55 protein-coding genes, 4 tRNA genes and 1 pseudogene (1 of these 60 cut by a window edge) are annotated in these 57139 nt (G+C 67.0%); 40 read left to right on the top strand and 20 right to left on the bottom strand.

Features of this window, described 5'->3' with window-relative positions:
* The 4 genes from NC7_RS05190 to NC7_RS05205 form a co-directional block, all read right to left on the bottom strand.
* On the bottom strand, positions 1-3615 hold a 3615-nt coding region (locus tag NC7_RS05190), incomplete at its 3' end, for a bifunctional nitrate reductase/sulfite reductase flavoprotein subunit alpha (protein WP_255285039.1).
* A gap of 272 nt (positions 3616-3887) precedes the next feature.
* Complete coding sequence (locus NC7_RS05195; protein WP_067979572.1) at positions 3888-4601, bottom strand: demethylmenaquinone methyltransferase; 714 nt, start codon at positions 4599-4601, stop codon at positions 3888-3890.
* 28 nt (positions 4602-4629) lie between these two features.
* Complete coding sequence (locus NC7_RS05200) at positions 4630-5772, bottom strand: glycosyltransferase family 4 protein (protein WP_067979574.1); 1143 nt, start codon at positions 5770-5772, stop codon at positions 4630-4632.
* A 73-nt stretch (positions 5773-5845) separates the two neighbouring features.
* Entirely contained in the window at positions 5846-6280 is a 435-nt protein-coding gene (locus NC7_RS05205) for a DUF3592 domain-containing protein (protein WP_067979726.1), read from the bottom strand.
* A 40-nt stretch (positions 6281-6320) separates the two neighbouring features.
* On the opposite strand from NC7_RS05205, the gene NC7_RS05210 reads away from it, so the two are divergent.
* A complete protein-coding gene (locus tag NC7_RS05210; RefSeq protein ID WP_067979576.1) occupies positions 6321-6821 on the top strand; it encodes a DUF2505 domain-containing protein in 501 nt (166 codons plus the stop codon).
* Here NC7_RS05210 and NC7_RS05215 read toward each other — a convergent pair.
* A complete protein-coding gene (locus NC7_RS05215; protein ID WP_067979578.1) occupies positions 6814-8079 on the bottom strand; it encodes a geranylgeranyl reductase family protein in 1266 nt (421 codons plus the stop codon). The genes NC7_RS05210 and NC7_RS05215 overlap by 8 nt on opposite strands.
* 144 nt (positions 8080-8223) lie before the next feature.
* On the opposite strand from NC7_RS05215, the gene NC7_RS05220 reads away from it, so the two are divergent.
* Positions 8224-9246 (top strand): polyprenyl synthetase family protein, encoded by a 1023-nt coding sequence (locus NC7_RS05220; RefSeq protein ID WP_067979581.1) that lies wholly within the window; start codon positions 8224-8226, stop codon positions 9244-9246.
* A gap of 196 nt (positions 9247-9442) precedes the next feature.
* Positions 9443-10300: pseudogene (gene htpX, locus NC7_RS05225) on the top strand (zinc metalloprotease HtpX); the annotation flags it as partial.
* Between the two features lie 4 nt (positions 10301-10304).
* Here htpX and NC7_RS05230 read toward each other — a convergent pair.
* The gene (locus NC7_RS05230; RefSeq protein WP_067979588.1) at positions 10305-10796 is read right to left on the bottom strand and encodes a YajQ family cyclic di-GMP-binding protein; all 492 of its coding nucleotides are present in this window, start codon (positions 10794-10796) and stop codon (positions 10305-10307) included.
* Positions 10797-10970: 174 nt separating this feature from the next.
* Here NC7_RS05230 and NC7_RS05235 point away from each other — a divergent pair.
* From NC7_RS05235 to rplA, 10 genes are all read left to right on the top strand, one after another.
* Positions 10971-11053: transfer RNA gene (locus tag NC7_RS05235), tRNA-Tyr, on the top strand.
* Positions 11054-11356: 303 nt separating this feature from the next.
* A tRNA-Thr gene (locus NC7_RS05240) sits at positions 11357-11429 on the top strand.
* A 59-nt stretch (positions 11430-11488) separates the two neighbouring features.
* Positions 11489-11564 (top strand) — tRNA-Met (locus NC7_RS05245).
* A gap of 36 nt (positions 11565-11600) precedes the next feature.
* Complete coding sequence (gene rpmG / locus NC7_RS05250) at positions 11601-11771, top strand: 50S ribosomal protein L33 (protein ID WP_019049401.1); 171 nt, start codon at positions 11601-11603, stop codon at positions 11769-11771.
* Between the two features lie 113 nt (positions 11772-11884).
* Positions 11885-12958, top strand: a complete 1074-nt coding sequence (locus NC7_RS05255) for a fused (3R)-hydroxyacyl-ACP dehydratase subunits HadA/HadB (protein WP_159372832.1) — start codon at positions 11885-11887, stop codon at positions 12956-12958.
* 204 nt (positions 12959-13162) lie between these two features.
* A tRNA-Trp gene (locus NC7_RS05260) sits at positions 13163-13235 on the top strand.
* Between the two features lie 31 nt (positions 13236-13266).
* Positions 13267-13650 carry a preprotein translocase subunit SecE gene (gene secE / locus NC7_RS05265; RefSeq protein WP_067979598.1) on the top strand — a complete coding sequence of 128 codons (384 nt, stop codon included), beginning with the start codon at positions 13267-13269 and terminating at the stop codon, positions 13648-13650.
* A gap of 112 nt (positions 13651-13762) precedes the next feature.
* The gene (gene nusG / locus NC7_RS05270) at positions 13763-14560 is read left to right on the top strand and encodes a transcription termination/antitermination protein NusG (RefSeq protein ID WP_067979601.1); all 798 of its coding nucleotides are present in this window, start codon (positions 13763-13765) and stop codon (positions 14558-14560) included.
* 239 nt (positions 14561-14799) lie between these two features.
* On the top strand, positions 14800-15234 hold the full coding sequence (rplK, locus tag NC7_RS05275; RefSeq protein ID WP_067485062.1) for a 50S ribosomal protein L11: 435 nt from the start codon (positions 14800-14802) through the stop codon (positions 15232-15234).
* Between the two features lie 89 nt (positions 15235-15323).
* Positions 15324-16037: a 50S ribosomal protein L1 gene (rplA, locus tag NC7_RS05280; protein WP_067641870.1), complete on the top strand. Its 714-nt coding sequence runs from the start codon at positions 15324-15326 to the stop codon at positions 16035-16037.
* Positions 16038-16106: 69 nt separating this feature from the next.
* Here rplA and NC7_RS05285 read toward each other — a convergent pair whose 3' ends face one another.
* Complete coding sequence (locus tag NC7_RS05285) at positions 16107-16427, bottom strand: hypothetical protein (RefSeq protein ID WP_067979603.1); 321 nt, start codon at positions 16425-16427, stop codon at positions 16107-16109.
* A 417-nt stretch (positions 16428-16844) separates the two neighbouring features.
* Between NC7_RS05285 and rplJ the strand changes: the two genes are divergently transcribed.
* The 5 genes from rplJ (at position 16845) to NC7_RS05310 (ending at position 27293) form a co-directional block, all read left to right on the top strand.
* Positions 16845-17375 carry a 50S ribosomal protein L10 gene (gene rplJ / locus NC7_RS05290; protein ID WP_067979605.1) on the top strand — a complete coding sequence of 177 codons (531 nt, stop codon included), beginning with the start codon at positions 16845-16847 and terminating at the stop codon, positions 17373-17375.
* A gap of 135 nt (positions 17376-17510) precedes the next feature.
* Positions 17511-17897 (top strand): 50S ribosomal protein L7/L12, encoded by a 387-nt coding sequence (gene rplL, locus NC7_RS05295; protein WP_067979607.1) that lies wholly within the window; start codon positions 17511-17513, stop codon positions 17895-17897.
* Between the two features lie 229 nt (positions 17898-18126).
* Positions 18127-19206, top strand: coding sequence for an ABC transporter ATP-binding protein (locus tag NC7_RS05300; RefSeq protein WP_067979609.1), 1080 nt, complete (start codon positions 18127-18129; stop codon positions 19204-19206).
* A gap of 525 nt (positions 19207-19731) precedes the next feature.
* On the top strand, positions 19732-23232 hold the full coding sequence (rpoB, locus tag NC7_RS05305) for a DNA-directed RNA polymerase subunit beta (protein WP_067979611.1): 3501 nt from the start codon (positions 19732-19734) through the stop codon (positions 23230-23232).
* A gap of 107 nt (positions 23233-23339) precedes the next feature.
* Positions 23340-27293, top strand: a complete 3954-nt coding sequence (locus NC7_RS05310; RefSeq protein WP_067979614.1) for a DNA-directed RNA polymerase subunit beta' — start codon at positions 23340-23342, stop codon at positions 27291-27293.
* A gap of 50 nt (positions 27294-27343) precedes the next feature.
* Here the strand turns inward: NC7_RS05310 and NC7_RS05315 are convergent, their stop codons facing one another.
* Positions 27344-27886 carry a hypothetical protein gene (locus NC7_RS05315; RefSeq protein WP_157101851.1) on the bottom strand — a complete coding sequence of 181 codons (543 nt, stop codon included), beginning with the start codon at positions 27884-27886 and terminating at the stop codon, positions 27344-27346.
* 83 nt (positions 27887-27969) lie between these two features.
* Positions 27970-28251, bottom strand: coding sequence for a hypothetical protein (locus NC7_RS05320; protein ID WP_067979619.1), 282 nt, complete (start codon positions 28249-28251; stop codon positions 27970-27972).
* Between the two features lie 83 nt (positions 28252-28334).
* Between NC7_RS05320 and NC7_RS05325 the strand changes: the two genes are divergently transcribed.
* Complete coding sequence (locus tag NC7_RS05325) at positions 28335-28679, top strand: hypothetical protein (RefSeq protein ID WP_157101852.1); 345 nt, start codon at positions 28335-28337, stop codon at positions 28677-28679.
* 26 nt (positions 28680-28705) lie between these two features.
* Here the strand turns inward: NC7_RS05325 and NC7_RS05330 are convergent, their stop codons facing one another.
* Positions 28706-29707, bottom strand: coding sequence for an EamA family transporter (locus tag NC7_RS05330; protein ID WP_067979628.1), 1002 nt, complete (start codon positions 29705-29707; stop codon positions 28706-28708).
* Positions 29708-29745: 38 nt separating this feature from the next.
* Between NC7_RS05330 and NC7_RS05335 the strand changes: the two genes are divergently transcribed.
* Positions 29746-30276: a CGNR zinc finger domain-containing protein gene (locus tag NC7_RS05335; protein WP_067979630.1), complete on the top strand. Its 531-nt coding sequence runs from the start codon at positions 29746-29748 to the stop codon at positions 30274-30276.
* Positions 30277-30280: 4 nt separating this feature from the next.
* On the opposite strand, the gene NC7_RS05340 is transcribed toward NC7_RS05335, so the two are convergent.
* Both NC7_RS05340 and NC7_RS05345 read right to left on the bottom strand, forming a co-directional pair.
* Positions 30281-30907: a DUF8020 domain-containing protein gene (locus NC7_RS05340; protein WP_067979633.1), complete on the bottom strand. Its 627-nt coding sequence runs from the start codon at positions 30905-30907 to the stop codon at positions 30281-30283.
* Positions 30908-31089: 182 nt separating this feature from the next.
* Positions 31090-32316 (bottom strand): FAD-dependent oxidoreductase, encoded by a 1227-nt coding sequence (locus NC7_RS05345; RefSeq protein WP_067979635.1) that lies wholly within the window; start codon positions 32314-32316, stop codon positions 31090-31092.
* A 124-nt stretch (positions 32317-32440) separates the two neighbouring features.
* On the opposite strand from NC7_RS05345, the gene NC7_RS05350 reads away from it, so the two are divergent.
* Both NC7_RS05350 and NC7_RS05355 read left to right on the top strand, forming a co-directional pair.
* On the top strand, positions 32441-32773 hold the full coding sequence (locus NC7_RS05350; protein WP_067979653.1) for an ArsR/SmtB family transcription factor: 333 nt from the start codon (positions 32441-32443) through the stop codon (positions 32771-32773).
* Positions 32770-33249: an SRPBCC family protein gene (locus tag NC7_RS05355; protein ID WP_067485115.1), complete on the top strand. Its 480-nt coding sequence runs from the start codon at positions 32770-32772 to the stop codon at positions 33247-33249. The genes NC7_RS05350 and NC7_RS05355 overlap by 4 nt, the downstream gene beginning before the upstream one ends.
* A 20-nt stretch (positions 33250-33269) precedes the next feature.
* Here the strand turns inward: NC7_RS05355 and NC7_RS05360 are convergent, their stop codons facing one another.
* The 5 genes from NC7_RS05360 to NC7_RS05380 all read right to left on the bottom strand — a co-directional run bounded on the left by NC7_RS05360 (position 33270) and on the right by NC7_RS05380 (position 36594).
* Positions 33270-34259: a pirin family protein gene (locus tag NC7_RS05360; RefSeq protein ID WP_067979656.1), complete on the bottom strand. Its 990-nt coding sequence runs from the start codon at positions 34257-34259 to the stop codon at positions 33270-33272.
* On the bottom strand, positions 34256-34570 hold the full coding sequence (locus NC7_RS05365; RefSeq protein ID WP_067979728.1) for a GNAT family N-acetyltransferase: 315 nt from the start codon (positions 34568-34570) through the stop codon (positions 34256-34258). Before NC7_RS05365 ends, NC7_RS05360 begins: the two co-directional genes overlap by 4 nt.
* A 99-nt stretch (positions 34571-34669) precedes the next feature.
* Positions 34670-35680 (bottom strand): aldo/keto reductase, encoded by a 1011-nt coding sequence (locus NC7_RS05370; RefSeq protein ID WP_067979659.1) that lies wholly within the window; start codon positions 35678-35680, stop codon positions 34670-34672.
* Positions 35677-36138 (bottom strand): MerR family transcriptional regulator, encoded by a 462-nt coding sequence (locus NC7_RS05375; RefSeq protein WP_067979661.1) that lies wholly within the window; start codon positions 36136-36138, stop codon positions 35677-35679. Before NC7_RS05375 ends, NC7_RS05370 begins: the two co-directional genes overlap by 4 nt.
* A gap of 87 nt (positions 36139-36225) precedes the next feature.
* Positions 36226-36594 carry a VOC family protein gene (locus NC7_RS05380; RefSeq protein ID WP_174550194.1) on the bottom strand — a complete coding sequence of 123 codons (369 nt, stop codon included), beginning with the start codon at positions 36592-36594 and terminating at the stop codon, positions 36226-36228.
* 48 nt (positions 36595-36642) lie between these two features.
* Here NC7_RS05380 and NC7_RS05385 point away from each other — a divergent pair, with 48 nt between their 5' ends.
* Entirely contained in the window at positions 36643-36843 is a 201-nt protein-coding gene (locus NC7_RS05385; RefSeq protein ID WP_067979663.1) for a hypothetical protein, read from the top strand.
* A gap of 1 nt (position 36844) precedes the next feature.
* Here NC7_RS05385 and NC7_RS05390 read toward each other — a convergent pair whose 3' ends face one another.
* Positions 36845-37336, bottom strand: coding sequence for a SixA phosphatase family protein (locus tag NC7_RS05390; protein WP_067979665.1), 492 nt, complete (start codon positions 37334-37336; stop codon positions 36845-36847).
* A gap of 116 nt (positions 37337-37452) precedes the next feature.
* Here NC7_RS05390 and NC7_RS05395 point away from each other — a divergent pair, with 116 nt between their 5' ends.
* Positions 37453-39111, top strand: coding sequence for an FAD-dependent oxidoreductase (locus tag NC7_RS05395; protein WP_067979669.1), 1659 nt, complete (start codon positions 37453-37455; stop codon positions 39109-39111).
* Positions 39112-39231: 120 nt separating this feature from the next.
* Here NC7_RS05395 and NC7_RS05400 read toward each other — a convergent pair whose 3' ends face one another.
* The gene (locus tag NC7_RS05400) at positions 39232-40002 is read right to left on the bottom strand and encodes an acyl-[acyl-carrier-protein] thioesterase (protein ID WP_067979671.1); all 771 of its coding nucleotides are present in this window, start codon (positions 40000-40002) and stop codon (positions 39232-39234) included.
* Between the two features lie 156 nt (positions 40003-40158).
* Between NC7_RS05400 and NC7_RS05405 the strand changes: the two genes are divergently transcribed.
* The 9 genes from NC7_RS05405 to NC7_RS05445 all read left to right on the top strand — a co-directional run bounded on the left by NC7_RS05405 (position 40159) and on the right by NC7_RS05445 (position 50271).
* Positions 40159-41895: a serine/threonine-protein kinase gene (locus tag NC7_RS05405; protein ID WP_067979673.1), complete on the top strand. Its 1737-nt coding sequence runs from the start codon at positions 40159-40161 to the stop codon at positions 41893-41895.
* A gap of 54 nt (positions 41896-41949) precedes the next feature.
* On the top strand, positions 41950-42924 hold the full coding sequence (locus NC7_RS05410) for an NADPH:quinone oxidoreductase family protein (protein WP_067979733.1): 975 nt from the start codon (positions 41950-41952) through the stop codon (positions 42922-42924).
* Positions 42925-43023: 99 nt separating this feature from the next.
* Entirely contained in the window at positions 43024-44130 is a 1107-nt protein-coding gene (locus NC7_RS05415) for a winged helix DNA-binding domain-containing protein (protein ID WP_067979675.1), read from the top strand.
* A gap of 124 nt (positions 44131-44254) precedes the next feature.
* The gene (locus NC7_RS05420) at positions 44255-45562 is read left to right on the top strand and encodes an amidohydrolase family protein (RefSeq protein WP_067979679.1); all 1308 of its coding nucleotides are present in this window, start codon (positions 44255-44257) and stop codon (positions 45560-45562) included.
* Positions 45563-45668: 106 nt separating this feature from the next.
* Positions 45669-46454 (top strand): ABC transporter ATP-binding protein, encoded by a 786-nt coding sequence (locus NC7_RS05425; RefSeq protein ID WP_067979736.1) that lies wholly within the window; start codon positions 45669-45671, stop codon positions 46452-46454.
* Positions 46454-47296 carry an ABC transporter permease gene (locus NC7_RS05430; RefSeq protein ID WP_084457983.1) on the top strand — a complete coding sequence of 281 codons (843 nt, stop codon included), beginning with the start codon at positions 46454-46456 and terminating at the stop codon, positions 47294-47296. The genes NC7_RS05425 and NC7_RS05430 overlap by 1 nt, the downstream gene beginning before the upstream one ends.
* Before the next feature lie 11 nt (positions 47297-47307).
* The gene (locus tag NC7_RS05435) at positions 47308-48468 is read left to right on the top strand and encodes a periplasmic binding family protein (protein WP_067979680.1); all 1161 of its coding nucleotides are present in this window, start codon (positions 47308-47310) and stop codon (positions 48466-48468) included.
* 11 nt (positions 48469-48479) lie between these two features.
* Positions 48480-49469, top strand: coding sequence for an isopenicillin N synthase family dioxygenase (locus NC7_RS05440; protein ID WP_067979682.1), 990 nt, complete (start codon positions 48480-48482; stop codon positions 49467-49469).
* Positions 49470-49542: 73 nt separating this feature from the next.
* Positions 49543-50271 carry a GntR family transcriptional regulator gene (locus NC7_RS05445; protein ID WP_236573115.1) on the top strand — a complete coding sequence of 243 codons (729 nt, stop codon included), beginning with the start codon at positions 49543-49545 and terminating at the stop codon, positions 50269-50271.
* 24 nt (positions 50272-50295) lie between these two features.
* On the opposite strand, the gene NC7_RS05450 is transcribed toward NC7_RS05445, so the two are convergent.
* Positions 50296-50844, bottom strand: coding sequence for an Lrp/AsnC family transcriptional regulator (locus NC7_RS05450; protein WP_067979684.1), 549 nt, complete (start codon positions 50842-50844; stop codon positions 50296-50298).
* A 131-nt stretch (positions 50845-50975) separates the two neighbouring features.
* On the opposite strand from NC7_RS05450, the gene hppD reads away from it, so the two are divergent.
* From hppD to tuf, 7 genes are all read left to right on the top strand, one after another.
* Positions 50976-52118, top strand: a complete 1143-nt coding sequence (gene hppD, locus NC7_RS05455; RefSeq protein ID WP_067979688.1) for a 4-hydroxyphenylpyruvate dioxygenase — start codon at positions 50976-50978, stop codon at positions 52116-52118.
* Between the two features lie 31 nt (positions 52119-52149).
* Positions 52150-52674 carry a DUF3558 domain-containing protein gene (locus NC7_RS05460; protein ID WP_067979691.1) on the top strand — a complete coding sequence of 175 codons (525 nt, stop codon included), beginning with the start codon at positions 52150-52152 and terminating at the stop codon, positions 52672-52674.
* A complete protein-coding gene (locus NC7_RS05465) occupies positions 52671-53228 on the top strand; it encodes a DUF3558 domain-containing protein (RefSeq protein ID WP_067979693.1) in 558 nt (185 codons plus the stop codon). The genes NC7_RS05460 and NC7_RS05465 overlap by 4 nt, the downstream gene beginning before the upstream one ends.
* A gap of 272 nt (positions 53229-53500) precedes the next feature.
* Positions 53501-53875: a 30S ribosomal protein S12 gene (rpsL, locus tag NC7_RS05470; protein ID WP_056814220.1), complete on the top strand. Its 375-nt coding sequence runs from the start codon at positions 53501-53503 to the stop codon at positions 53873-53875.
* A gap of 1 nt (position 53876) precedes the next feature.
* A complete protein-coding gene (gene rpsG / locus NC7_RS05475) occupies positions 53877-54347 on the top strand; it encodes a 30S ribosomal protein S7 (RefSeq protein WP_067485171.1) in 471 nt (156 codons plus the stop codon).
* A gap of 36 nt (positions 54348-54383) precedes the next feature.
* Positions 54384-56486 carry an elongation factor G gene (gene fusA, locus NC7_RS05480; protein ID WP_067979696.1) on the top strand — a complete coding sequence of 701 codons (2103 nt, stop codon included), beginning with the start codon at positions 54384-54386 and terminating at the stop codon, positions 56484-56486.
* Between the two features lie 114 nt (positions 56487-56600).
* Positions 56601-57139, top strand: the beginning of a protein-coding gene (gene tuf / locus NC7_RS05485; RefSeq protein WP_067979699.1) for an elongation factor Tu. The gene runs 652 nt beyond the window's last position; 539 of the gene's 1191 nt are visible here — the first part of the coding sequence; the start codon lies at positions 56601-56603; its stop codon lies off the right edge, out of view.

Consider the following 57139-nt stretch of genomic DNA (forward strand, 5'->3'; position numbering starts at 1 on the left):
GGGCGCCCGCCGGGACGGCGCGGCCTGCGGGCGATCGAGGACGGAGGCGCCACCTCGACCACTCGGGCGGCTCGCGGCCTGTTCGGGATACGGCTGGGGCGCGGCACCACGTGCCGAGGAGTGTTGGGGCGCATCGAATCCGAGGGGCCGGGCCCCGCCTGGCACCGGTCCGAATCCGGGCGACACAGGGGCCGCTGCTCCGGGCAGGGCGGCGTTGAATTGAGCGCCCGCGACGGTGGAGGGGACGCCCATGGTCGGTGCGGCAGCCGGATCGGTACCGGCGGTCGGCGCGGGAGCCGGATCGAAATCGGCGGTCGGCGCGGCGGCCGGATCGGTACCGGCGGTCGGTGCGGAGTCGAACTGATAGGAGGCCGCGGCGAAAGAAGTGCCGGTCGGTGCGGACCCCGTTGACGTGGTGCCGAATGCCGAGGGGGCGCGGGGTGGAGTGGAACCGGAGCCGGACGGTGTGGTGCCGTCCGGGGCGAGGACAGCGAGGACATCGGCGACCCACTGGTCGGCGGCGTCGTCGAAATCGGGTTCGCTGTCGACGCGGGGGAGCATGCGGTGGGCGCCGCGCGCGGCGAGAAGGGTGTCGAGGGTGCGACCGTGCCCGCAGAAGTCGTCGTAGGAGGAGTCGCCGAGGGCGAATACCGCGTAGCGGACCCGGGGTAGCCGGAGCGCGGTGTCCTCGAGCCGGGCGAGGAAGTCGGCGCCGTTGTCGGGCGGCCCGCCGTCGCCGAAGGTGCTGGTGACGACGAGAACGTCACCGTCGAGTGCGGTGGGCTCGCAGGAGTCCATGTCGAGCAGCTTGGGGAGGAACCCGTCATCGGCGAGTCGTGCGGCAACCGACGCGGCCAGTTCCTCGGCGTTTCCGGTCTGCGACGCCCACAGCACCGTCACCGTCGTGGCCGCGGCACTCCGGCCCGCCGTTGCCCCGCCGCCTGCGGAAGGGGTGCCGATCGGCGGGGCGCCGAGGAATGAGCCGCTGAACGCAGTGCCGGTGGAGGTGCTGACGGTGGTGGGGGTTTCGGTGACACTGCGGGAGTACATACCGGCCAACATGCCGTCGACCCACAATCGGGCTTGCGGCGACAACGGGGCGGTGGTCGGTAGCACGGGCTGGCCCGAGATCGGAAGTGTTTGTAGCGCAGCGAGATACCCGCCGAGATAGATGCGCTCAGCTTCGCTGAGCAATGGTGCGACGCCTGCGTCGAGGCCGAGCATCGCGGCCAGCGGATGCTGACCACCCTGGCTGAGCTCTGTCATCGGGCGGGTTCCGTGTCCGACAGCGGGAACCGCTCGACCGGGGTGGGCGACCGGCTGCGTCGGGTCTTGGGAGGTCGGTGCGCTCGGCGGCAGGTGCTGGTCCGACTGTGCGGGCGGTATCGAGTTCTGGCCGTCGGAGATGGCGAACTGGGACGGTCGAACCCCCGTCGCCGCCTCGGGGGCCGGACCCACGCGGCGCAACGCCACCGCGCAGGCCTTGAACTCCGGTTGCAGCGAGGCGGGGTCGACGGCGTCGTTGGTGACGGCGTTGATCGTCAGGTATTCGCCCTGTTCGTCATTCCAGTGGAAAGGAGCGAAGCAGTCGCCAGGACGGACCCGGTCACTGATGCGGACCGGGAGTACGGCTCGCCCACGGCGGGAAGCGATTTCGAGTTGATCGCCGGGCTGCAAGTCGAGGCGGGTGGCGTCGTCGGGGTGCACCTCGACGAACGGTTGCGGGTTCAGTTTGGCCAGTTTGGTGACCTTGCCGGTTTTGGTCATGGTGTGCCACTGGTGTTGCAGTCGGCCGGTATTGAGCAGGAAGGGGTAGTCGTCATCAGGAAGTTCAGCAGCGGGCAGGTGCGGGCGCGGGAAGAACACCGCGCGCCTGCTCGGCGTCGCGAAGGCCAGCCGTGGCGTATGACCGTCGGCATCGATGTGCAGCGGCTGGTGAATGCCGTCGTTGCGGTAGCGGATCGGGTTGCGTGGGCTGTCGCTGTCGTTGCACGGCCACTGCATCGGCCCCTCGCGCAAGCGGTCGTAACTCATCCCGCTCAGGTCGTAGCCGGTGGCCGGGTTGGTGAATCGACGCAGCTCGTCGAAAACCTCGGCGCTCGACGCGAAGTCGAATCCAGGGAAACCCATGGCGGTGGCCACCTGGGCGATGAGCAGCCAGTCGGGCCTGGCCTCACCGACCGGGTCGACGGAACGGTTCAGCAGGGTGACATTGCGTTCCGAATTCACCATCACCGCATCGCTTTCCGCCCACAGGGTGGCTGGCAGCAGCAGATCGGCGTAGGAGTTGGTCGCGGTCTCGGTGTAGGCGTCCTGCACCACCACGAGTTCGGCCGCCTCGAGCCCGGCGATCACCGTCTTCCGGTTGGCCACGGTGGCAACGGGATTGGTGCAGATGATCCACGCCGCCTTGATCTCGCCGTCGGCCAGACCCGCGAACATGTCGATGGTTCCCGGACCCGCTTCGGTGCGCAGCGAGCCTTCGGGCAGGTCCCACTCGGTCTCGACGAAGGCGCGGTCGGCGGGGGAGAGCAGGCTGCGCTGACCGGGCAGCCCCGGCCCCATGTAACCCATCTCGCGCCCGCCCATCGCGTTGGGCTGGCCGGTCAGGGAGAACGGCCCACTGCCTGGTCGGCAGATCGCACCGGTGGCCAGGTGCAGGTTGATCAGGGCGTTGGTGTTCCAGGTGCCGTGGGTGGACTGGTTGAGTCCCATCGTCCACAGCGACATCCACTCGCCCGCCTCGGCGATCATGCTCGCAGCGGTCCTGATATCCGCCTCGGCGAGGCCGGTCAGTTCGGCGACCCGAGCGGGCGGGTAGTCGGCGAGGAACTCGGGCATCGCCTCCCAGCCCTCGGTGTGTTCGGCGATGAAGTCGGTGTCGATGGCGCCGTCGGCGACGAGCAGGTGCAGCAGTCCGTTGAGCAGGGCAAGGTCGGTGCCGGGCGCGATCTGCAGGAAGAGGTCGGCGCGGGCGGCGGTTTCGGTGCGTCGCGGGTCGACGACGATCAGCTTGGCTCCGGCCTTGAGTCGGTCGGCCATACGCAGGAACAGGATCGGGTGACAGTCGGCCATGTTCGCGCCGGTGACGAAGAACAGATCGGCGTGCTCGAAGTCGTCGTAGGAGCCGGGCGGGCCGTCGGCACCGAGCGACTGCTTGTAGCCGGTGCCCGCGCTGGCCATGCACAGCCGAGAGTTGGCTTCGATGTGTTTGGTCCGCAGGTAGCCCTTGGCGAGTTTGGTCGCCAGGTACTGGGCTTCCAGCGACATCTGCCCGGACACGTAGAGCGCGATGGCGTCGGGCCCGTGTTCGTCGAGGATCGCGCGCAACCGGTCGGCGGTTTCGCGGACGGCGTCGTCGACCGGCAGCGCGACGGGTGCCTGCCCGCGGGCGGGGCGGCGGTAGGCGGTGGACATCCGGCCGGGTGCGGCCATCATCTCCGCGTGCGTCGCGCCCTTCGTGCAGAGTCGCCCGGCGTTCGCGGGGTGCAATTTGTCGCCGCTGACCTTGGCGATCACCGGGGCACCGGACGGGTCGGACGCCGTCCGGACGGAGATGCCGCAGCCGACACCGCAGTACGAGCACTGCGTGCGCACCGAATCGTCGCCGGTCATGGGCGCCCCCCTCGGCATGCTCGGGCGCCCTGCGTGGTGACGCGGGTAGGCGTGTCCGAGCGCTGACCTGTCATGGCACCGATCATCCGCACCCGGCGTTGCGCTCGATTTAACGAACGTTATGTCCAGGTGACAATCGACCTCACCGACGAAAATCCGGGCTGTGAGGTTGCCACCGGAATATAGTCCCTGATCAGGGGATCTTCCGAGGTTTGCCGAAGATGGCGGCGGGTGACCGGCGTGACCGGACTCACCCTGTGGATCAGCGCAGGTCAGCCCATTTTGTAGCCGCGATGCAGCGCGACGACACCACCGGTGAGGTCACGCCACTGCACCGAGTCCCAGCCCGCGTCGGCGATGCGCCTGGCCAGCCTGCGCTGGTTCGGCCACGCCCGGATCGACTCGGCCAGGTACACGTAGGCGTCCGGATTGGAGCTCACCGCGCGCGCCACCCGGGGCAACGCCTTCATGAGGTACTCCATGTAGACGGTGCGGAACGGCCCGAACACCGGGGTCGAGAACTCGCACACGACGAGTCGTCCGCCGGGCTTGGTGACACGCAGCATCTCGCGCATCGCCAGGTCGATGTCGGCCACGTTGCGCAAGCCGAAGGAGATGGTCACCGCGTCGAAGGAGTCGTCGGCGAACGGCAGTGCCATGGCATCGCCCGCCACCATCGGCACCCGCCGGAACCGGCCCGCGCCGAGCATGCCCTGGGAGAAGTCGGCGGCCACGCACCAGGCGCCGGACTTGCCGAGTTCCACGGTGGACACACCGGTGCCCGCGGCAAGGTCGAGCACGCGCTCGCCGGGGCGGAGGGCGAGTGCGCGTCGCGTCGCCCACCGCCAGTACCGGTCCTGGCCACCGGAGATGACCGTGTTGGTGAGGTCGTAGCGTTTCGCCACACCGTCGAACATCGACGCGACCTCGTGGGGTTGCTTGTCCAGCGAAGCCCTGATCGGTTCCCGCTGCTCTGTTGTCGCCACGATTCGAGCTTATCCGCACCGAGGTGGGCTAGGCCGAGCGCGGCAATCGCTGCCGCATCCCGGTGACATCGGCGTAGTGGCCCATCAGTTCGGTGCAGATGGCGGGCCAGGTGCGGTGCAGCACCGACTTGCGTGCCGCCGCCGCGAACCGGGCACGCTGCTCGGTGTCGCGCAGTGCCGACACCGCGCTCGGCAGGAGCTCGGCGAACCGGTCGACCGGCAACAGGTAGCCGTTGCGGCAATGGGCGATCAGGTCGCGCGGTCCACCGGCGTCGGGCCCGATCACCGGCACCCCCGACGACAATGCCTCCTGCACGCCCTGACAGAACGTCTCGTGCTCGCCCGGATGCACCATCACATCGAGGCTGGCGTAGTGGGTGGCCAGCTCGGAACCGCCCAGTTCACCGGTGAACACCGCGCGCGGCATCAGCCTGCTCAGCCGTGCGCGCTCAGGCCCGTCACCGACGACGACGAGCTGAACGGACGGGTCATCCGCGAGCGCGGCCAACCGTTCCACGTGCTTCTCCGGCGCGAGCCTGCCGACGAACCCGACCACCAGCCGTTCGCTCGTGCCGAGCCAGCTCGCGCGCAACTCGGCACTGCGCGCGGCCGGGTTGAACCGGTCGACATCGACACCGCGCCCCCACCTGTGCACCCGGGGAATGCCGTGTTCGGCCAGGTCCGCCGCGGCGGCCGACGACGGTGCGAGGGTGCGGGTGGCGCCTTCGTGGATCCGGCGCGTCCACGCCCACGCCGCCCGCGCGGCCAGCCCGAGCCCGTAACTCTTGGCGAAACCGGCCACATCGGTCTGGTACACCGCGATGGAGGGGAGGTCGAGGCGGGTCGCCGCGGCGAGCCCGCCCGCGCCGAGCAGGAATGGCGAGGCCAGATGCACCACGTCCGGGTCGAAGTCGGCGATCGCGGCAGTGATCCCGGGCTGTGGCAGACCGACAGGCAACGAACTCACCTTCGGCACCATCATCGCGGGCACCCGATGCACCGGGAACCGGCCGTGCAGGCGCGGGGCGGGCGGTGCGCCGCGCAGCGTATCGGGCGCCACGATCATGGCATCGTGCCCGTGCTGGTCCAGGTGGTCGAGCACCCGGAGCACGGAATTGACGACGCCGTTCATGTTCGGCAGGAAAGACTCCGAGACGATGGCTACGCGCACACTCCAAGAGTGACCGTCCCAGCGCGCGCCACACCCACACCGACATGAAGCCGGGGCGAACAGCAGGGGAAAGTTACCGCTGTCTGCGCCGCACCAGCCACAACGCGGGCAGCGCGAGCGCCCAGACGACCACGATCACCGAGGCGGCGGGCACGATCGCCACCCGTGCGTCCCGACCGGCCACCCGGACCAGGTCGGGGTCGCGGGTGCTGTACTCCACATTGATGCGCTGACCGGCGGTGAGATTGGTGGGATACAGGATCCCGACCTTCGGATTGTGGGTGACGCTGTCGGGCGTCACGTACATCACCGCCGAGCGCAACCGCCCCGCCGACAGCACCTCACCGGAGGTGACCCCACGGTTGCGTTCGATCTCGAAGTCGTTGCGCCACGCGGCGAGTACCAGCAGCACCATGAGCACACTGATCACCGTCGCGGTACCGAGGATTCCGGTTCGCACCCGCCGCAGGCGATCGGAGTACCTATCCGACTGGCTGGTTTCCGACACCACGCCACCCTAACGGTGGGCTGCACTACCGTGTGCCACCATGTCCCGAAAATTCAGCTTCACCGTGCCTTATGCCGTCCCGGTCGAAGATCTTCACCGGGCACTCGTCGACGACGCGGTCTGGCAGGAGCGGTTCGCCGCCGCCGAGACCGCGACGCTGGAACTCTCCCATCCCGAAGGACCGGATTCGATCCGCATCGAGATGACCGAAACTCCCGGCCGGGACAAGGTTCCCGCGCTGGTCCGCAAGGTTCTCAAGAGCGATCTGGTGCTCGCCCGCACCGATGTCTGGCAGCCGCTCGACGGTGAGGTCGCCAAGGGCAGCTTCACCGGACGCAGCGGTGGGATCACCACCGAGATGTCGGGTACCTACGAGCTGCGGCCCACCGCCGAGGGCAGCGAGATCGAGGTCGTCGGCACCGTCACCGTGAAGGTGCCGTTGGTCGGCGGCGCCATCGAGCCGCTGGCCGAACAACTGCACCAGCGTGTTCTCAACAGCGAACGCAAGTTCATCGAGGGTTGGTTTGCGAAGCTCAGCTGAACGGCGGTAGTTCGTCGGCGCGCAGCGAGGTTCGACCGGCCGTTCGCCACAGGCGGGCGGTCAGGTCCTCGTCCTCATCGGTCACCAGGTTGCCCATCACGCGAACAGCGGTGCGCTGCAAGTACTTCGAGCGCATCACCGGGGGGCCGCCCAGCGGGACCATCTTCGGGTGCGTGGCCAGCCCGGCCAGCCTGCGCGCCACGGAGAAGGTGCGCCCGTAGCGCTCGCGCAGCAGCTGCGGCCACAGTTGCGACAGGTCCGGTTCGTCGAGCAGGTCGGCCAGCAGGTGACCGCCTTCGAGCCCGTAGTCGATGCCTTCACCGTTGAGCGGATTCACGCAGCCCGCGGCGTCACCGACCAGCACCCAGTTGCGTCCGGCCACATTCGACACCGCCCCGCCCATCGGCAGGAGCGCCGAGGCCACCGCGCGCAGTTCGCCCTCGAACTCCCATTCCTCGCGGCGCAGCCGGGTGTAGTGCTCGAGCAGCGGTTTCAGCGCGACATGCGAGGGCCGCGCCTCCGTGGCCAGCGAACCGACACCGATGTTCACCTCGCCGTTGCCGAGCGGGAAGATCCAGCCGTAGCCGGGAACCAGCTGGTCGTCGGCATTGCGCAGTTCCAGATGCGAGGAGATCCACTGGTCGTCGCTGCGGCCGGAGGTGATGTAGGCGCGGGCGGCGGTGCCGTAGGCATAGCGACGATGCCAGGTGCGGCCGAGCTGTTTGCCGATGGGGGAGCGCACCCCGTCGGCCACGACCAGCACTCGACAGTGCACGGTGTGTGTGGTGTCGCCGATGCGCACGGTCACCCCGGTGACCCGGTCGCCGTCGCGCAGCACTTCGGTGACCTTCGCCCCGTCGACCATCCGGGCACCGGACTTGATCGCCGTCTCACGCAAGGTGTTGTCGAGTTCGGTTCGCGGAACGGCGCTTCCGTAGGTGGGAAAGGACCCGCCCGGCCAGGGCAGCAGTGCCTCCCGACCGAAACCGGCCATCCGCAATCCGTGGTTCACCGTGTGCGCGCGCAACCACTCGCCGAGCCCGAGATGTTCCAATTCGGCGGTGGCGCGCGGGGTGAGACCGTCACCGCAGGTCTTGTCGCGCGGGAAGACGGCCGAATCGAGCAGCAGCACATCGCGTCCGGCGCGGGCCGCCCACGCCGCCGAGGCGGAACCCGCAGGTCCGGCCCCCACCACGAGCACCTCTACGGTGTCGGGCAGCGTCGCGTGGTCGGCGGGGACGAGATCCGGTGAACCCATGGCTCAATACTGGCACTTCGCGCGGCTGTGCGAGAGTGGCGGGTGCACCGGGAATTCTCACGTGTGACGGGGTTCATCGGCTGTGGCGCAGGAACACGCTAGGTTGCTACCCGTCGGGGTCGGACACATCGCTGGGAGAAACTAATGAGCACATCGGCTGTGAGCGACGAGAGCACCGTGGTTGCCGGGGTCGATCTCGTCGACCCGGAACTCGCCGCCACCGTGCGCGACGGGCTGGCCGCAGTCGAGAAGCTGCTCGTCGACGAACTCTCCGACGGCGAGGAATTCCTGCAGGAGGCCGCGCTGCACCTGGCCAGGGCGGGCGGCAAGCGGTTCCGGCCGCTGTTCACCCTGCTCACCGGCCAGCTCGGCCCGAATCCGACCGATCCCGCGCTGGTCACCGCGGGCACGGTCGTCGAACTCGTGCACCTGGCCACCCTCTACCACGACGATGTGATGGACGAGGCCACCCAGCGCCGCGGCGCCGAAAGCGTGAATTCGCGCTGGGGTAACAACATCGCCATCCTCGCCGGTGACTATCTGTTCGCGCACGCCTCCCGCCTCACCTCCACCCTCGGCCCCGACGCGGTGCGCATCATCGCCGAGACGTTCGCCGAGCTGGTCACCGGTCAGATGCGGGAAACCATGGGCGCCAAGCAGACCCAGGACCCCGTCGAGCACTACCTGAAGGTGGTGTGGGAAAAGACCGGTTCGCTCATCGCCGCCGCGGGCCGCTTCGGCGGCACCTTCTCCGGTGCCGACAGCGAACACGTCGAGCGCCTGGCCCGCCTCGGTGACGCGGTCGGCACCGCCTTCCAGATCTCCGACGACATCATCGACATCTCGTCGTCGTCGGAGCAGTCCGGCAAAACCCCCGGCACCGACCTGCGCGAAGGCGTGCACACCCTGCCGGTGCTCTACGCCCTGCGCGAGCGCGGCGCCGACGGCGACCGTCTGCGCACCCTGCTCGACCACCCGCTCGGCACCGACGCCGAGGTCGACGAGGCCCTGGACCTGCTGCGCCGCTCGCCCGGTATGGCGCTGGCCAAGGACAAGCTGCAGGAATACGCCGACCTGGCCGACGCCGAACTGGCCGCGCTGCCCGCCGGTCCGGCCAACGACGCTCTCACCCGCCTCGTCCGCTACACCATCGAGCGAGTCGGCTGACGGGAACTTCTCCCACCCGACACCCGTTCAACAAAGGGAGTTGCCGGAGCGCACCCTGTGTGCCAGAACGCAACACCTGATTTCGCATGAACATGGGTAACTCGTCGGGAACGGGCTGACCAGACCACCACCGCTGCCTGGCCGCCAACGCGAGCCCGCACGTACCCGAGTCTGGCCAAAAGTCGCGGAGAGGCGGAACATGCTGCGGACAACCGTGCTGATGGTCGCCATGTCGGCGCTCATCGTCGCCATCGGTGCGATGTTCCGCAGTCCGACGATCCTGGTCATCTCGATCGTGCTGGCCGTCGCGATGAACGCCTACGCCTACTTCAACAGCGACAAGCTGGCGTTGAAGGCCATGCACGCCCAGCCGGTGAGCGAACTGGAAGCCCCGGTCATGTACCGGATCGTGCGCGAACTCGCGACCGCGGCCCGGCAGCCCATGCCGCGCCTCTACATCAGCCCGACCAACGCGCCCAACGCCTTCGCCACCGGGCGCAATCCACGCAACGCGGCAGTGTGCTGTACCAGCGGCATCCTGCAATTACTCGACGAACGGGAGTTGCGGGCGGTGCTCGGCCACGAGCTGTCACACGTCTACAACCGCGACATCCTCATCTCGTCGGTGGCGGGTGCGATGGCCTCGGTCATCACGGGTCTGGCCAACTTCGCGTTCCTGGCCAGTTCGTTCGGCAACCGCGACGGGCAGGGTCCGAACGTCATCGGGGTGCTGCTGGTCTCCCTGCTCGGACCGATCGCGGCCGGTCTCATCAAGATGGCGGTGTCGCGGTCGCGTGAGTACCAGGCCGACCAGTCCGGTGCCGAACTCACCGGCGACCCGCTCGCCCTCGCCTCGGCCCTACGCAAGATCGAACGCGGCGTCCAGGCGGCCCCCCTGCCGCCGGACCCGAAGATCACCAGCGAATCGCACCTGATGATCGCCAACCCGTTCCGCGTGGGCGACCGCATCGCCCGCTGGTACTCCACCCACCCCCCGACCGCCGACCGCATTCGGCGGCTCGAGGAAATGGCGGGCGGAACGCACCGGCACTGACCAACTAGCGGTAGTTCACGAACTGCAGGGCGATACCGAAGTCCTCGCCCTTGAGTAGCGAGATCACCGCCTGCAGGTCGTCGCGCTTCTTGCTGCTGACGCGCAGTTCCTCACCCTGGATCTGCGCCTTCACACCCTTGGGGCCCTCGTCGCGGATCTTCTTGGAGATCTTCTTCGCCTTCTCGGTGTCGATGCCCTGCACCAGCGTGCCGGTGATCTTGAACACCTTGCCCGACGCCTGCGGCTCGCCCGCGTCGAACGCCTTGAGCGAGATGTCGCGTCGGATCAGCTTCTCCTTGAACACGTCGAGCGCCGCCTGCACCCGCTCCTCGGCGTTGGCGGTGAGCACGATGGCCTCCTCGCCGGACCAGGCGATCGAGGCGTCGGTGCCCTTGAAGTCGTAGCGGGAGTTCAGCTCCTTCTCCGCCTGATGCAGCGCATTGTCGACCTCCTGCCGGTCGACCTTGCTCACCACGTCGAATGACGAATCAGCCACACTGCGCTCCTGTTCTTCGGAAGGTCCGTAAAGCTCCGCGGCAAGACTGCCTGCCGCCGAGACAGTTGTACCCGCAACGCGCCGGAGTCCGCGCCCGCAGGGGGTCTGTGCAGGCGGTTTGCATCCTCGGGGTGGGTTCGTTGTAAGCTCTCAGCGCACCGGAAACGGCGCACAGGCAGATTGCCCGAGCGGCCAATGGGAGCAGACTGTAAATCTGTCGGCGCAAGCCTACGTAGGTTCGAATCCTACATCTGCCACATCGAACCCCGTCGATCATCACGATCGGCGGGGTTCTGCTGTTCCGCCTCTCCGTGACTTTGGGCCAGGCTCAGGTGCGTGTCTGTTGTCGACGCGGCAAGCTTTGATCGAGGGGGTGAGTCAGTTCGTACCCGGTGAGTTACCCATGTGCTTGCGTGATGAGTGGGCTGGTTGGCGCAAAAAGGTGCTCTCACCAGGCGATTTGGTGGTGTTCGTTGGTAGTGTGTAATCTCTTTCAGGACGCCGGAGCACGGAGTCGCACTGATCGGTTCGCCGAACAAGACCCTGTGCCACGTAGTCATGCCCCCTTAGCTCAGTCGGCAGAGCGTTTCCATGGTAAGGAAAAGGTCAACGGTTCGATTCCGTTAGGGGGCTCGCCGGATTGCCGGTGGTGACCGACTTTCCCGCCGGCCCCACCGTAATAGGTCCGCCGTGGCGGTGTAGCTCAGTCGGTAGAGCAAACGACTCATAATCGTTGTGTCGCCGGTTCAAGTCCGGCCATCGCTACCAATAACGACTCAGCCCAGACCGGAAAGAAGGCATATCGTGGCCGCGAAGTCCACCGATGTCCGGCCAAAGATCACCTTGGCCTGCGAAGAGTGCAAGCACCGCAACTACATCACCAAGAAGAACCGGCGCAACGACCCGGACCGCCTCGAGCTGAAGAAGTTCTGCCCGAACTGCGGCACCCACCGGGCGCACCGCGAATCGCGCTGATTCGAACAAAAACATCTGCCGAAGGCCGGACGAAAGTCCGGCCTTCGCGCGTTTTCCGGGGACGGTCGCCGAGGGTGTGCGCGCACAAGTGGGTAATGTGCCACGCTGTGACAGTGAACACCGGAACTGACGAAGCGGTCTCGGCCGCAGCCGCCGAAGCATTCGATCCCGCCGCCCACGCGGCCTCGATGGTCGGTCACCACTACCGGGTCGACGACTATTACGAGGTCGGTCGCGAAAAGGTGCGTGAATACGCCCGCGCCGTACAGGACTACCACCCGGTGCACTGGGACGAGGACATCGCGCGCGAATACGGTCACTCCGGTCTGGTCGCCCCGCTCACGTTCATCTCCCTGGTCGGCATCCTGGCCCAGCGCCGGTTGTTCGAGGAGATCGTCACCGGATACGACCTCAGCCAGATCATGCAGACCGATCAGATCCTGGAATTCCATCGGCCGATCCGCGTCGGCGACCGGCTCACCTGTGACGTCTATCTGCATTCGTTCCGGCAGGCATTCGGCGGCGACATCATCGTGACCAAGAACATCGTCACCGACGCCGACGACGAATTGGTGCTCACCACCTACACCACGCTCATCGGGCGCAGCGGCGGCGATATCGATCCGAATATGTCGGCGGCGGTCCGCAACGTGCTCATGCACGGCCTCGGTGACGACGAACCGGCCCACCACGCGCCGAGCGACGCCTTCGCCGCGATCACCCCGGACCCGGTGACCAAACAGCCCGAGCCGCGACTCAGCACGCACGCCCTCGCCTTCGAGAGCATCGCGGCCGGTGACGAGCTGCCCGCAAGGACCGTCCGGCTCACCCGTGGCGACCTGGTGAACTACGCCGGTGTCTCCGGCGACGCGAACCCCATCCACTGGAGTGACGAGATCGTCAAACTCGTCGGCCTCGACAACGTGGTCGCCCACGGCATGCTCACCATGGGTCTCGGCGGCGGATTCGTCACCTCCTGGCTCGGCGATCCCGGCGCGGTGAAGGAATACAACGTGCGCTTCACCAGCCCGGTGTATGTGGGTGCCGACGCCCCGGCCGAGGTGGATTTCACCGGTAAGGTGAAATCGGTCGACCCGGAGACCCGAACGGCCGTCGTCGCCATCACGGCGAAATCGGCGGGCAAGAAGATCTTCGGCCGCGCCACGGCAACGGTTCAGCTGGCCTGACCTGGTCGAGTGTCCCGATTGGCACATTGCCCACGCGGTAACGTACACTCGGGACTCTGGGGTCACCGGCTGCTGCGCGCTGACTTCCCGGGAGCCTGCTCCCACGGAAGCGGCGCGCGTGTTGTGTGAAGCCAGAGCTCGAAAGAGTTCGACAACTGAATATCGATTGTGGTTGGACGTATCGGCCCAGGCTGGTCCAACCGAAGGGGCGTAGCTCAATTGGCAGAGCAGCGGTCTCCAAAACCGCAGGTTGCAGGTTCAAGTCCTGTCGCCCCTGCCCTGAATGCCAGCGACGAGAGAGGATCGACGTGACGGACGAGCGGGATACTCGCGCCGAAGACGGCGACGATACCGCCGCTGCCACTCGGCCGAGCGGCAAGCGGACTGCTCGTCGTGCGCGCACGTCGGACTCTCCGGCGACCACCACCGGTTCGGTGGCCACGCTCGACCGACCGTCGGGCTCGCGCAAGGCGGACAAGACTGCCGGTAAGGCCAAGACGGGCAACCCGTTCAAGCGGCTGCTCAAGTTCCTGCGAGAGGTCATCGCGGAACTGCGCAAGGTGATCTGGCCCAACCGGAAGCAGATGGTCACCTATACGACCGTCGTTCTGGTGTTCGTGGTCTTCATGGTCGCGTTCATCGCCGGGATCGACGTAGCGTTCGTCAAGGGTGTCGACTGGCTGTTCGGCTGATCGCCGACACCCACGCCGGTAGCCGATCGCGGGCCGGAACGGCGGAGTGTGCCTCCGCGCACCCGACCCGGCCCAGAGGATGTACGTGACGACACAGGAAGCGAGTGCCTCAGTGAGCACCCCGGAGAACGACACCAACGACGAGTTCCCGGCTGACGACGCTGTCGCGGCGGACAACGCCCTCGACGAGGTCACCACCGAGCTCGCTGACGAGGCCGCCGACGCCGTCGTCGAGGAAACCGCGGTCCCCACCGAGGAAGATCCCGAGGCCGACCCCGTCGAGTCGATGAAGGCCAAGCTGCGTCGGGTCCCCGGCGACTGGTACGTCGTGCACTCCTACGCCGGTTACGAGAACAAGGTCAAGACCAACCTCGAGACCCGCGTGCAGAACCTCGGACTCGAGGACTACATCTTCCAGGTCGAGGTGCCGACCGAAGAGGTCACCGAGATCAAGAACGGGCAGAAGAAGAACGTCAACCGCAAGGTGCTGCCCGGCTACATCCTCGTCCGGATGGAACTGAACAACGAGTCGTGGGGCGCGGTGCGCAACACCCCCGGTGTCACCGGTTTCGTCGGGATGACCGGCGGTGGCCCGGGCGCCAAGCCCACCCCCCTCACCATCAACGAGGTCGTGAAGTTCCTGGTCCCGGCCGGTGCGCAGGCGCAGAAGAAGGCGGCCGCCGCCACCTCGACCGGCGCCGACACCGGTGCCGCGGCCGCGGGCAAGCCGACCATCGAGGTCGACTTCGAGGTCGGCGAGTCGGTCACCGTGATGGACGGCCCGTTCGCGACGCTGCCCGCCAGCATCAGCGAGGTCAACGCCGAGCAGCAGAAGCTCAAGGTGCTCGTGTCGATCTTCGGTCGTGAGACCCCGGTGGAGCTGAACTTCACCCAGGTTTCCAAGATCTGAGTTTTCCGCTCCGCTCAACGGCACCGCTTATTAGCGGTGCCGTTTCGCGTTTGTTCTGGTCGCCACCCGATTGCCAGGTCGCGGGTTGTGTCAAGTAGAGTGTGATGGTTCGTGTTCTGACTTCCCCGTAGTGCATATCGGGCCTGGTCGTGCGCGAATGCCGGGCTTGGACCCGGCGTGGGAGCGATCCCGCAACAGGCTTACGGCAACCGTAAGGAACCGAAACCCAAGGAAGAAAGATGCCCCCCAAGAAGAAGAAGCTCGCCGGGATCATCAAGCTGCAGATCCAGGCCGGTGCCGCGAACCCGGCTCCTCCGGTCGGCCCCGCGCTCGGTCAGCACGGCGTCAACATCATGGAGTTCTGCAAGGCGTACAACGCCGCGACCGAGTCGCAGCGTGGCAACGTCATCCCGGTCGAGATCTCGGTGTACGAGGACCGGTCGTTCGACTTCAAGCTGAAGACCCCGCCCGCCGCCAAGCTGCTGCTCAAGGCCGCCGGTGTGCAGAAGGGCTCGGCCGAGCCGCACAAGACCAAGGTCGCCAAGGTCACCATGGACCAGGTCCGGGAGATCGCCAAGACCAAGCAGGAAGACCTGAACGCCAACGACATCGAGCAGGCCGCGAAGATCATCGCCGGTACCGCGCGCTCGATGGGCATCACCGTCGAAGGCTGAGCGTCAGCTCCAGGTGGGAGGGCTAGCCAAGCCCGGAAACCACTTCTGTCACCAACATCATCATCATCATCCTTTAAGGACAGACAAACATGGCAAAGCGAAGCAAGGCGTATCTCGCCGCTGCTGAGAAGGTCGATCGCGACAAGCTGTACTCCCCGCTGGCCGCCGCGCGCCTGGCGAAGGAGACCGCGACCACCAAGACCGACGCGACCGTCGAGGTCGCCGTCCGTCTCGGCGTGGATCCCCGCAAGGCCGACCAGATGGTCCGTGGCACCGTCAACCTGCCGCACGGCACCGGTAAGACCGCCCGCGTCATCGTGTTCGCCGCCGGTGAGAAGGCCGCCGAGGCCGAGGCCGCCGGTGCCGACGCCGTTGGCGCCGAGGACCTGATCGAGCGGATCCAGGGCGGCTGGCTCGACTTCGACGCCGCGATCGCCACCCCGGACCAGATGGCCAAGGTCGGCCGCATCGCGCGTGTCCTCGGCCCGCGTGGTCTGATGCCGAACCCGAAGACGGGCACCGTCACCAACGATGTGACCAAGGCCGTCAACGACATCAAGGGCGGCAAGATCAACTTCCGCGTCGACAAGCAGGCCAACCTGCACTTCGTCATCGGCAAGGCCTCGTTCGACGACGCCAAGCTGGTGGAGAACTACGGTGCCGCGCTGGACGAGATCCTGCGTGTGAAGCCGTCGACCGCCAAGGGTCGCTACGTCAAGAAGATCACGGTTTCGACCAACACCGGCCCGGGCATCCCGGTGGACCCGAACCGCACCCGCAACCTCCTCGACGAGGACGCGTGAGCTTCTGACAGGTAGCTCCTGATCGACCGCGAGGGTGGGAACGCGCTGCGTTCCCACCCTCGCGGCGTTTCAGTGCTCGAATCGGCTCCAGAACTCCGCTGGAATACCGTTGTCGCGCAGCCACTTTCCCGGATCTCGTATGTCGGTGTCGGTGAAGAACTCCTGGACGACAACCAGCAGGTCCCGAGTTCGATCACGGTCGGCCAGCGCAGTCCTGATATCGGCGAAAGTCTCCGGTGCGAAGCTCCACGACCACTCGTACTCGCTGAACGGGCCACCCAGGTCTTGCCCGTAGAAGTGCAGCTTGCCGCTGTGGCGGCTGATTCTGGCGTCGACGGACCAGCCGTCCGCGGCGTAGAGGAGGACAGTCGGTTCGGGGTCGTAAGTCACCCCCGCATTAGTAGCACCCGCGCGGCCGATTCTCCCGAGTCGGACGACGGCTGCTCAGTGCTCGGTGTTGTCGGTGTCGTTCACGATGCCGACAGGGACGACCGTTTTGGCAGATGGGGGTGGGTGCGGGTACAGTGGAATCCGGTCATCGACCTGTTCGATGACTACCCATTCGTTCTACCGAAGACCGTTGGTCGTCGATACCGCTTGCGTGGTGTCGATCGAAGGTCCGGCGACAGTGCTGGCGGCCCACGCAGGGAGAGCTGAGGCAGAAGAAAAGTATTCTTTCGCGCCCCGGTACGCCTTGCGTCCGGGGCGTTAGTTTTGTCGCTGGCCCCTTTGATTCGGTAGTGCACCGTAAACCGGAGTTCCCCGCGCAAGCGGGGATGAGCCCCGACATCAGAGAGGAGGCGAAGTATGGCGAAGCCTGAAAAGGTCACCGCTGTCGCGGAGATCGCGGAGCAGTTCAAGAACTCCACGGCCACTGTTGTCACGGAATACCGTGGCCTGTCGGTCGGCAAGCTCACCGAGCTGCGTCGCGCGCTCGGCGCCGGTGCCACGTACTCCGTCGCCAAGAACACCCTGGTCAAGCGTGCGGCCGCGGAAGCGGGCATCGAGGGCCTGGACGACTTGTTCGTCGGACCGACCGCGATCACCTTCATCCAGGGTGAGCCGGTCGACGCCGCGAAGGCCATCAAGACCTTCGCCAAGGAGAACAAGGCGCTCGTCATCAAGGGCGGCTACATGGACGGCGCCGCGCTGTCCGTGTCCGAGGTCGAGAAGATCGCCGACCTCGAGAGCCGTGAGGTCCTGCTGGCCAAGCTGGCAGGCGCGATGAAGGGCAACATGTCCAAGGCTGCCGGGCTGTTCTCGGCTCCTGCCGGTCAGGTGGCCCGTCTGGCCGCCGCGCTGCAGGAGAAGAAGCAGGCCGAAGGCGCTGCCGAGTAATACCCCTGCGGCGCGAGCTCAGGGCCCGGAGGCGGAAGCCTGCGTAACCACGTAGGGCCCGTGAGTGCCGCCGATATACACAGCACGGGTGTTACCGCCCGCGCACCAAGACATTCACCACCGAAAGGAACAATCATGGCCAAGCTGTCCACCGAAGAGCTGCTCGACGTTTTCTCGGAGATGACCCTGCTGGAGCTCTCGGGCTTCGTGAAGGCGTTCGAGGAGAAGTTCGAGGTCACCGCTGCTGCACCCGTCGCCGTCGCGCAGGCGGGCCCCGGCGCCGCTGTTGCCGACGCCGCTGAGGAGCAGGACGAGTTCGACGTCATCCTCGAGGGTGCGGGCGACAAGAAGATCCAGGTCATCAAGGTGGTCCGTGAGATCGTCTCGGGCCTGGGCCTGAAGGAAGCCAAGGACCTGGTCGAGGGTGCCCCGAAGCCGATCCTGGAGAAGGTCGCCAAGGACGCCGCCGAGGCTGCCAAGGCGAAGCTGGAAGAGGCAGGCGCCAAGGTCTCGGTCAAGTAGTTCAGCGCTTCGCGTAGACAACGGGCGGCCCTTTCGGGGGCCGCCCGTTTGTTATATATACCGACATGGGAAAGTGATACACGCTGTACCGCATGGACCGGGTTACTCTTCAGTCATGTAGAGGTGTGCCCCGTCTCACTCATGGGTTACAGTGACCGGACCCACAGTGTCGTGACGCACCGCCGAGATGTGAGCGCGCGGTGAGTGGGGTGGGGTGCTCGCAGGATCAATGGAGGTAGGCGTGGGCGTCGAGGTCAGGACCGAGGGAGTAACCAAATCCTTCGGTTCACAGCGAATTTGGCAGGACGTGTCGATCACGCTCCCTTCGGGCGAGGTGAGCGCGCTGCTCGGCCCCTCGGGTACGGGTAAGTCGGTGTTCCTGAAGTCGCTCATCGGTCTGCTGCGGCCCGAGCGCGGGTCCATCTTCATCGATGGCACCGACATCACCACCTGCTCCAACAAGGAGCTCTACGAGATCCGCAAACTGTTCGGCGTCCTGTTCCAGGACGGCGCGCTGTTCGGCTCGATGAACCTTTTCGACAACATCGCGTTCCCGCTGCGCGAGCACACCAAGAAGTCGGAAACCGAGATCCGTCGCATCGTGATGGAGAAGCTCGAGCTGACCGGTCTGCTCGGCGCGGAGAACAAACTGCCCGGTGAGATCTCCGGTGGTATGCGCAAGCGCGCCGGTCTGGCCCGCGCCCTGGTGCTCGACCCGCAGATCATCCTCGTCGACGAGCCCGACTCCGGTCTGGACCCGGTGCGTACCTCGTACCTGGCGCAGCTGCTGCTCAACATCAACGCCCAGATCGACGCGACGATCCTCATCGTGACGCACAACATCAACCTGGCCCGTACGGTCCCCGACAACATCGGCATGCTGTTCCGTCGTCAGCTGGTGATGTTCGGCCCGCGTGAGGTGCTGCTCACCAGCGAGGAGCCGGTGGTCAAGCAGTTCCTCAACGGCCGCATGATCGGCCCGATCGGTATGTCCGAGGAGAAGGACGAGGCGCAGATGGCGCGCGAGCAGGCGCTCGTCGACGCCGGTCACCACCACGGTGGCGCCGAGGAGATCGAGGGCATCATCCCGCAGATGAAGGCCGAGCCGGGCATGCCCGCGCGGCAGGCGGTCTACCGTCGTCAGGCCCGTGTGCGCGAGATCATGCACACGCTGCCCGCCGCGGCCCAGGCCGCCATCCGTGAGTCGCTGTCCGAGTCGGACGACACCCAGGTGATGGCCGCCTACGGGGGCAACGATCACCCCACCGAATCGTTCAAGGCGATGCCGCACGGCCAGACCAACGGCTGACAAGTTTCGACTCGAAAGGCCCCGGGTTCGCCCGGGGCCTTTCGCGTTCCTGTGTCGGAAAGCGTCTTGACCTGGTGTTTCACGGGATGGCGCGCACGGCGTGTCGCGGGTAAGATAGCCGCGGTTCGGGCGGGGATGCCCAGCGCGCCAGGCGATCTCGATCTCGGACACCGCGCCGCCGCGCCACTTGACGAGCCGGGCGCGAACCGTCACCCTATTCACAACAGCGTCAGCTGTTACAGGGGCTTCGGCGCCCGAGTTTTCCGACGCGGCCAGCGTCCCGGGACTTCGGCGCGTTTGCCGTCCGAGTGATGACTCGGATGGTATGTTGACACCCCCTTGCATAGGGGTGTAAGTTTGGACGTTGCGCTGGCTGCCTCCTGTCCACACCTTGATTCGCACTCGTGAGTTCCACCCTTCCGGTGTTACTTCCGCTGCTGCCTGTTCGGGTTTCGTTCGGGTTGTAACCAGCGGAATTCGTAGCAGACAAGCGACGGTCGCGGACCACCACGCGACGCGCGTGAGGTGCTGGAAGGACGCATCTTGGCAGTCTCCACCCAGACCAAGGCTGGTATCCCCGGAGCCCCGTTGAGGGTTTCGTTCGCGAAGATCCGAGAGCCCTTGGAGGTGCCCGGACTTCTCGACCTACAAACGGACTCGTTCGCCTGGTTGGTCGGTTCTCCCGACTGGCGTGAGAAGGCGGCCGCACGCGGCGACGTCGGTCTCGCAGGCGGCCTCGAAGAGGTGCTCGAAGAGCTCTCGCCGATCGAGGATTTCTCCGGTTCGATGTCCCTGTCGTTCTCCGACCCGCGCTTCGAAGAGGTCAAGGCCTCCATCGATGAGTGCAAAGAGAAGGACATGACCTACGCGGCGCCGTTGTTCGTCACCGCGGAGTTCATCAACAACAACACCGGCGAGATCAAGAGCCAGACCGTCTTCATGGGTGATTTCCCCATGATGACCGACAAGGGCACCTTCATCATCAACGGCACCGAGCGTGTCGTCGTCTCGCAGCTGGTGCGTTCTCCCGGCGTGTACTTCGATCACAGCATCGACAAGGCCACCGAGAAGGACCTGCACAGCGTGCGCGTGATCCCGTCGCGCGGCGCCTGGCTGGAGTTCGACGTCGACAAGCGCGACACCGTCGGTGTCCGCATCGACCGCAAGCGCCGTCAGCCGGTCACCGTGCTGCTCAAGGCTCTCGGCATGACCACCGAGGAGATCGTCGAGCGTTTCGGCTTCTCCGAGATCATGATGTCGACCCTGGAGAAGGACAGCACACCCGGCCAGGACGAGGCGCTGCTCGACATCTACCGCAAGCTGCGTCCGGGCGAGCCGCCGACCAAGGAGTCCGCGCAGACCCTGCTGGAGAACCTGTTCTTCAAGGAGAAGCGCTACGACCTGGCGCGCGTCGGTCGCTACAAGATCAACAAGAAGCTCGGCATCAACCTCGACAAGCCGGTCACTTCCTCGGTGCTCACCAAGGAAGACATCGTCGACACCATCGAGTACCTGGTGCGTCTGCACGCCGGGGACAAGATGATGACCGCCCCCGGTGGCGAAGAGGTGCCCGTCGAGGTCGACGACATCGACCACTTCGGCAACCGTCGTCTGCGTACCGTCGGCGAGCTGATCCAGAACCAGATCCGCGTCGGCCTGTCCCGCATGGAGCGTGTGGTCCGTGAGCGGATGACGACCCAGGACGTCGAGGCGATCACGCCGCAGACCCTGATCAACATCCGTCCCGTGGTCGCCGCGATCAAGGAGTTCTTCGGAACCTCGCAGCTGTCGCAGTTCATGGACCAGAACAACCCGCTCTCGGGTCTCACCCACAAGCGTCGTCTGTCGGCGCTGGGCCCGGGTGGTCTGTCGCGTGAGCGTGCCGGTCTGGAAGTTCGTGACGTCCACCCGTCGCACTACGGCCGCATGTGCCCGATCGAGACACCGGAAGGCCCGAACATCGGCCTGATCGGTTCGCTGTCGGTGTACGCGCGGGTCAACCCGTTCGGTTTCATCGAGACGCCGTACCGCAAGGTCGTCGACGGCAAGGTCACCGACGAGGTCAAGTACCTCACGGCCGACGAGGAAGACCGTTACGTCCGCGCGCAGGCCAACTCGCCGGTCGACGCCGAGGGTCGCTTCATCGAGGAGAAGGTCCTCGTGCGGCGCGCCGGTGAAGAGGTCGAGTTCGTCTCGCCGTCGCAGGTCGACTACATGGACATCTCGCCGCGCCAGATGGTGTCGGTCGCGACGGCCATGATCCCGTTCCTCGAGCACGACGACGCCAACCGTGCCCTCATGGGCGCGAACATGCAGCGTCAGGCCGTGCCGCTGATCCGCTCCGAGGCTCCCATCGTCGGCACCGGTATGGAGCTGCGCGCCGCGGTCGACGCGGGCGATGTCGTGGTGAACGAGAAGTCGGGTGTGGTCGAGGAGGTCTCGGCCGACTACGTCACCGTGATGGCCGACGACGGCAGCCGCAAGTCCTACCGGATGCGCAAGTTCAACCGCTCCAACCAGGGCACCTGCTCCAACCAGCGTCCGATCGTGGACGAGGGTCAGCGGGTCGAGGCCGGTCAGGTCCTGGCCGACGGGCCCTGCACCGAGAACGGTGAGATGGCGCTCGGCAAGAACCTGCTCGTCGCGATCATGCCGTGGGAAGGCCACAACTACGAGGACGCGATCATCCTGTCGCAGCGCCTCGTGGAAGAGGACGTTCTCACCTCGATCCACATCGAAGAGCACGAGATCGACGCCCGCGACACCAAGCTGGGCGCCGAGGAGATCACCCGGGACATCCCGAACGTCTCCGACGAGGTGCTGGCCGACCTGGACGAGCGCGGCATCATCCGCATCGGTGCCGAGGTCCGCGACGGCGACATCCTGGTCGGCAAGGTCACGCCCAAGGGCGAGACCGAGCTCACCCCGGAAGAGCGCCTGCTGCGTGCCATCTTCGGTGAGAAGGCGCGCGAAGTGCGCGACACCTCGCTGAAGGTGCCCCACGGTGAGTCCGGCAAGGTCATCGGCATCCGCGTGTTCTCGCGCGAGGACGACGACGATCTGCCCCCCGGCGTGAACGAGCTGGTCCGGGTCTACGTGGCGCAGAAGCGCAAGATCCAGGACGGCGACAAGCTCGCCGGTCGCCACGGCAACAAGGGCGTCATCGGCAAGATCCTCCCCGTGGAGGACATGCCGTTCATGCCCGACGGCACCCCGGTCGACATCATCCTGAACACCCACGGTGTGCCGCGTCGTATGAACATCGGCCAGATCCTGGAAACCCATCTCGGGTGGATCGGTAAGGCGGGCTGGAACATCGACGTCGCCACCGACGGCACCCGTCCGGAGTGGGCGGCCTCGCTGCCCGAGGAGATGCTGGGTGCCCCGGCCGACTCCAACATCGCGACCCCGGTGTTCGACGGTGCCAAGGACGACGAGCTGACCGGTCTGCTCGGCTCGACCCTGCCCAACCGCGACGGTGAGCGCATGGTCGACGAGAACGGCAAGGCGACCCTGTTCGACGGCCGCTCCGGCGAGCCGTTCCCGTACCCGGTCGCGGTCGGTTACATGTACATCCTGAAGCTGCACCACCTGGTCGACGACAAGATCCACGCGCGTTCGACCGGCCCGTACTCGATGATCACGCAGCAGCCGCTGGGTGGTAAGGCGCAGTTCGGTGGTCAGCGTTTCGGTGAGATGGAGTGCTGGGCCATGCAGGCCTACGGCGCGGCGTACACGCTGCAGGAACTCCTGACCATCAAGTCCGACGACGTGGTCGGCCGCGTGAAGGTCTACGAGGCCATCGTCAAGGGCGAGAACATTCCGGAGCCGGGCATTCCGGAGTCGTTCAAGGTGCTCCTCAAGGAACTCCAGTCGCTGTGCCTCAACGTGGAAGTGCTGTCCTCGGACGGCGCCGCGATCGAGATGCGTGACGGTGACGACGAGGATCTGGAGCGCGCCGCGGCGAACCTGGGCATCAACCTGTCCAGGAACGAAGCGGCCACTGTCGACGATTTGGCCAACTAGGTGGTAAGCGCGGTGGCTGTTCTGCCTACGAACAGCCGCCGCGCACCGCGCTCGACAACTAGTGAACTTTTGCTCGAATTCGACCCGAACAGGGGAAAGGAAGTTACGTGCTAGACGTCAACTTCTTCGATGAACTCCGGATCGGCCTGGCCTCTGCCGAAGACATTCGCAACTGGTCCTACGGCGAGGTCAAGAAGCCGGAGACCATCAACTACCGCACGCTCAAGCCGGAGAAGGACGGGCTCTTCTGCGAGAAGATCTTCGGCCCCACCCGGGACTGGGAGTGCTACTGCGGCAAGTACAAGCGTGTCCGCTTCAAGGGCATCATCTGTGAGCGCTGTGGTGTCGAGGTGACTCGCGCCAAGGTGCGTCGTGAGCGGATGGGTCACATCGAGCTGGCCGCTCCGGTCACCCACATCTGGTACTTCAAGGGTGTTCCGTCGCGCTTGGGCTACCTGCTGGATCTGGCGCCGAAGGATCTCGAGAAGATCATCTACTTCGCCGCCTACGTCATCGTCGGTGTCGACGAGGAGCTGCGCCACAACGAGCTCAGCACCCTCGAGGCCGAGATGGAGGTCGAGAAGAAGGCTGTCGCCGATCAGCGCGACGCCGATCTCGAGGCCCGCGCGCAGAAGCTCGAGGCCGACCTGGCCGAGCTGGAGGCCGAGGGCGCCAAGTCCGACGTCCGTCGTAAGGTCAAGGACGGCGGCGAGCGCGAGATGCGTCAGCTGCGCGACCGCGCCCAGCGTGAGCTGGATCGTCTCGACGAGATCTGGACCACCTTCACCAAGCTGGCCGTCAAGCAGCTCATCGTCGACGAGGTGCTCTACCGCGAGCTGGTCGACCGTTACGGCGAGTACTTCACCGGCGCCATGGGTGCGGAGTCCATCCAGAAGCTGATGGAGAACTTCGACATCGACGCCGAGGCCGAGAGCCTGCGCGAGACCATTCGCTCCGGCAAGGGTCAGAAGAAGCTGCGCGCGCTCAAGCGCCTCAAGGTCGTCGCGGCCTTCCAGGCCAACGGCAACTCGCCCATGGGCATGGTGCTCGACGCCGTTCCGGTGATCCCGCCGGAGCTGCGCCCGATGGTCCAGCTCGACGGTGGCCGCTTCGCCACCTCCGACCTGAACGACCTGTACCGCCGCGTGATCAACCGCAACAACCGCCTCAAGCGACTGATCGATCTGGGTGCGCCCGAGATCATCGTCAACAACGAGAAGCGGATGCTGCAGGAGTCCGTCGACGCGCTGTTCGACAACGGTCGTCGTGGTCGCCCGGTCACCGGTCCGGGTAACCGCCCGCTGAAGTCGCTGAGCGATCTGCTCAAGGGCAAGCAGGGTCGTTTCCGTCAGAACCTGCTCGGCAAGCGTGTCGACTACTCGGGCCGTTCGGTCATCGTGGTCGGTCCGCAGCTGAAGCTGCACCAGTGTGGTCTGCCGAAGCTGATGGCGCTCGAGCTGTTCAAGCCGTTCGTCATGAAGCGTCTGGTGGATCTCAACCACGCGCAGAACATCAAGTCCGCCAAGCGGATGGTCGAGCGTCAGCGTCCGCAGGTGTGGGATGTCCTCGAAGAGGTCATCGCCGAGCACCCGGTGATGCTGAACCGTGCGCCCACCCTGCACCGCCTGGGTATCCAGGCCTTCGAGCCGCAGCTGGTCGAAGGCAAGGCCATCCAGCTGCACCCGCTCGTGTGTGAGGCGTTCAACGCCGACTTCGACGGTGACCAGATGGCCGTGCACCTGCCGCTGTCGGCGGAGGCGCAGGCCGAGGCGCGCATCCTGATGCTGTCGTCGAACAACATCCTGTCCCCGGCGTCGGGTCGCCCGCTGGCGATGCCGCGTCTGGACATGGTGACGGGCCTGTTCTACCTGACTCGTCTCGACGAGAACGGTGTCGGCACCTACCAGGCCGGTGGCAAGGACACCCCGGAGTTCGGCGTGTACTCCTCGCCCGCCGAGGCGCAGATGGCCGTCGACCGCGGTGAGCTCACCGTGCGTTCGCTGATCAAGGTGCGGCTCACCGAGCAGCGCCCGCCGAAGGACATCGAGGCGGAGCTGTTCCCCGAGGGCTGGCACCGCGGCGATGCCTGGCTCGCCGAGACCACGCTCGGTCGCGTGATCTTCAACGAGCTGCTCCCGGCGGACTACGCGTTCATCAACGAGCCGATGCCGAAGAAGCGGCAGGCCACGATCATCAACGATCTGGCCGAGCGCTACCCGATGATCGTCGTCGCCCAGACCGTCGACAAGCTCAAGGACGCCGGCTTCTACTGGGCCACGCGTTCGGGTGTCACCGTCTCCATGTCGGACGTGCTCGTTCCGCCGGAGAAGGCCGACATCATGGAGCGCTACGAGGGCATGGCCGACCAGATCGAGAAGAAGTACCAGCGTGGTGCTCTCGATCACCAGGAGCGCAACAACGCCCTGGTCAAGATCTGGCAGGAAGCGACCGAAGAGGTCGGTGCCGCGCTGCGCACCCACTACCCGGCCGACAACCCGATCATCACGATCGTCGACTCGGGCGCCACGGGTAACTTCACCCAGACTCGTACCCTCGCCGGTATGAAGGGCCTGGTGACGAACCCGAAGGGTGAGTTCATCCCGCGCCCGATCAAGTCCTCGTTCCGTGAGGGCCTGACCGTGCTCGAGTACTTCATCAACACCCACGGTGCTCGTAAGGGTCTGGCCGACACCGCGCTGCGTACCGCCGACTCGGGTTACCTGACCCGTCGTTTGGTGGACGTCTCGCAGGACGTCATCGTGCGCGAGCACGACTGTGGCACCGAGCGCGGCATCCTGGTGCCGATCGCGGAGAAGCAGGCCGACGGCACGATCATCCGTGACGCGCACGTCGAGACCTCGACCTTCGCCCGGACGCTTGCGTCCGACGCGGTCGACGCGAGCGGCAACGTCATCGTGGCGAAGGGCGCCGACCTCGGCGACCCCGCGCTCGAGGCGCTGCTCGAGGCCGGTATCACCGAGGTGAAGGTCCGCTCCGTGCTGACCTGCACCACCGGCACCGGCGTCTGCGCCACCTGCTACGGCCGTTCGATGGCCACCGGCAAGCTGGTCGACATCGGCGAGGCCGTCGGCATCGTCGCCGCCCAGTCCATCGGTGAGCCCGGTACCCAGCTGACCATGCGTACCTTCCACCAGGGTGGTGTCGCGGGTGACGACATCACCGGCGGTCTGCCCCGTGTGCAGGAGCTCTTCGAGGCTCGTGTGCCCAAGGGCAAGGCGCCGATCGCTGAGGTCTCCGGTCGCGTGCGGCTCGAGGACGACGACCGCTTCTACAAGATCACGATCATCCCTGATGACGGATCCGAGGAAGTCGTCTACGACAAGCTCTCGAAGCGTCAGCGTCTGCGTGTGTTCAAGCACGACGACGGCTCCGAGCGCCTGCTGGCCGACGGTGACCACGTGGAGGTGGGTCAGCAGTTGCTCGAGGGCGCTGCCGATCCGCACGAGGTGCTGCGCGTGATGGGTCCCCGTCAGGTGCAGGTCCACCTGGTCCACGAGGTCCAGGAGGTCTACCGCTCGCAGGGTGTGTCGATCCACGACAAGCACATCGAGGTCATCGTGCGCCAGATGCTGCGTCGCGTGACGATCATCGATTCGGGTGCCACGGAGTTCCTGCCCGGTTCGCTCACCGAGCGTGCCGAGTTCGAGGCCTCGAACCGTCGCGTGGTGGCCGAGGGTGGCGAGCCCGCCTCCGGCCGTCCGGTGCTGATGGGTATCACCAAGGCGTCGCTGGCCACCGATTCGTGGCTGTCGGCGGCCTCCTTCCAGGAGACCACCCGAGTGCTGACGGACGCGGCCATCAACTGCCGCTCCGACAAGCTGATCGGCCTGAAGGAGAACGTGATCATCGGTAAGCTCATCCCGGCCGGTACCGGTATCAACCGGTACCGCAACATCCAGGTGCAGCCGACCGAGGAAGCCCGTGCCGCCGCGTACGCGGTGCCGTCCTACGACGACACCTACTACTCGCCGGACAGCTTCGGCTCCTCCACCGGTGCCGCGGTGCCGCTGGACGACTACGGCTTCAGCGACTACCGCTAGTCCGTGAACATGGACGCCCCGCTCCTTCCGAGGAGCGGGGCGTTCGTCGTTCAGCGGATGCGCGGGCAGGTTTTGCCTGCGATATGACAGCGTTCCTCGAAGCCGTGCGGTAACCACGAGCCGCTGATCAGCTGCGGGTGCTGAGGGAATCTGGCATGGCTGGCGATCAGGAAGGCCGGTGCCGCCCACGGTGTCGCCAGTTCGAGGTAGTGCGAGGTGGACGCTTCGGTGAAGCGGATTCGCAGCCGGTCGGGTTGTGTCAACTCGATGTGCTCCAACGCGGTGAGCGGGATCGGTGACGAGCGGTAGTGATTGGTCAGATGGATCCGGCGATCCGTGAGGGTGACGCGTCCGCTGGGCTCCGGGAGCCAGCGCGGCGCCATCGCCTGCTCGCGGGCCGCTGCCGCCGCGGCGTTGGCCGCACGTGCGGCCTCGGCCGCCGCCCACATCATCTGAGCCGCCAACTGCTGGTTTCGCTGCCTGGCGTTGTAGGCGGCCGCATTGGCTGCCGTGCGCGCCCGCTGGATCTCGCGACGCCAACTGCCGCGGGCCGGGAGGACGACCGGTGTCGGCGGGGTGAGGGTGGCGATCACCACCCGACCCGCGCGGCCAGCGCACGCTCGACCTCCGCCATCGGATCGTGCACCTTCACCGCCTGGATCGCACCGCATCGGGATCAATCCAGAATACCGGCACCACCGCCCTCTGCCTCCGCCCGGCTTTTCCGGAGCCTGTCGATGACCTGTTCCATGATTTTTTGCTTTTCCTTCTCCGCTCGAAGGGTGCCGCAGGGTATGCAACCCCATTTCGGCGAGAAATCGCCTGCGACACAACCGCCCAGGATGACCTCGCCGCGTTCGGCGGCTTCCCGCAGTGGGGGAGCGGGCATGCCGTACGCGATTCGAGTCATCGCGCCATCGCAGTCGGGACAGCGTGGCATGTCAGCCTTCTTCTTCATCAGTTGAGCGTGCCGTATCGAGCTTCGTTCGCGATGAGGAATCTGGGTGGCTGGGCACGGTCGGTGCGCGTAGATTTCGCCGGGTGAGATCTCGGGTAGTCGTGGTCGGGTTCGCTGTGATCGGCGTACTGGCGTCGGTGTTCACCGCCTATCAGGTGGTGACTCATTGGATGTCGGACCAGGTGGTCATCAGCTGCCGTCCTGATTCCGGCAGGGCGTACTGCGTGTACCACCGCACCACACCCGGCCTGCTGGCCACCGAACGCGAAATGCATGTCGGAATCGCACCCAATCGTGGACTGTTCTATGACATCCCGTATTCGGCGGCCGATGTCCAGGCTTCCTGGAACGCCGAGACGGGCCTGTTGACGATCACGATGCCGGGAACCGAGCTGAGGATCGCGGAGGCGGAGTATCGCGATCGGTAGGCGCGGTGACGCTGAAAATCACTCTGCTAGAGCCGGTTCGGGTTGGCGGTCCGGTCGAGCTGGCGTTCGGCGGTGGGGGATTCAGGGTCACCGAGAGTTCTGACAGCGGGTTCGCCGAGGCGAACGGCGATGACGCCGAGCAGGATCAGCGCGCCGCCGAGGAGTTGGATGAGGCCGGGGGTTTCGCCGAGCAGCAGCCAGGCGAACAGCAGGGCGGCCAGGACCTCGGTGAGTGCTACGAAGGAGGCCAGGCGGGAGCCGAGGCGGCGGGTGGCGGCGATGCCGGTGACGTAGGAGATGGCCGCGGTGACGATGCCGATGACCAGAATGGGCAGCCACCACGGGGTGGTGAAATCGGCGAAGACGACGGGCTCGGTGGTGGCGCGCAGGGGAACGATGCCGACGGTTCCCGCCGCGAGCAGGATCACCCCACCGATGAGGAGGCCACCCGCGGCGAGCACGGTGCCGGGCAGGTCGCCGCCCTGATCGGAGAGCACGAAATAGGTTGCGGCGCCGACCATCGAGCCAAGGGCCCAGACGATGCCGACGGGGTCGGTGGAGACGCCGGAGAATACGTCGAGCACCAGCATCAGACCGGTGATGCCGAGAATCGCACCGGCGACGGTCGCCGCGCCGGGGCGCTGCCGGTGACGCAGCCACAACCAGCCGACCACCGCGATCGGTGCCGCGAATTCGATGAGCAGCGCGGTGCCGACTTCCATGCGCGCGACCGCGTTGAAGTAGGCGAGCTGCGTTCCCGCGACCGCGACCACACCGTAGGCGACGATGAGTTTCGCGTTGTCGCGCAACAGCGTCCGGTTGTCGCGCAGGTGCGGCCAGGCCAGTGGCAGCAGGACGACACCGGCGAGCAGCACGCGCACCGCCACCACGGCCGCCGCGCTCCAGCCCGCGTTCATCAACCCGCGCGCGAGCGGTCCGGAGAGGCCGAACGAGGTCGCCGAGGCGAGCGCGAAGAGCAGACCGGTGCGGATCCGCCGGGCCGCCGCGTCATGGGTCAAAGTCTCCATGACTAATGACGGTAAGAACCATGCCGTAATCTGTCAACATGGTTTTTGCTCATGACACCGAGGCGGCCCTGCTGTCCGCTGTGGAGCTGGTGAATTCCGCCGTCGAACCCGACACGCTCACCGAGATCGCCCAGCTCGACGACTTCTTCGTCCGCCACGACTACACGGGCGCGCATCGGAGCGACGCGGCGGAGCTCGGCGAGGTGCGCGCCCTGCGCGGCCCGCTGCGCCGGTTGCTCACCAGCGACCGCGACACCGCCGTCACGCTCGTGAACGAGATCCTGCGCGAGCACCGCGCGGTGCCCCAACTGGTCCGCCACGGCACCGTGGACTACCACGTGCACGCCGTTCCGGCCGAGGCCGCGCTACCTGTGCGCATCGCCGTCGAAACCGCCATGGCGATGATCGACGTCATCCGCGCGGATGATCTGAGCCGCTTGGCGATCTGCGCCGACGACGACTGCGACGGCCTGGTCCTCGACCTGTCCCGGAACCGCTCGAAGCGCTATTGCAGCACTACCTGCGGTAACCGCAACGCGGTCGCCGCCTACCGCGCGCGGCAGCGGTGAGGCGTCAGGGCGCCCCGGTGACGTAGGCGACCGCGGTGTCGATCGCGGGCTGGCCACCGGCCATCGCGTATCCGGCGAGCGCGCCGATCGCGGCCCCGGCGACAGTCGCCACCGGCACCGTGATGAAGTCGAGGACGAACAGGCCGAGGGGGAAGCCGAGCACGAAGCCGATAGCGGCACCGATGGCCGCGCCCTGGATGATCTCCGGTTGCAGCCGTTGGGTTTCGGCGAAGAACCGTTCCTGCGCACTGATGTCGCGCACCGGGGTCTCGGATTCGCCGACCGGGGTGAGGGTGAGTCGCGAACCGTCGGCGTCGATGGTCGGTTCGAGCGGCACGGCGTGTTCCCCGACCCGAACGACCATCGGCAACGCCGCCAGCACCGTGCCCGAATCATCGGTGATGGCGACGACTTTCGCGTCGTGCACGAGTTGGAAGCGGCCGGTGTCGATGCTGGTGACCACCGCACGACGGTCGTCGGTCGCGCTGACCTGGTAGTTCACGCCCTTGTCGACGCCGCGCAGCGCGAGAGCTTCCGGGGCGGCCGTCGGCTCGGCCTGCCCGACCCCGGTCCCCGCGAGACCGACTCCCATCGCCAGCACCGCCGCGCCGATCACCCTGCCGAACCTCATCGCGCCATCCTCCTGCTACCCACACCGAGCCGCCCCGGTCATCGCGGCAAACTTAGCCGTTGATCCGCATTTCGGAAAGTTCTCCGCGCAAGGTCGCACGGCCAGGAGCCGAAGTCGGCGGGGGTCACAATCACCGGCGCCGATCGGCGTGTGAAGCCACAAGTCGATGTGCTGGACCGGGCTCAGCACGGGCGCCGGGCGAAGTCGGGCGCGTGTTCGGGGCGCAGGCCGATGCCGCCGAGGTACGCGGTGAGTCCGGCGAGCGGGGGCATCGCGTCGACCACGCGCAGCGGCAGTGGTGCGGCGGTGAGTTCGCCGCGCAGGGCGGGAGCGATGAGCAGGTCGTGTTCGCCGCGCTGCGAGCGCTGGGTGAAGCTCGCTGGCAGCATCCTTCGGCGTTGCACCTTGTCGAGGTGGGTGGTGGTGACGGTGCCGTCGAGCAGGGGTTGCGCCAGCACGCGGGCGGCGGCGACGGCGTCCTGGATGGCGAGGTTCACGCCGACACCACCGACCGGGGACATGGTGTGCGCGGCGTCGCCGATGCACAGCAGGCCGGGCACGTACCAGCGTTCGAGCATCCCGACGGTCACCTCGAGCAGCTTCACGTCGTCCCAGGACCGGATGCGGGCCAGGGCCTCGGTGGGCCAGTCGAACAGTTCGCCGAGCTGGTCACGCAGCCACTGGACGTCGTGCTCGGCGCGCAGCGTCGCGTCGCGTCCCTTCCCGATGATGTATCCGGTTTGGTAGTAGTCGCCACGATCGATCGCCACGGCCGAGTTTCCGCTGGTGAAGCGGGTCAGTACCGCACCGCTTTCGCGGTCGTCGACAGCTTTGGGGATGCGGAGGAACCACATGTCCATCGGCACGTCCTCACCGCGCTGGCGCAGGCCCGCCGATTCCCGTGCCACGGAATCGCGCCCGTCGCAGGCGATCACGAGATCGGCGCGGAGTGTGTCGGCGGCACCGGTCGCGTCGAGGTACTGCACGCCGACGACCGTGCCGGATTCCTGGATCAGCCCGGTGACCGTCGAGCGCATCCGCAGCGTGAAGCCGGGTTCGGCGGCGGCGGCCCCGGCAAGCAGGTCGAGGAAGTCCCATTGCGGAACCATGGCGATGTGGCGGTAGCGGCCGGGGATTCTGGTGAAGTCGGCGGCGACCACCATGCGGTCGCCCGCGTAGACGCGCAAGGTGGTGAGGGCCGACTGGGGGAGGCGGGCGAATTCGGCGCCGAGGCCGAGCTGGTCGAGCAGTCGAATCGTCGACGGGTGGACGGTGTCGCCGCGGAAATCGCGCAGGAAGTCGGGGTGCTTTTCCAACACGGTGACCTCGACGCCCGCCCGCGCCAGCAGCAGGCCCGCCATCATCCCGGCCGGACCGCCCCCGACGATGCAGCATGTTGTCTTGTCCATCGTTATCCCCTCCGTCGAATGTCTACGACGAAGCGTAGTAGTAAATTCCACTGACGGTAAAGGGAATTCGGCAAACCGGATTCGACTCTTGACGCTCGCGTTGCAGCGCGCAATACTGAACTAGATGGTTCAGTATGACTTCCTAGACGCCTCGTTCGGGGCGCTCGCGGACCCCACCCGTCGGGGCATCCTCGAGCACCTCGGTCGTGGGCCCGCCACCGTCACCGAGTTGGCCGAGCGCTTCGAGATGACGCTGACCGGCGTCAAGAAGCACATCGGCCTGCTGGAGGAGGCGGGCATGGTGGTCACCGAGAAGCGTGGACGAGTGCGGTACTGCCGCATCGGCGAGCACATGTTCGATCGGGAGGTGGCCTGGATGCAGGGTTATCGGCAGATGCTGGAAGCCCGGATGGACCGTCTCGATGAATTCCTGCGACGAACGGAGCCAGAACAATGAGCACCACGACCAAGGACGCGGTCATCACTTCCACCTCGGACCGCGAAGTGCACATCGAACGCGATTTCGACGCCCCGCTGGATCGGGTATGGGACGCCTACAGTCGTGTCGAGCAACTGTCACGTTGGTGGGCGCGCGGCCACGAGGTCGACATCGAGCGCTGGGAGTTCCGCAAGGGCGGGCACTGGCGTTTCGTCGAGCACGAGGGCGACGAGTCCTACGGTTTCGAGGGCCGCTTCCGCGAGATCACCCCGAAGGAGCGGATCGTGCAGTCCTTCGAATGGGACGGTATGCCCGCCCACATCTCGATCGACACGACCACCTTCGTCGACCTCGGCAACGGTCGCACCCGGGTGGTCACCGACAGCATCTTCCACACTGCCGAGGAATGCGCGGGCATGCTCGCCTCCGGCATGGAGACCGGCCTCAACGACAGCTACCGCGCCCTCGACGCCCTGCTCGCCGGTAACCGCTGAGTGCGACCCGCGACGGCTGCTCAGTTGTGCGAGCAGCCGGTCGCGCGCTTGCGCGGCTTCAAGCGCAACGGCGGTAGCGGCGGTGCGGGAATCCGCTCCTGCTCGGGATGCCCGACCACCAGCCCGAACCGGTTGGTGTCGTGGGTTTCCCACGCTTCGCGTGCCGCGACGATCTCCTCGTGACTGCGTCCGACGAAGTTCCACCACATCACCAGTTCCTCGGTGAACGGCTCACCACCGATCAGGGCGACATGGGCGCGGTCGGTGCTCGTCAACCGCAGCTCGGCCCGATCGGTGCCGAGGTACAGCAGCGGTCCTGGACCCAATTCGGTGCCGTCGACGACGACCGTGCCCTCGACCACCAGCAGCGCGTGCTCGAAGGCGCGTTCCAGCGGCAAACGCACGTCCGCGCCCGGATCGAGGACGATGTCGGCCCCGACGATCGGCGTGTAGGCCTTCGCCGGTGAGGTGACCCCGCCCAGCGAGCCGATCAGCACGGTCGCCCGCAGTCCGGGCTCCTCGTACACGGGCAGTTCACGGTGCTGCTCGAAATGCGGTTCGACGCCGGTCGCGGTGTCGGGCAGCGCGATCCACAGTTGCAAGCCGTTGCCCGCGTGGGCACCCGGCACCCCGAACTCCGAGTGCGCGATACCGCGACCGGAGGTCATCAGGTTCAGTTGACCCGGTTCGATCTGAACATCCGAACCCACTGAATCACGGTGCCTGATCCGGCCGTCGAACGGCCAGGTCACCGTCTGCAGGCCGATGTGGGGGTGGGGCAGGATGTCGGGCGAGGCACCGGTCCGCGTGACGGTGGGCGACCCGAACCGGTCGAGGAAACACCAGGCGCCGACGGTCGGCAGATCCCGCTGCGGCAGGGTGCGCTCCACGTACACGCCGCGAACACCGCCGAGCGGGACCTCCCTGGCCGGGTACAGCTCTGTGATGGGACCGGGGCTTGGCGAGGGTTCGCACAGCACCTCGGTGGGGTCGGCCTCGAGGTCGCTCATCCGGCGATGCCCTTGCCGACCACGTGCGCGTCGAACTCGGGGTGCTTGTCGAGCCAGCCGCGGATGAACGGGCAGTGCGGGGTGATGGTTCGCCCGCGCGCGATCACGTCCTCGACGGCGTAGCGGGCCAACTTGCTGCCGAGGCCCTTGCCGCCGAAGGCGTCGTCGATCTCGGTGTGCACGAAGTCGGTGTCGTTGTCGCGTTCGATGTACTCGGCGAAACCGGCGAGCTGGTCGGCGTAGAAGATGTCGTAGCGGTTCTTCTCCTGGTTGCGGACGACACGGGCCTGCGACGCGGTGGTCTCCGACATCTTGCGCTCCTTCCGCACCGGACGGGTGCGCTCGTGGCTTGGTATACCGACCAATCCCGGGCGCGGCGGGAGTATTCCCGGCCGCGCCCCAGATCGATGCTATTCGCGTCCGGCGGAGGTGAACGACATGTCCGCGTAGCGAGGGCCCGCTACCTGCCCGGCGATCGGTTCCAGCGTCGCGAGGTCGTCCTCGCTCAACCGAACCCCGGCCGCCGCGACGTTCTCGGCGAGCCTGTCGCGCTTGCGCGTGCCCGGAATCGGCACCACCGCGAGGCCGTGCGCCTCGGCTCGGGCGTGCACCCAGGCGAGGGCGACCTGTGCCCGGGTGATGCCGTGCGTGTGCGCGATCGCCGCCAGCGGTGCGAGCAGTTCGGCGTTGCGTTCGGCGTTGTCGCCGGTGAACCGGGGCATCCGCTGACGGAAGTCGTTGTCGCCCAGGCTGTCCGCGTTGCGGAACGCGCCGGTGAGGAACCCTCGGCCCAAGGGGGAGTAGGGCACGAAGGTGACGCCGAGTTCGGCGGCGACGGGTACCGCGGTGCGCTCCACGTCACGGGAGAACAGCGACCACTCCGACTGCAGCGCCGCGATCGGGTGCACCGCGTGCGCGGCGCGCAGCTCGTCGCCGGTCACCTCCGACAGGCCGAGCGCGCGGATCTTGCCCGCGGTGACGAGCTCGGCCATCGTGGCGACGGTGTCCTCGATCGGCACGGCCGGGTCGCGGCGGTGCATGTAGTACAGGTCGATGGTGTCGACGCCGAGTCTGCGCAGGCTGGCGTCGACGGCGGCGCGGATGTAGGCGGGGGAGTTGTCGAAGCCGCGGAAGGTCGGGTCGTCGGCTCTGCGGACGATGCCGAATTTGGTGGCGATCACCAGTTCGTCGCGATGCTCACGGACGAACCCGGACAGGAACTCCTCGTTGTGGCCGGAGCCGTAGATGTCGGCGGTGTCGAACAGTGTGACGCCCAGGTCGATGGCATGCTCCAGCGTGGCCCGCGACTCGGCCGGGTCGGAGTCGCCGTAGAACTCGCTGATGCCCATGCAGCCGAGACCCTGGATGCCGACCTCGGGGCCGTCGGCGCCGAGGGTGGTGGTCGGCAAGGTGGTGCTCATGTGTCGGTTCCTTCGCTCGTGTGCGCGGTGAGCGTGGCGGGCCGGGCCACCTCGGACCGGCCCTCGTACAGGGCGATCTTGTAGTCCAGCACGGCCACGGTCTTCTGCAGTTCCACGATCTTGTCGAGCGCGTCGGCCCTGGTCCGGCGGAACATCTCCAGCCGTTGCGGGAAGGTCTGCTCGCCCGCCCGCACCAGCTCGGCGTACCGGATCATGTCGGCCACCGGCATGCCGGTCGTGCGCAGCCGCGCGATCAGCTCCAGCCATTCCAGGTCGCGGTCGCTGAAGCGGCGGTTGCCGGTGTGGTCGCGACCGATGTAGTTCATCAGCCCGATCCGCTCGTACCAGCGCAACGTGTCGCGACTGAGGCCCGACCGCTCGGCGACCTCGCCGATCGAGTACTTCGGGCGTTCCCGCTCGGTCACGCTGTCGGTGTGCCGAACCGCTTCCGGATCCATCGTGCTCGTCCCCTCTCGTGGAACTCCACCGACGCTAGCCACCTGGAGTGCACTCCAAGCAAGACTATGCGCGGGACGAGCCGAGCGTCAGTTGTACTTCGGCAGTTCCTGTACCGCCCACCGGTTTCCGTCGGGATCGGCGAAGAACGTGAACAGTCCCCAGCCCAGATCCTGGACGGGGCTGGCCTCGACCCCGGCCGCGACGAGTTGGTCGTAGGCCTGCTGGGCGCTCGGCACCACCATCTGCATGCCTTCGACGCTGCCGGGAGCCGCCTGGGTGATGCCGCGGCCGATGCAGATCGAGCAGCCCGAACCCGGCGGGGTGAGCTGGACGAAGCGGATGTCGGGACTCGGCGAGTGGTCGTGATCGGCGTTGAAACCGATGCTGGTGTAGAAGTCCTTGGCCCGATCGATATCGGTGACCGGGATGGCAACGAGCTCGATTTTCCAATCCATGAGGCCAAGCATCCCACCGCCCACCGACAGAAACGTAGTGTGGATCACATGGCTAAGGAGATCGACCGCATCCGGGCCCGTTCGGCCTGGGAAACGGTGAAGGAGAGTCCGGTGATCACCGCCATCGCGGTGGCCCCGGTGGTACTCGTACTCGGCGTGGTCTGGTGGCTCACGAACGGCGTGGTCGCCGTCGTGCTGCTCGCCTTGCTCGGCGTCGGGATCGTGGTCGGCGGCAAGCTGCTGAAGTAGGTCAGCGCGGCACGTGGAAGTGCGTCAGCTCGCCGGTTCCCTGATCGATGCTCGCCCAGGGTCGGTCGAATTCGAGCACCGCCAGTGCCGAGGTGGGGAACTTGCGGATCAGCTCGGTGGCCGCGTCGGAGTCGCGGTTGGCCGCGAGATCCCAGGCGGTCCACGGGATCCCGGGCACGTGGCCGACCACGAGCAGCGTCGAGACGGCGTCGTCGGTGAGCTGGATCAGCTCGATCAGAGTGCGCGGGTTCGCCTCGTAGATGTCGTCGCTGTACTCGACGGGTGCGTCGATACCGGTGGCGGCCAGGGTGAGCCGGGTGCGCTCGGCGGTGGAGCAGCGCACCGCGTCGATCGGCGGCCGGGTGGTGCGCAACCAGTCGCCCGCCAGCGCCGCCTCGCGTTCGCCGCGCGGTGCCAGCGGCCGCGCGTGGTCGTCCACTCCGTCCGGGTACGCCGATTTCCCGTGCCGCATCAGGATCAGGGTGACCGTCATGTACTACACGGTAATCGTGCGCATCCGTGAGGCCGCAGTCACACTCGAGGCACACTGAAAGCTGCGTCACTCATACCCCGGGTGACCCCGACCACACATTTCGAGGATCTGCACCCATGGCCTACGTCATCACGCAGCGTTGTTGCAACGACGCCAGCTGCGTCACCGAGTGCCCGGTCGACTGCATCCGCCCGACCCCGGACCAGCCGGAGTTCGCCACGGCGGAGATGCTCCACATCGACCCCGACACCTGTATCGATTGCGGCGCCTGTGTCGATGCGTGCCCGGTGGACGCCATCTTCTCCGAGGACGACCTGCTCGCCTCGCTCGGCAGGTACCGCGAGATCAATGCCGACTACTTCCGTCGGCACCCGCTGGAGACGAACTTCGATCCGCTCGCCACCCCGACCCGTCCACCGAAGAGCCTCGGCACCCTGCGCGTCGCGATCGTCGGTGCGGGCCCGGCGGCCTGCTACGCCGCCGACGAGCTGTTGCGGCGCAGCGACGTCGAGGTGGAGATGTTCGACCGGCTGCCCACCCCGTGGGGTCTGGTTCGCGCGGGCGTGGCGCCCGATCACGCGGGCACCAAGAACGTCGCGACGATGTTCGAGTCGGCCTTCCGACGCGACACCCTGCAGTACTACCTCAATGTCGAGATCGGCGAGCACATCGATCACCGTGAGCTGCTCGAGCATCATCACGCCGTGATCTACGCCGTCGGCGCTTCCAGCGACCGCAAGCTCGGGGTGCCAGGTGAGGACCTGCCGGGCAGTCATTCGGCCACCGAGTTCGTCGCCTGGTACAACGGCCATCCCGACTTCGCCGAGCGCGAGTTCGACCTGTCGGGCGAGCGCGCGGTGATCGTCGGCAACGGCAATGTGGCGCTCGACGTGGCGCGGGTGCTCACCGTCGACCCGGACGAGTTGGCCAAGACCGATATCGCCGACCACGCCCTGGACGCCCTGCGCCGCAGCAACATCCGCGAAGTCGTGATCCTCGGTCGCCGTGGTCCGCTGCAAGCCGCGTACAGCTCGCCGGAGTTCCTGGCGCTCACCCATCTGCGCGGTGTCGACGTGGTCGTCGATCCGGCCGACCTCGACCTGGACGAGTACAGCCGCGCGGTCCTCGACGATCCGAACATCGAACCGTCGCTGCGGCTGAAATACCGGTTGGCCGAGGAGTATTCGACCGGCCGTCGCGATCCGGCGAACAAGCGCATCGTCTTCCGCTACCTGACCACGCCCACCGAGGTACTCGGTGACGACCACGTCACCGGCATCGAGTTCGCGCACAACGAACTCACCGCCGATCTCGTCGCCACCCCGACCGACCGCACCGAACGGCTCGACACCGGCCTGGTGCTCCGCTCGATCGGCTACCGCGGCGTTCCCGTCCCCGGCCTGCCGTTCGACGAGCGGCGCGGAGTGGTGCCGAGCGAACACGGCCGCGTCCTCGCCGACACCCAGCCCCTGCCCGGTGTATACGTGGCGGGCTGGATCAAGCGCGGCCCACGCGGCGTGATCGGCTCCAACCGGGTCGATGCCGAGGAAACCGTGCAGGCCCTGATCGACGACTTCGTGGCAGGCAGGCTCACCACTCCCACCGGTGACCGCGCGGCCCTGCGCGCCCTGCTCACCGAGCGCCAGCCCGACCTCGTCGACCGCGCGGGCTGGAAGACCATCGACCAGGCGGAAAAGGCCGCGGGCAAGGCCGCAGGCCGACCCCGCGTCAAATTCACCACCCGCGCCGACCTCCTCAAAGCGGCGAAGGGTTAGACCGGTGCACGGTTCTCGGCCGCCTTGATCTGGACTGACCAGAGGGTGCGACGAAGGAGTGCCCGCCGGGAGGGAAGATCAAGGGAACAGGCCGAGAACCCGCGGCGCCAGCCGCAAAAACTATTGCAGCGGCATCACGCGCACGACGGTGGTCGTGATCCCGCCGACCACGAACCACAACCGCAGGACCGGGCGACCGCTCACGTCGCCCGGTTCGTAGCGTCCGCGCACCGTGATGTGCTCGCGCGCCAGCACCGGCGCCACGTACTCGATCACCGCGCGGTGCGGCACCGCGAGCAGCTTCGGGTAGTCGACGAGGAACTGTTCGACCGCCTGCCAGTAGCAGGCGTTGTTCACGTGGTTGTACTGGTCGATGTCGGTGGCGCGCACCGGGAACGGCACATCGGTGTCGGATTCGCGGGGTGCCGGATCGGTGAGGTAGGGGCGCCACCGCAGCCGGTGTTCGTCGGTGGTGCGGGCCAGGTAGGCCAAGCCCTCGTCGCTGATGCGGGCGGGCAGGTTGCTCGATTCGCTGAGGTTGATCCAGAATCCCTCGGTCTCGATCAGGCCGCCGCCCTCGCTCGTGATGCGCACGCGCATGTTCGTCCACCGGGTCGACATGCTCGCGCACCACCGGGTGAGGTGGACGTGATCGGGGAAGACGACCGGGCGGATCACATCGATGACGGTCCGGCGCACGATCCAGGTGGGGTCGGTGCGGTGCAGCGCGGTCTGGTGGAGTTCCTCGTAGGCGATATCCTGCAGGTAGCGGGCGACCCCGTCGAAGCGCAGCCGGTGGTACGGGTCCACGTCGCCGGCCCGGACAGGCCACGCCGTGGCGAAACCCGTGCCCTCCTGGGGTAGCGGGGCCAGTGGCTGATCGAGTGACACGTGTGCTCCTTGCGCGGTCCACACCGGTGAGCCGCGACTTCTTGCGTAGTTCTGCCCTCGACTTTACGGTGCGCACATCACACCCTCACGTCGAGTCGGGACTAGCCCCCACCGGCGTACATGACAAGTGCTGTCGGCGCCCGGTAACCTGCTGGAATGGCCGGCGGGGCGATGGCGGGCGCGATGTTCGGGCGCTATGAGTTGCGTCGGCTTCTCGGAGTCGGCGGTATGGGCGAGGTCTACGAGGCCTTCGACACCACCAAGGATCGCGTCGTCGCGCTCAAGGTGCTCAATCGGGAGCTGGCGGCCGACCCCACCTATGTGCAGCGTTTCCGCCGCGAATCCCACGCGATGGCCAGTGTGCAGGAGCCGCACGTCATCCCGGTGCACGACTGGGGCGAGGTCGACGGTGTGCTCTACATCGACATGCGCCTGGTGAAGGGTTCCGACCTCAAGGAGCGGTTGCAGCAGCACGGCAGGCTCACCCCGGGTGAGGCGGTGCAGGTGGTCGAGCAGATCGCGGCGGCGCTCGATGCCGCGCACGAGCTGGGTCTGGTGCATCGCGATGTGAAGCCCGCCAACATCCTGCTCACGGCCAACCTGTTCGCCTACCTGGTCGATTTCGGTATCGCGCACGGTGCGTCCGACCCGCAGCTCACCAGCGCCGGTAGCGCGGTCGGTTCGATGGCGTACATGGCGCCGGAACGGTTCGAGGAAGCCCCGATGACCTCGGCCGTGGACACCTACGCGCTCACCTGTGTGCTGTACGAGTCGCTGGTGGGTCGGGTGCCGTTCCCGGTGAACAGTCTCGCGGGCGCGATCGGTTCGCATCAGATGGCGCCGCCGCCTCGGCCGAGCGCGGCCGATTCGACGCTGTCGGCCTTCGACGCGGTGATCGAGCGTGGCATGGCCAAGCGGCCTGATCAGCGCTACGGCTCGCCGGGCGACCTGGCTCGCGCCGCCCGCGCCGCGCTCGTGCAGGCCGAACGTGACGCGCCCGCGACCGTTCCCGGTCCCCGGGTGACGCCGTTGGTGAGGCAGCCGCCGCCGCGTCCGGTCACCGGCCAGACGCGGATCACCGGCCCGCAGCCGCCACCGCCGACCGCGCCCTCGCCCGCGCAGCCGCGCCCCGCCGCGCAGCGGTCCGCACCGCAGCCGATCGCCGGTTTCCCGCAGTCGGGGCGGCCGCAGACCAGAATGACCACCGGGCCCCAGCAGTCGGGGCCGCAGCAGACCAGGATGACGACCGGCCCTCAGCACTCCGCCGCTGTCTATGCCCATCCGTCCGAACCGCTGCCCCTTCCGCCGCAGCGCAATTCGGCGACGCCGATTCTGGCCGGTGCGCTCGGCGCGTTGATCGTCGTCGCCGCCGTCGGGGTGGCGGTGTGGATCATGTTGAGCGTCAACGATTCCGGCGACAAGCGCGCCGATCAGCCGGTGCCGACGTCCGCTGTGCAGGTGCCGCCGCCGGTGGTGACTGTCAGCCAGGACGTGCCGACGGAGGTTCCGCAGGTGCCGCCGACCGGACCGAAACCGACCACGACCACGGTGCCGCCGTTGAATTCGGCCGTCACCGGCGCCGACGGCCAGGGTTTCCTCAGCGGTGGACCGCGCTGCAACGACAACGACGCCGCGATGACGATCGCGCGCACCACCACCTCACGGGTGGTCATCTGTCACACCGGGGCGGGCCGCTACTACTACAAGGGTGTCGCGGTGCGCAACGGCAACGCGATCGAACTCGACGATCCCGTTCCGACCGGCGGTGGCGGTTTCACCGCGACCAATCCGAGCGACGGGACGCAATACCAGGTCACGCCCGCGGGTCTGACGATTACCAGGGACAGTTCGGTGCTCGCCAGTGAGGCGATGCTGGAATTCGCCCATCGCTGAGCTCGCCGGGATATGTTCGACAGCGGTTCGATCGTCGAGAGAGGTGTCCGTCAGATGCGCGCAGCCCAGGTCAGCAAGTTGGAAGGTCCGTCGTCGATCGAGATCGTCGAGCTGCCCGAGCCCGTTGCCTACCCCGGCGGTGTCCTCATCGACGTGCACGCCGCCGGGATCGCCTTCCCCGACGTGCTGATGACGCGCGGCCTCTACCAGATGAAGCCGGGTCTCCCGTTCGTCGTCGGCGGTGAGGTCGGCGGCGTCGTGCGCGAGGCGCCCGAGGGGTCCGGCCTGGCCGCCGGTGACCGGGTCGCGGCGCTGACCATGCTCGGCAACGGTGTGGCGGAGGTGGCGGTCGCCCCCGCCGACGCGGTGTTCAAGCTGCCCGACAACGTCTCGCTCGAGGCCGGTGCCGGTATCCTGTTCAACGACCTGACCGTGCACTTCTGCCTCACGAAGCGCGGCAGGCTCGCCGCAGGCGAGACCGTCCTCGTGCACGGCGCGGCCGGTGGGGTCGGCACCAGCACCCTGCGGCTGGCCAAGGCGCTCGGCGCGGGGCGGGTGATCGCGGTGGTGAGTACCGAGGCCAAGGCGCGGGTGGCCGAGGCCAACGGCGCGACCGATGTGGTGCTCACCGACGGCTGGCTGGCGGCGGTCAAGGACCTGACCGGTGGTCGGGGGGTAGACATCGTTCTCGACCCGGTCGGCGGCGACCGTTTCACCGACAGCATCCGCAGCCTCGCGAGCGGTGGCCGGTTGCTCGTCGTCGGGTTCACCGCGGGCGAGATCCCCACCGTGAAGGTGAACCGGCTGCTGCTCAAGAACGTGGAGGTCGTCGGCGCGGCCTGGGGCGAGTGGGTGATGACCCACCCCGGCTACCTGGCCGAGCAGTGGGAAGATCTGCGGCCGCTGTTCGCCTCCGGCGCCGTGACCGCGCCGGAGCCGGTGCTCTACCCGCTCGAGCGCACCGCCGAAGCCGTCGCGGCGCTGGACAACCGGACCGCCACCGGCAAGGTTGTCGTGCGGCTGCGCTGAGGTTCCGAGCAGCTGCGCTGAGGTTGTCGGACCGCTGCGCTGAGGTTGTCGGACCGCGAGGGTAGCGTCCGGTGCGTCGGCGAGATCGAAGGAGCGCGCGTGCGGTTGTCGAATCGGGTACTCAACCGGACGCTGCTCGCGCGTCAGCACCTGCTCGAGCGGTGCACCCTGAGCACACCGCAGATGTGTGACCACCTGATCGGGCTGCAGGCGCAGGACGTCCAGCCGCCGTTCATCGGGTTGTGGAGCCGGACAGTCGATTTCGATCCCGACACGGTGTCGCGCGGTCTGCAAGACCGTTCGCTGGTGCGGATCACCCTGATGCGCGGCACCATCCACCTCGTCACCCCGCCCGACGCGCTGCGCATCGCCCCGCACATCCAGCCCGAACTCGAAAAGGTGCCGTTCCGTAAGGGTTTCAACTACGGGGCGATGGTCGGCCTCGACCCGGAGCAGGTTCGCGCCGCCGGGGAGGAGGTGCTCGGTGACGAACCGATGTCGGCCGCCGACCTGCGCGCCGAAGCCGCCCGGCGCTACCCCGATCGCGATCCGGGCGCGGTTTCGCAGACCTGGCTCTATCAACTGCCGGTGCTGCAGACACCCCCGCGTGGCCGCTGGCGCGACAACAGCCGACCCGTCTGGTCGCGGGTACAACCCTGGCTCGGCGCCCCGCTCGACCCGGACTACCCGGTGGGCGAACTGATCCTGCGTTACCTGCGCGCCTTCGGCCCGGCCTCGACCATGGACATGCAGACCTGGTCACGTCTGCCCGGCATGAAACAGGTGGTCGCCGACCTCGGTGACCGCCTGCGCACCTACACCGACGAGCGTGGTCGCACCCTCTACGACGACGCGGACCTCGAACTCGCCGATCCCGACCTGCCCGCGCCGGTACGCCTGCTCGGCTGGTACGACAACGCTCTGCTCTCCCACCAGGACCGCAGCCGCGTGGTCGTCGAGCCCATCGTCGCCCGTTCCTTCGGCGCCAATGTCGCGCCGGTCCTGATAGATGGCTTCACCGCCGGGGTGTACAAGATCTTCGTGAAGGCGGGAACCGCGCGTTTTCGCGTGATCCCCACCCGCGCGTGGACGAAAACCGAAGCGGTGCGGGTCGAATCGGAAGCCGCGGCCCTGCTCGCCTTCCTGGAACCGGAATCGACGCCCGCGGTCGAGATTCTCGCCACCGGTGCCGACCTCCGCCCGTGACACGGCCTTAACGCCCGGGAAATACCGGCTTCCTAGGGTCGGTGCCACGACGTTCATGGCTGCAACGGACGACGTGCTCGGCTGAATCCGGCGAGCGAACCAGCCGCATCCGAAAGGTGCGCGCATGGGTTCGTCCGTGGTCATCACCGATGTCACCGTCTACACACCGCAGGGGTGGAGCGCCTGCGAGGTCGTCGTCCGCGACGGCCTGGTCGCAGCACTCAGCGCGGGCCCCGAACACGCGACACTGCCACGCTTCGACGGCGGCGGGGGCTACCTGCTGCCCGGCTTCGTCAACACCCACACCCACCTGCAGCAAGCCGTACTGCGCGGCATCGGCGAAGGGCTGCCGCTACTGGAGTGGTTGCGCTGCGTCGGCGAGCGCACCGTCGCCGCCACACCGGAACAGACCTATCTCTCGGCACTGTCCGGCGGGCTGGAGCTGCTGCGCAGCGGTGTCACGACGGTGGTGGAGCACCTGTGGCCGAACCCGTCGGACGACGTGCACCAGGCGATGATCCGCGCCCTCGACGAGCTCGGCATCCGGGTGGTCCTCGGTCGCGGCGTCGCCGACCGGGCCGACGTCACCCGCAAATGGGGCCTCGACCCCCGCCTCATGCAGCCGCTCGATGAGGCCTTCGCCCATATCGACGCACTCGACCGGCAGCTGGCGGGCTCGCGCGTCACCACCGCCCTCGCCGTGCCCAACCCGCGCTGCCTCACTCCCGACGGTATGGCGGCGGTCCGCGCCTATGCCGAGTCGACCGGCAAGACGGTGTCGATCCACGTCCTGGAAACCACCACCGACGACGACATGTGTCGCCTGCACACCGGCACCGGCGCTGTCGACTACCTCGACGCGAACGGGTTGCTCGGTGCCCGCACCCTCGCCGTGCACTGCGTGAATCTCGACGCGCACGGTCGGGCGGTCTTCGCCGAACGGGGCGTCACGGTGTCCTACAACCCGATCTCGAACATGCGCCTCGGCAGCGGCATCGCCCCGGTCGGCGACATGCTCGCCGAGGGCATCGACGTGACGCTGGGCGTCGACGGTGCCGCCAGCAACGACACCCAGGACATGCTGCTGACCCTGCGCATGGGCGCCTACCTGCAGCGTGCCGCGCACCGCAGGGCCGATCTGTTCGACGTCGACCGGATGCTGCACATGGCCACCGGCGCGGCGGGCCGGGTGCTCGGCCGACCGGCACACACCGGCATCACGGTCGGCGACCGCGCCGACCTCACCCTGCTCCGCTTCGACCGCGACTTCGCCTGCCTGCCGGTCCTCGACCCCGGCGCCACCCTGCTGACCGCCGCGTCGCCGAGGGTCGTCGACACGGTCTGGGTCGACGGTGAGGCCGTGATCCGCGACGGGCACAGCACGCGGGTCGACGCCGCCGACCTGACCCGACGACTGATCCACATGCGTTGATTGTTAATCGAGCCGAAACCGGCCACACATTGCATGTAATCCAACAAGTCCACACTGAAGGCAACACACTGTTGCACGCAACATCCACCGTAGGAAGGTGATCACGGTGACGCTCTACGACACAGTGAACGACGCGGACGCGAGGACGCTGCTCGCCGGACTCGAGGTCTCCTTCGCGGGCGTCGCCAAACGGTTCGGCGGTGACGACGGCACCCTCGCGCTCACCGACATCGATCTGGATATCCGCGAGGGCGAGTTCGTCGCCGTGGTCGGTCCGTCCGGATGCGGCAAGTCCACCCTGCTGCGGCTGGCCGCCGGGCTCGAACGGGTGAGCGCGGGAGCCGTCGCGGTGCGCACGCATTCGATCGGGTTCATCTTCCAGGAGGCCACGCTGCTGCCCTGGCGCAAGGTGCGGCGCAATGTCGAACTGTCCGCCGAGTTGGCCGGGGTGCCGCGCGCCGTGCGCCGCGAGCGCGTGGAACGGGCGATCGCGGCGGTCGGCCTGGCTGATTTCGCGAACGCGTTGCCGCGCAAGCTCTCCGGCGGCATGCGCATGCGAGTTTCGCTGGCCAGGGCGCTGGCCTTGGAACCGCGGCTGATGCTGCTCGACGAACCGTTCGGCGCGCTCGACGAGATGACGCGCCTGACCATGCAGGAGGAACTGCTTCGCCTATACCGCGACAACGCCTTCACTGCCCTGTTCATCACCCACTCGGTCGCCGAGGCGGTGTTCCTCGCGTCGCGCGTGGTGGTGATGTCGGCGCGCCCCGGTCGCGTGCACGAGGTGATCGACGTCGACCTGCCCTATCCCCGCGACCGCGAGCTGCGCTTCGATCCCGCGTTCACCGAACTCGTCGCGCGCGTGTCGCACTCGTTGAAGGAGGCCGCGTGATGGTGAGTATCGCGGTTCGCGCGGTGAGCCCGGCGAAGCCCGAGTTGTCCACCGCCACGGCGCGCAGGGTAGCCAAAACCCTTGTCGCACCAGCTGTATCGATCACCTTGGCGCTGGCCGCCTGGTATGCGGTGTCGATGCTGGTGCTCAGTGAGGGCCGCCGCTTCCTGCTGCCGCCACCGCACGTGGTGTTCACCGAATCGCTGGCCGATCCGAAGAAGCTCGAGGTGATGATCGAAGCACTGGCGGTGACCGCGCGGGTCGCGCTCACCGGGCTGCTGATCTCGGCCGTGCTCGGTGTCGCCATCGCGGTGCTGATGAGCCAGGCCAAACCGATCGAGAACGTCGTCTACCCGTACGCGGTGGTGCTGCAGGCGATTCCGGTGCTCGCGGTGGTTCCGCTGATCGGGTTGTGGCTCGGCTACGGCTTCGCCGCACGCACCACCGTCTGCGTGCTCATCGCCATCCATCCGATCATCGCGATGACGTTGTTCGGCATCAAATCGGTCGACGCGAACCTGCGCGAGCTGTTCACCCTCGGCCGGGCCGGGCGGTTGCGCAGGCTCTGGTCCCTGCAACTTCCCGCCGCCCTGCCGTCGACGCTGACCGGACTACGCACGGCCGCAGGTCTTTCCGTCACCGGCGCGATCATCGGCGACATGTTCTTCGCGCAGGGCAAACCCGGTATCGGCACCCTGCTCGACACCTACCGCGCCCGCCTGCAATCCGAAGACCTCATCGGCGCGCTGCTGCTCGCCGCCCTCTTCGGTGTCCTCGTCTTCACCGTTTTCACGCTGATCCAGAAGGTCAGCGTCGGCCGCTGGCACGACTCGGCCAACTAGAAGGAACCGCCATGACATACACCCGACCCCTGCGCCGCCTCGGACTCGCGGCCCTCGCTCTGGCCTTGGCCGCCTGCTCCGGCGAAACCGGTACCGAGACCGCCGTGGCCCTCGAACCCGCACCCGCCGAACGACGACTGACCGGCGCCTGCCCCGATACCGTTGTGGTGCAACTGCAATGGGCGCCGGAAACCGATTCAGGTCCGATCTTCGGCCTGCTCGGCCCCGGCTACACCGTCGACGCCGACAACAACAAGATCACGGGCCCGCTCGTCACCGGCGGCAAGGACACCGGGGTGAAACTCGAGATCCGGGCGGGTGGCCCGGCCATCGGGTTCCAGACCGTGCCCTCGCAGATGTATGTCGACGAGAGCATCACCCTCGGTCTCGCGCACTCCGAGCATGCCATCGCCGCCGCCGGGCAGCAGCCGATCGTCGCGGTGACCACCTTGCTGCGCAACAGCCCGCAGATGCTGATGTGGGATCCGGCGACCAATCCCGGCTGGCAGGGGATCGCCGATATCGGCCGGTCCGGCAAACCGATCGTGGTGTCCAAGGGGCAGCTGTACCCGGACTGGCTGGTGGCGCGCGGCCTGGTGAAACCCGAACAGATCGACGCCTCCTACGACAATTCGCCGTCCCGGTTCGTCACCGACCCGTCCTTCGCGCAGCAGGGTTTCGCCAATGCCGAGCCCTACACCTACGAACACGAGGTGCGCGCCTGGAACAAGCCCGTGCGCTACCAACTGCTCAAGGATGTCGGCTACGAGGGCTATGCCCGCACCGTGAACGTCCGCGCCGACAAGCTCGCCGGATTGCGGCCCTGCCTGCAGAAACTGGTTCCGATGATCCAGCGCGCCACGGCCGAATTCCGTGCCGACTCCACCCGTGTCGACGAGGTTGTCGTCGACGTGGTTGAACAGAATCCCAAGCTCAGCCCTTACAGCGCCGAGCTGGCCGCGTTCGGTTCGCAGGCGCTGATCGATGGCGGACTGATCGGCAACGACACCGACGGTGTGCTCGGCAGCTTCGACGAGGCCCGCGTGCAGCGCATCATCGACGAATTCGCGCCCATTTTGCGCACGGGAGGCGCGAACGTGCCGACCGGGCTGCGGGCCGCGGATCTCGTCACCAAGGAATTCCTCGACCCGTCCATCTCCGTCACCGGCTAAGGAGACACCCCATGAGCACCAGCTACGACCTGTCCGAGGTTTCGCGCGAGAAGCAGATGGGCGGCCTCGGCAAGGAAACCGTGCGGGAGATCCGCGTCGTCGACCTGACCGATTTCGAGCACCGCCGTGCCGAGATCACCGACCAACTGTGGGCCGCGGCCACCGAGATCGGCTTCTTCCAGCTCTCCGGACACGGCATCGCGCAGTCGCTGATCGACGAGATGTTCGGCGCCACCGCGGATTTCTTCGCCTTGCCCGAACCGGTCAAGGCCAAGTACCCGCTGGTGAAGGAGCACAACGCGGGCTGGGAGAGCATGAGTCAGGTGCGTCCGTCCATCGGCGTGCCGGATCAGAAGGAGTCCTATCAGGTCACCCGGCCGCACATGGCCGGACTCTGGCCGAGTGACACCGAGCTCCCCGGATTCCGTGCTCGCGTCCTGGATTTCGAGCATCGGGCCTGGACGGTGGCGATGCGGGTGCTGTCCTGCTTCGCCGATCGGCTCGGGCTGGCCCGCGAACACTTCACCGCCGCACACGATCCCACCTCGCCGGGCCACCAGAGCGCACTGCGGCTGCTGCACTACTTCGCGGTGCCCGAGGAACTGCGTGGCGTTCCCGGTCGCTGGCGGGCGGGCGCGCACACCGACTTCGACTGTCTCACACTGCTTTTCCAGCGCGACGGCCAAGGCGGCCTGCAAGTATGTCCAGGAAAGGAGATGGCCGAACAGGAATGGACCTCCATCGTCCCGTCGTCGAGCCTGATCACCTGCAACATCGGCGACATGCTCACCCGCTGGAGCGACGATCTGCTGCCCTCGAACTTCCATCGCGTCCGCAGCCCCGGCGAGGGGGAGTACCAGGGGGAGCGCTACAGCATCGCCTACTTCGCCCAAGCCGACCGTGACGCGATCATCCAGGGACCCGAGGGCAAATATCCACCGGTGACCGCCGCCGACTTCCTCACCCAGCGCGTGCGGGCCAACTACCGGCCGCAGGGATAATCGACACACGCGACGGAAAGGGCACGGCATGAGCGGTCAGCGTCCGAAGGATGGCCATGCAGGAGGCTCGAGCATGCTGGACGATCAGGGTATGGGCGGTCAGGGCGCGGCGGTGGAGCGCGGCCACACAGGGCGCCAGGGCCTGCCGGACGATCAGGGCGCGGAGGGCAGCATCGCCCTGCTCGGGCCCTCCGTGCATCGCCGGATCAGGCAGCTGGTCCTCTCCGGCGAACTCGCCCCGGGTAAACCACTCAGCGTGCCCGCGCTGGCGGCCGAGCTCGGGGTGAGTCGCAGTCCGGTGCGCGAGGCCGTGCAGCAGCTCATCTACGAGGGCCTCGCGGTGAGCACGCCGCACGCGGGCGCGAAGGTGGCCGCCGTCGACGACGAACGCATCCGCGAGGTCCTCGCCGTGCGCGCCGTTCTCGACGGCCTCGCCGCCGCCACGGCCGCCACCCGCCTCACCGACGCCGACCTCGACAAGCTCGCTACCATCCTCGCCGCCCAGGAAACCAGCCTGACCGACCCGACCGACGCCGCCCGCGACGCGCAGCTCGACCTGGAATTCCACAGCTTCATCCGCGTCGCGTCTGGAAATGGTTGTCTTGCAGACGAATTGGCGCGCCTGGAAGCTCAGGCTCACCTCTATCGAGGCGATTTGTGGTGCTCGGCCCGCAATCGTCGCGTGGCCCTACGCGAACACCGCCGCATCCTCGAAGCCCTCGAATCAGGTCACCCCGAATCGGCCCGCATCGCGGCTGAGGCACATGTGCACGGCCTGATGACGCGCCTCGCTCGGCTCTGACTCGCCTCGGGGTCGGAGTCCGCGCTACCCCTCCCCGGCGCGAGTATCCGGTGAGCTGACGCGGCGATCCCGATAGGCGGGCGCCTTCGCCGTACCGGCGGGCGTCAGCGTGCGTAGCAAGGGGAGCGTGCGTCGTTCGATCACCGTCGACAGCACGATCACGCTGTGTGAACGCACCACCGCGCTGGTCCGGTCGATGCTGAGCAGCACGGACTGCAGCCCGGCGTGCGAATCGGCGCCGATGCGGCACAGCACGTCACCGGAACCCGTGGTGGCGTACGCCTCGAGCACACCGGGGATCGCGTCGAGTTCGGCGGTGACGGTGTCGAGCGCGCCCTGCGCGATTTCCAGGGTGACGAACGCCTGCACGTCGAAACCCGCTGCGGTGACGTCGATCCGCGGGTCGTAGGAGGCGATCACCCCGGCCTCCTCCATGCGGTTGATCCTGGCCTGCACCGTCGCGCGGGCAACCTTCGTGCGGCGCGAGAGTTCCAGGATCCCGGCCTTCTGGAACTCGTGCATGGCCGACAGGATCGCCAGGTCGAGTTCGTCCAGTTTCGCGGGGGTGCGCATGCCAGACCTCCGTCCTCGGGTGCTATTCAAATTGTCCACCATCTGGCCGGAGGAGGTGTCAACTTTGGTCAGCGTGATCAGGCACGAAGAGAGTTGTTGCCTAGCTCACGGGCAGCGGGTTTATCTAGGTCATGACCATTGAGCAGCAGCTCGTCGGGCTGATCGAGCACGACGACAGTGTCGATCCGTTCCCTGTCACCGGCTGGGACGCGCTGGTGTGGGTCGTCGGCAACGCCACCCAGTGCGCGCACTTCCTGCAATCGGCCTTCGGGATGCGGCTCGAGGCCTACTCCGGCCCCGAGACCGGCAATCGCGACCACAAGGCGTACGTGCTGCGCAGCGGGGGAGCGCGATTCGTCGTGCGCGGCGCGGTCGACCCGGACAGTCCGCTCGTCGCCCATCACGACCGGCACGGCGACGGCGTGGTCGACATCGCCCTCGAGGTCCCCGACGTGGACCGGTGCGTCAGCTGGGCGCGTGAGCACGGCGCGACGATTCTCGTCGAACCCCACGACGAGAGCGACGAATTCGGCACCGTCCGCTCCGCCGCCCTGGCCACCTACGGCGAGACGAGGCACACCCTGGTCGACCGCTCCGCCTACGCCGGTCCGTATCTGCCCGGCTATATCGCGCGCACCGGTACCCACCGGCCGGGCCCGCGGATCTTCCAGGCCATCGACCACGTGGTCGGCAATGTGGAACTGGGCATGATGGACCGCTGGGTCGACTTCTACCGCCGCGTCATGGGTTTCACCAATATGGCTGAGTTCGTCGGCGACGACATCGCCACCGAGTACTCGGCGCTGATGAGCAAGGTCGTCGCCAACGGCAACCACCGGGTGAAGTTCCCGCTCAACGAACCGGCGGTCGGGCGCAAGCGCTCCCAGATCGATGAGTACCTCGACTTCTATCGCGGTCCGGGCGTGCAGCACATCGCCCTGGCCACCGGCGACATCCTCGCCACCGTCGACGCGCTGCGCGCCGAGGGCGTCGAGTTCCTGCCGACCCCCGACACCTATTACGAGGACCCCGAACTGCGTGCCCGCATCGGTCACGTCCGCGTTCCGGTCGAGGAACTGCAGCGGCGCGGCATCCTCGTCGACCGCGACGAAGACGGTTACCTGCTGCAGATCTTCACCCGTCCGATCACCGACCGCCCCACGGTGTTCTTCGAACTCATCGAGCGACACGGCTCACTCGGCTTCGGAAAAGGCAATTTCAAAGCCCTGTTCCAGGCCATCGAGCGCGAGCAGGAGGCCCGAGGGAACCTGTGAGCGGGTGGGCGCACGCACTACAGTTCATGGCATGCGGATCCCCTCGGCGATCATCACCGGCATGGCCTTGGCTGTCGTGCTGTCGTCGTGCGGATCGGGGGGCGACTCCGATTCGCCGGTCGGCCCGAATCGGCCACCACCGAAGGTGGCCTCGCTCGGGCCCTTCGTCGGTGAGTGCGGGCACGTCACCGACGACGAGGTGCGTCGGCTGGCGGGTCTGACCGAGATCTCGCGGGTGTACAAGAACGCGACCGGCTGCAACTGGGAGTCGGGCGGATTGTTCGCCCCGAGCGTGACATTCGCGTCCTACCGCGGCAGCCCGATCGATCGGGAGAGAGCCTGGGTGTCGAGCGTCGGGCGCAACCCGGAGCCCATCGATGTCGGCGGGCGCCCCGGCTTCCGTGCACTCGACCCGGAGGGCATCTGCGATTTCGCGGTGCAGCTCGACGACGACTTCTTCGAATGGTCCATCTCCGACGGCGGTTTCGCCACCGCGCTCGACCAGTGCGACCGCGCCCGCAAGCTGGCCGAGTTGACCCTGGGTCGGCTGCGATGAGAACAACCCGGTTCGCGACCGCCACGGCGGCGCTGCTGCTCACCGTCACCCTCGTCGGCTGTGGCGAGCAGGTGGACGGCACGGCCCTCCCTGCCCCGGACGAGGACCGGGGTGGCGGCGAGAAGGTGAACTCCGACTTCGACAAACTGCTGCGCGAGTGCGAGCTCGTCGCCGAGGCGAAGATCGGTGAGATCGTCGGCAACGCCACCTACGTCGAGAGCTCCTTCAGCGGCGCGGTGTGCATGTGGAACATCGCGGACGCACCCGGTGGCTCGGCCATGGCCACCCTCAACTGGTACGAGATGGGTACGCTGAACAACGAGAAGACCACCAACCAGAAGTTGGGGTACCTCACCGGTGACATCACGGTGCAGGGTCGTCGGGCCCTGCAGGTGCGTCGGCCGAACGACAACGACTCCTGCGGAGTCACCGCCCCGGCCGCCGATGTCGGGGTCATCGGCTGGTGGATCAACTACCGGCCGGGCTCGGCCCATCCGGATCCGTGCGCGGGAGCCCAGAAGCTGGTCGAGTTGACCTTGGATCTGGCCAGGTAGAAGCCTTGACGTAGGACCCCACTTTGACCCCGGTTCGGACGGGCGCGTATCGTGGATCGCTGTGCCCGGATTGCTACGGGCAAGTTCGTGCGTGAACGTAGGCCAGCGAGAGCGGCCGATACGTTCCAGCGTGCCCTGAAACAGGGAGCCTGAACAGCGCCCGACACGCCCGACCGCGGGTCAACGGAAACGTGGCTGGACGTGCAGGTTAACCATTGACCAACACTGAACAGGGTCCCCGCGCCAGCGGGGATGAGCCAGAAAGCCGGTATATGCCAACCATCAACCAGCTGGTCCGCAAGGGTCGCCGCGACAAGGTCACCAAGACCAAGACTGCGGCCCTCAAAGGGAGCCCGCAGCGTCGTGGCGTGTGCACTCGCGTGTACACCACCACCCCCAAGAAGCCGAACTCCGCGCTCCGTAAGGTCGCGCGCGTTCGCCTGACCAGCGCGATCGAGGTCACGGCGTACATCCCCGGTGAAGGCCACAACCTGCAGGAGCACTCCATGGTGCTCGTCCGCGGCGGTCGTGTGAAGGACCTCCCCGGTGTTCGCTACAAGATCATCCGTGGCTCGCTGGACACCCAGGGTGTGAAGAACCGCAAGCAGGCCCGCAGCCGCTACGGCGCCAAGAAGGAGAAGAGCTGATATGCCACGCAAGGGCCCCGCACCCAAGCGTCCGCTGATCAACGACCCGGTCTACGGGTCCCCGCTGGTCACTCAGCTGGTCAACAAGATTCTGCTGGACGGCAAGAAGTCGACCGCCGAGCGCATCGTCTACGGTGCCCTCGAGCAGGCGCGCGAGAAGACCGGCACCGACCCGGTCGTCACCCTCAAGCGCGCGCTCGACAACGTCAAGCCCGCCCTCGAGGTGAAGCCCCGCCGCGTCGGTGGCGCCACCTACCAGGTGCCGGTCGAGGTCCGTCCGGGCCGCGCCAACACCCTGGCGCTGCGCTGGCTGGTCAGCTACTCCCGCGCCCGTCGTGAGAAGACGATGATCGAGCGTCTCGCCCACGAGCTCCTCGACGCCAGCAACGGCCTCGGTGCCGCGGTGAAGCGTCGCGAGGACACCCACAAGATGGCCGAGTCGAACCGGGCGTTCGCGCACTACCGCTGGTGATCGCCGCCCGGCCCGTCACTTAAAAGGGAGAATTTCGTGGCACAGGACGTGCTCACCGACCTGAACAAGGTCCGCAACATCGGCATCATGGCCCACATCGATGCGGGCAAGACCACCACCACCGAACGCATCCTCTTCTACACGGGTGTCAACTACAAGATCGGTGAGACGCACGACGGCGCGTCGACCACCGACTGGATGGAGCAGGAGCAGGAGCGTGGTATCACCATCACCTCCGCCGCTGTGACCTGTTTCTGGAACCAGAACCAGATCAACATCATCGACACCCCGGGCCACGTGGACTTCACCGTCGAGGTGGAGCGTTCGCTGCGCGTGCTCGACGGCGCCGTCGCCGTCTTCGACGGCAAGGAGGGCGTCGAGCCCCAGTCCGAGCAGGTGTGGCGTCAGGCCGACAAGTACGACGTGCCGCGCATCTGCTTCGTGAACAAGATGGACAAGCTCGGTGCGGATTTCTACTTCACCGTGCAGACCATCAAGGACCGCCTCGGCGCCAAGCCGCTGGTCATCCAGCTGCCGATCGGCGCCGAGGACACCTTCGAGGGCATCGTCGACCTGGTCGAGATGAACGCCAAGGTGTGGACCGGCGAGACCAAGCTGGGCGAGAAGTACGAAGTCCAGGAGATCCCGGCCGACCTCAAGGACAAGGCCGAGCAGTACCGTCAGGAGCTGCTCGAGACCGTCGCCGAGTCCGACGAGGCGCTGCTGGAGAAGTTCTTCGGCGGCGAGGAGCTCTCGATCGAGGAGATCAAGGGCGCCATCCGCAAGATGACCGTCGGCTCCGAGCTCTACCCGGTGCTGTGTGGTTCGGCGTTCAAGAACAAGGGCGTGCAGCCCATGCTCGACGCCGTCGTCGACTACCTGCCGTCCCCGCTGGACGTGGAGAACGTCGAGGGCCACGTGCCCAACAAGGAAGACGAGATCATCACTCGTCAGCCGAGCGCCGACGCGCCGTTCTCGGCTCTGGCGTTCAAGATCGCGGTGCACCCGTTCTTCGGTGAGCTCACCTACATCCGGGTGTACTCGGGTCAGGTCGCCTCCGGTGCCCAGGTCGTCAACTCGACCAAGGGCAAGAAGGAGCGTCTGGGCAAGCTGTTCCAGATGCACTCCAACAAGGAGAACCCGGTTCCCGAGGTCACCGCGGGCCACATCTACGCGGTCATCGGCCTGAAGGACACCACCACCGGTGACACCCTCTGCGACCCGCAGAACCAGGTCGTCCTCGAGTCGATGACGTTCCCGGACCCGGTCATCGAGGTCTCCATCGAGCCCAAGACCAAGTCCGACCAGGAGAAGCTCGGCACCGCGATCCAGAAGCTGGCGCGCGAGGATCCGACGTTCTCGGTCAAGCTCGACTCCGAGACCGGCCAGACCGTCATCGGCGGTATGGGTGAGCTCCACCTCGACATCCTCGTCGACCGCATGAAGCGCGAGTTCAAGGTCGAGGCGAACGTCGGTAAGCCGCAGGTTGCCTACCGTGAGACGATCACCAAGCCGGTCGAGAAGCTCGAGTTCACGCACAAGAAGCAGACGGGTGGCTCCGGCCAGTTCGCGAAGGTCATCATCGCGGTCGAGCCCTTCGTCGGCGAGGACGGTGCGCACTACGAGTTCGAGAACAAGGTCTCCGGCGGTCGCGTGCCCCGTGAGTACATCCCGTCGGTGGACGCGGGTGCCCAGGACGCCATGCAGTACGGCGTGCTCGCCGGCTACCCGCTGGTGAACCTGAAGGTCACCCTGCTCGACGGCGCGTACCACGACGTCGACTCGTCGGAAATGGCGTTCAAGATCGCGGGCTCGCAGGCCCTCAAGGAAGCGGCCCGTAAGGCCGGTCCGGTGATCCTCGAGCCGCTCATGGCGGTGGAGGTCATCACGCCCGAGGACTACATGGGCGACGTGATCGGCGACCTCAACTCCCGCCGTGGCCAGATCCAGGCCATGGAGGAACGCAGTGGTGCCCGTGTCGTCAAGGCGCTGGTTCCGCTCTCGGAGATGTTCGGCTACATCGGTGACCTGCGGTCGAAGACCCAGGGTCGCGCGAACTACTCCATGGTGTTCGACTCCTACGCTGAGGTTCCGGCCAACGTGTCCAAGGAGATCATCGCCAAGGCGACCGGCGAGTAATTCGCTTGCCGCGGCCTTGTACGCTTGGCCGCGGCAACCGGGCGTCAGCACGACCCCCCTTAATAACCGCACTGCTGCAAAAAAGCACGCACTAACTAGTCCAGGAGGACAACAGTGGCGAAGGCGAAGTTCGAGCGGACGAAGCCCCACGTCAACATCGGCACCATCGGTCACGTCGACCATGGCAAGACCACGCTGACTGCGGCCATCACCAAGGTGCTCGCCGACAAGTACCCGGACCTGAACGAGAGCTTCGCTTTCGACCAGATCGACAAGGCGCCGGAGGAGAAGGCTCGTGGTATCACGATCAACATCTCCCACGTCGAGTACCAGACCGAGAAGCGCCACTACGCGCACGTCGACGCCCCGGGTCACGCCGACTACATCAAGAACATGATCACCGGTGCGGCTCAGATGGACGGCGCCATCCTCGTGGTCGCCGCCACCGACGGCCCGATGCCGCAGACCCGCGAGCACGTGCTGCTCGCCCGTCAGGTCGGCGTGCCCTACATCCTGGTCGCGCTGAACAAGTCGGACATGGTCGACGACGAGGAAATCCTCGAGCTCGTCGAGATGGAGGTCCGCGAGCTGCTGGCTTCGCAGGAGTTCGACGAGGATGCCCCCGTCGTGCGCGTCTCCGGCCTGAAGGCTCT

It is taken from the genome of Nocardia caishijiensis NBRC 108228 (genome assembly GCF_001612825.1).
In the GTDB taxonomy this organism is placed as follows: domain Bacteria; phylum Actinomycetota; class Actinomycetes; order Mycobacteriales; family Mycobacteriaceae; genus Nocardia; species Nocardia caishijiensis.

Coding starts and splice junctions, on each gene's coding strand:
- NC7_RS05390 (WP_067979665.1), bottom strand. CDS start 37,336: ATGACGGTCACCCTGATCCTGATGCGGCACGGGAAATCGGCGTACCCG.
- NC7_RS05370 (WP_067979659.1), bottom strand. CDS start 35,680: ATGAGCACCACCTTGCCGACCACCACCCTCGGCGCCGACGGCCCCGAG.
- NC7_RS05350 (WP_067979653.1), top strand. CDS start 32,441: ATGGTTCAGTATGACTTCCTAGACGCCTCGTTCGGGGCGCTCGCGGAC.
- rplL (WP_067979607.1), top strand. CDS start 17,511: ATGGCCAAGCTGTCCACCGAAGAGCTGCTCGACGTTTTCTCGGAGATG.
- NC7_RS05340 (WP_067979633.1), bottom strand. CDS start 30,907: ATGAGGTTCGGCAGGGTGATCGGCGCGGCGGTGCTGGCGATGGGAGTC.
- NC7_RS05220 (WP_067979581.1), top strand. CDS start 8,224: ATGAGCACATCGGCTGTGAGCGACGAGAGCACCGTGGTTGCCGGGGTC.
- NC7_RS05345 (WP_067979635.1), bottom strand. CDS start 32,316: ATGGACAAGACAACATGCTGCATCGTCGGGGGCGGTCCGGCCGGGATG.
- NC7_RS05210 (WP_067979576.1), top strand. CDS start 6,321: ATGTCCCGAAAATTCAGCTTCACCGTGCCTTATGCCGTCCCGGTCGAA.
- rplK (WP_067485062.1), top strand. CDS start 14,800: ATGCCCCCCAAGAAGAAGAAGCTCGCCGGGATCATCAAGCTGCAGATC.
- rplA (WP_067641870.1), top strand. CDS start 15,324: ATGGCAAAGCGAAGCAAGGCGTATCTCGCCGCTGCTGAGAAGGTCGAT.
- NC7_RS05330 (WP_067979628.1), bottom strand. CDS start 29,707: ATGGAGACTTTGACCCATGACGCGGCGGCCCGGCGGATCCGCACCGGT.
- NC7_RS05435 (WP_067979680.1), top strand. CDS start 47,308: ATGACATACACCCGACCCCTGCGCCGCCTCGGACTCGCGGCCCTCGCT.
- NC7_RS05405 (WP_067979673.1), top strand. CDS start 40,159: ATGGCCGGCGGGGCGATGGCGGGCGCGATGTTCGGGCGCTATGAGTTG.
- NC7_RS05445 (WP_236573115.1), top strand. CDS start 49,543: ATGCTGGACGATCAGGGTATGGGCGGTCAGGGCGCGGCGGTGGAGCGC.
- NC7_RS05440 (WP_067979682.1), top strand. CDS start 48,480: ATGAGCACCAGCTACGACCTGTCCGAGGTTTCGCGCGAGAAGCAGATG.
- NC7_RS05375 (WP_067979661.1), bottom strand. CDS start 36,138: ATGGATCCGGAAGCGGTTCGGCACACCGACAGCGTGACCGAGCGGGAA.
- NC7_RS05335 (WP_067979630.1), top strand. CDS start 29,746: ATGGTTTTTGCTCATGACACCGAGGCGGCCCTGCTGTCCGCTGTGGAG.
- NC7_RS05355 (WP_067485115.1), top strand. CDS start 32,770: ATGAGCACCACGACCAAGGACGCGGTCATCACTTCCACCTCGGACCGC.
- rplJ (WP_067979605.1), top strand. CDS start 16,845: ATGGCGAAGCCTGAAAAGGTCACCGCTGTCGCGGAGATCGCGGAGCAG.
- NC7_RS05380 (WP_174550194.1), bottom strand. CDS start 36,594: ATGGATTGGAAAATCGAGCTCGTTGCCATCCCGGTCACCGATATCGAT.
- NC7_RS05450 (WP_067979684.1), bottom strand. CDS start 50,844: ATGCGCACCCCCGCGAAACTGGACGAACTCGACCTGGCGATCCTGTCG.
- NC7_RS05215 (WP_067979578.1), bottom strand. CDS start 8,079: ATGGGTTCACCGGATCTCGTCCCCGCCGACCACGCGACGCTGCCCGAC.
- NC7_RS05300 (WP_067979609.1), top strand. CDS start 18,127: ATGGAGGTAGGCGTGGGCGTCGAGGTCAGGACCGAGGGAGTAACCAAA.
- NC7_RS05420 (WP_067979679.1), top strand. CDS start 44,255: ATGGGTTCGTCCGTGGTCATCACCGATGTCACCGTCTACACACCGCAG.
- NC7_RS05430 (WP_084457983.1), top strand. CDS start 46,454: ATGGTGAGTATCGCGGTTCGCGCGGTGAGCCCGGCGAAGCCCGAGTTG.
- NC7_RS05385 (WP_067979663.1), top strand. CDS start 36,643: ATGGCTAAGGAGATCGACCGCATCCGGGCCCGTTCGGCCTGGGAAACG.
- NC7_RS05320 (WP_067979619.1), bottom strand. CDS start 28,251: ATGAAGAAGAAGGCTGACATGCCACGCTGTCCCGACTGCGATGGCGCG.
- NC7_RS05460 (WP_067979691.1), top strand. CDS start 52,150: ATGCGGATCCCCTCGGCGATCATCACCGGCATGGCCTTGGCTGTCGTG.
- NC7_RS05465 (WP_067979693.1), top strand. CDS start 52,671: ATGAGAACAACCCGGTTCGCGACCGCCACGGCGGCGCTGCTGCTCACC.
- NC7_RS05395 (WP_067979669.1), top strand. CDS start 37,453: ATGGCCTACGTCATCACGCAGCGTTGTTGCAACGACGCCAGCTGCGTC.
- NC7_RS05360 (WP_067979656.1), bottom strand. CDS start 34,259: ATGAGCGACCTCGAGGCCGACCCCACCGAGGTGCTGTGCGAACCCTCG.
- hppD (WP_067979688.1), top strand. CDS start 50,976: ATGACCATTGAGCAGCAGCTCGTCGGGCTGATCGAGCACGACGACAGT.
- rpsG (WP_067485171.1), top strand. CDS start 53,877: ATGCCACGCAAGGGCCCCGCACCCAAGCGTCCGCTGATCAACGACCCG.
- rpsL (WP_056814220.1), top strand. CDS start 53,501: ATGCCAACCATCAACCAGCTGGTCCGCAAGGGTCGCCGCGACAAGGTC.
- NC7_RS05410 (WP_067979733.1), top strand. CDS start 41,950: ATGCGCGCAGCCCAGGTCAGCAAGTTGGAAGGTCCGTCGTCGATCGAG.
- NC7_RS05365 (WP_067979728.1), bottom strand. CDS start 34,570: ATGTCGGAGACCACCGCGTCGCAGGCCCGTGTCGTCCGCAACCAGGAG.